The organism is Robiginitalea sp., from assembly GCF_982776155.1.
Genome location: NZ_CEXZKX010000001.1, coordinates 306795 through 363307 on the forward strand (window position 1 = coordinate 306795; position 56513 = coordinate 363307).

The following is a 56513-nucleotide window of genomic DNA, read 5'->3' on the forward strand; positions in this document are numbered from 1 at the left end:
ACCGGGGGCCCCTGGGGCTCAACGAGCTGGTTACCAACAAATACTACGTATACGGAGACGGACACGTCCGCGTATAAGCCCTTACCCTGCCGGAGACTATTCCGGGGATGGGGGTGTGGTAGTACATTCAAAAAGCCCCGGCCTGTTTTCAGGCCGGGGCTTTTCGCTTCCAAGAATTGCCTCACAACGGTACGGAATAACGCAGGCGCCTCGCCGTTTTAAATATTCCGGGTTTAATCCCGGAGAACTGCCTGGGCGGCTGCAACCCGGGCGATGGGTACCCGGAAGGGCGAACAGCTCACGTAATCCAGGCCGGTGCGGTGGCAGAATTCCACCGAGGTGGGTTCCCCCCCGTGTTCCCCGCAAATGCCCGTTTTAATACCGGGACGGCCCCGGCGCCCGAGTTCGGTTCCCATCCGGACCAACTGGCCCACGCCTTCCTGGTCGAGTTTCTCGAAGGGATCCGCCGGCAGGATGCCTTTTTCCAGGTAAATCGGCAGGAATTTCCCCGAGTCGTCCCGGGAATACCCAAAGGTCATTTGGGTCAGGTCATTGGTCCCGAAGGAAAAGAAATCCGCGTGTTCGGCAATTTTGTCCGCCAGCAGGGCCGCCCTGGGGACCTCCACCATGGTGCCTACGGAGTATTCCACAGAATTTTCGCGCTGTCTGAAAACTTCAGCGGCCGTACGGTCGATGATGGCTTTCTGCTGGACAAATTCCTCTACGGTACCTACAAGGGGGACCATGATTTCCGGACGGGTTGTAATCCCCTCCTTTTTAAGCGTCAGGGCGGCTTCCAGGATGGCCCGCGTTTGCATTTCCGTTATTTCCGGATAGGTATTCCCAAGCCGGCACCCGCGGTGTCCGAGCATCGGGTTGAATTCCTCCAGTTCGGCCACTTTGGACTTGACCGCATCCAGCGAGATATGCAGGTCCTCGGCCAGTTCCTTTTGGGTGGCTAACTGGTGGGGGACAAATTCATGCAGGGGCGGATCCAGGAGCCGGATGGTCACCGGCAGGCCTTCCATGGCCCGGAAAATCCCCTCAAAATCCTTTTGCTGCATGGGCAAGAGCTCTTTAAGTGCCTGCCTGCGCCCTTTAACCGTATCGGCCAGGATCATTTCCCGCATCGCCTTGATGCGGTCTACTTCAAAGAACATGTGCTCCGTCCGGGCCAGGCCAATTCCGCGGGCGCCAAAATTCCGGGCCACCCGGGCATCTGCCGGGTTGTCTGCATTGGCGCGTACCTTCATGCGTGCAAAACCATCCGCCAGCTCCATCAATTCGGCGAATTCGCCGCTGAGTTCGGGCTCCCGGGTAGCTACTTTGCCTTCCAGGATGTTCCCCGTGGTCCCGTTGATGGAAATCCAGTCGCCTTCGTGGTATTCGTGATCGCCCACCCGGAGGATGCGGTTGTTGTAGTCGATTTTCAGGGCGCCGGCCCCGGACACACAGCACTTGCCCATGCCTCGTGCCACAACGGCTGCATGGGAGGTCATCCCGCCCCGGGCCGTGACGAACCCCCTGGCCTGGTGCATCCCCTCGAGGTCTTCCGGGGAAGTTTCCACCCGGACCAGGATACTGTTTTTAAATTTCCCGGCTTCGTCGGCAAAGAAAACGATCTGGCCGGTTGCCGCACCCGGGGAGGCGGGAAGCCCCTGTGCAATGATATGGGCCTCTTTGATGGCAGCAGGGTCAAAAACCGGGTGCAGGAGTTCCTCCAGCTTGGCCGGGTCGATGCGCAACAGGGCCGTTTCCCTGTCTATGCTTCCCTCGCGCAGCATATCCATGGCAATTTTGACCATGGCCGAACCGGTTCGCTTCCCGTTGCGGGTCTGCAGGATCCAGAGCTTGCCCTGCTGGATGGTGAACTCCATATCCTGCATATCCAGGTAATGCGCTTCCAGTTTCTGCTGGTATTCAAACAATTCCTTATAGATGTCCGGCATGAGTTCCTCCAGAGAAGGGAAATTTTCGCGACGTTCGGCTTCCGTTATCTGGGCCAGTGCGGCCCATTGTTCCGACCCGTGCCGCGTAATTTGCTGTGGGGTACGGACGCCGGCCACCACATCTTCTCCCTGGGCATTGATCAGGTACTCCCCGTTGAACTTGTTTTGGCCTGTGCCCGCATCCCGGGTAAAGCAGACCCCGGTCCCGGAATCCGTGCCCATATTCCCGTATACCATGGCCTGGACGTTGACGGCCGTCCCCCAGTGTTCGGGGTAGCCGTTCATTTTCCGGTAGTAGACCGCCCGGTCGCCGTTCCAACTGTTGAATACGGCAAAAACCGCCCCCCATAGCTGTGCCCATGGATCTGCCGGGAACTCTTTCCCGGTGCGTTTGCGGACGATATCCTTAAAATCATACACCAGGTCTTTCAGGTCCTGGACGGTGAATTCCGTATCATGGCGGATATTGCGTTTGTCCTTCAGGTGGTCGATAATTTCCTCAAAGGGGTCCAGGTCCTGTTTCGTTTCGGGTTTGAGGCCCATGACCACGCCGCTGTACATCTGGATAAACCTGCGGTACGAATCCCAGGCAAAACGCTCATTCCCCGTTTTACTGATGATGCCTTCCAGGGAGTGTTCATTGAGGCCGAGGTTCAGCACGGTATCCATCATACCGGGCATGGACACGCGGGCCCCGGACCGCACGGACAGCAGCAACGGGTTTTGCGGGTCCCCGAATGTCGTTCCCATTGTTTGTTCGATAGCGCTGATAGCCTCTTTGACTTCCGTTTCTATTTTTTTAAGGACGGCGCCCTTTCCTTTTTGGGAATATAGGGTGCATACCTCTGTGGTGATCGTGAATCCCGGGGGCACCGGAATACCGATCCGGCTCATTTCGGCCAGGTTGGCGCCCTTGCCGCCGAGCAGGTTTTTCATTTCCCTGGTTCCGTCTGCCCGCTTATCGCCATAGCGGTAGACGCTCAATTCTTTCTGGGTAGCTGTGAGTGTTTTCATAGAACTGTACTTTGCTTGCCGTGTATTTGGTCACGGTACAGAGGTAAAGGTAGGGGCACCCCACCTGGCAGAATATGATAAACATCAGCCGGAAGGAATCCGCGGGCCATGCGGATACCCCCTGGGAATTTACAGTTCACCGATACCGGGTACAGCCTGACTTCCGGGCCAAAACCGGGTGGAAAAATGAGGTGAAATTTAATTTTTATAAAAAAAAGCAAGTATAAAACGCACATTTACAATGGGATACACTCATACTTGATAATTATCAGGTTTTAGGCTGAATTCCTGTCGGAAATTTGTTCCGAAAAACAAAAGCAGCCATGATTACACACCACCACCTCAAGCGATCTCATCGTTTTTTATGGATATCAATCGCCATCCTGGTCCTTTCCGGAACCCCGGCAATCGCCCAGGAGTTCAGCCTCACAAACGGTACAGACGACCTGCTCGTTACCGGGACCTCCACCCTGCACGACTGGGAAATTACCGTTGAAGGGAAATCCGGGACCCTGGCCCTGGATACCTCCGGGGAGTTACCGGCCCTGCAGCGACTGAACCTGCAGATTGTGGCAGAAAGCCTCAAGAGCGGAAAGGGAAGTATGGACAAAAACACCTATAACGCCCTGAATACGGGCAACTTCAAAGACATCCTTTTCCGGATGAAGGAAGTGCGTTCGCTGGAACCCGTACAGTCTCCCGGAAAGCAATACAAAGCATTACTGGGCGGCACACTGACAATAGCAGGGCAGTCGCGGGAGATCGACCTGGAATGCGTCCTGACCATCGAAACGGGACGGGTGTTATTAAAGGGAAGCGAACCCCTGCGGATGACCGACTTCGGCATTGAACCGCCAAAAGCCTTACTGGGAACAATCAAAACGGGTGACGAGATCGAGATTCATTTCAATACGGTCTGGACCCGATAAACGCAATACTCACAATTAAAACCACAATCAGATGAAAACGTTCACGCATTATTCATTATTAGCATTTATGCTTCTGTTCAGCCTGTCTGCCTGGACGCAAAACAACAGGCAGCTGGATAATTTCCGGTCTCCGGACAAAGACGGCATCAACGTCTTTGAAGCCCCAAAGGACACCATCCTGACATTCGACGGGTTAAAGGTCCGCGTAGGAGGCTCTTCCACACTGCAGTTCCAGGCGCTCAACCACGAGAATTCCGGCGCAGTGGAACTCATTGAGATCGGAGACAACTTCAACCTGGCAACCGCTAACCTGGATCTGGACGTGGCACTGGCCAAAGGGGTCCGCATGCACTTGCGTACCTACCTGTCTTCACGCCACCACCCGGAACCCTACGTCAAAGGCGGGTATTTCCAGATCGACAACCTGGACTTTATCAGCCCCGGGCTCCTGGAGGAAGCCATGAAACACCTGACGCTTAAAGTCGGGCATATGGAAAACAATTACGGGGATGCACACTTCCGCCGGAGCGACAACTCCCAGGCCATCTACAACCCCTTTGTCGGCAACCTGATTATGGACGCCTTTACCACCGAGGTAGGCGCCGAAGTCTACTACCGTTGCAACAGTGGGTGGTTCGGTATGTTCGGCGTATCCAACGGCAAACTGAACCAGGCCGTTACCAACCCCGGGGCCACCGGCCTTTCCGTCCTCGGTAAGGTGGGGTATGACAAGCAGATCACGGACGATTTCCGCTTCCGCCTGACAGGGTCTGTCTATACAACGGGCAAATCCGGACGGGTCTATCTCTATAGTGCAGACCGTACAGGGTCCCGCTATTACCTGGTTATGGAAGACGTGGATGCCTCGGCAACCAGCAACTTCCGCTCCGGTCGTTACGACCCGGGGATGCGCAATGAGATTACCGCTTTCATGTTCAACCCCTTCCTGAAATACAAGGGACTTGAATTCTTCGGCACCGTTGAACTGGCAAGCGGCAAGGCGGAAGCCGAGCCGGACACCCGCTCAGCCACCCAGATTGCCGGGGAATTGCTCTACCGTTTTGGCCGCAATGAGAACTTCTATGTGGGTACCCGTTACAACACGGTCAGCAGCGACGACCCCTCTGGAGCGGATATCAACATCGACCGGTTCCAGTTGGGCGCAGGGGCGTTCCTGACCAAGAACATCCTCACAAAACTGGAGTATGTAAACCAGCAGTACGACGGTTTTGACACGACCAGCATTTTCAATGAAGGTGCATTTAAAGGGGTGATGTTGGAGGCAGTGATTAGTTTCTAATACCATTTTTATGGGAAGCCCCGGGGTGTTGGAGGATTTACAACTACCCCGGGGTTTATAAATTTTACCGCACCATGGTTACATTTTCAACATTCGTCGCAAAAACAACGGTATTCGCAGTAATTGCGGCTTTCCTGTTATTCATCGGGGACGAGGACAGTGAAACCACGGTTCATATCCACCCGGAAAGCGAAGTTGTTATTGCGGGAACCACCAATGTGAATTCCTTTGACTGCAGCTATATCCTGGAAGATAAATCCGACCCCCTTCACGTAGTCTACGAAACGAAGGATGGAAAATTCCTCTTCAGCAAAGCGGAACTGTTCCTGCAAAATTCAGGTTTTGATTGCGGCGGCCGGGGCATTAACCGGGACTTTCAGGAACTCTTGAAAACAGAGGACCACCCCAGGGTATTATTGGAGTTGTTATATGCGGAGGTACCCGAGAAACCGTCCGACGTCATCCGGGCGGGGCTTCGTATTACCCTGGCTGGGGTCTCCAGGGAGTTCGAGACGGAACTTATCTGCGATATGAACCCGAACCTTTGTATCTATGGAAACTTTGTGATGCACCTGAGCGACTTTGACCTGGAGGCACCCCGCAAAGCGCTGGGGATTATACAGGTAGACGATCAGGTTGAAGTACAGCTTAACATTAAGTTGCGGCCCTATTAAACGGGATGTACAGGTATTTCCGGTGCCCGGGATGAGGCGCCAAACTCAAAAAGCCCCGGCCAAATACTGGCCGGGGCTTTTAGCTTCGGATCAACATGCTCGTTCCCGAAGCGCTGATTAACTGTAAACACCCGGATATTTTCATATCGGTCCTTCCGAGAAAAAGAACAACAGGAAGTAAACGGCGGTGAGCAGGGACAGGGTTACGGTTGCCAGGAACAACCAGGTTATGATTTCCGACTTTTCGAATGCGCCCCCGGGGCTGCCGGGATAGCACCTTTTCAGGAACCTGCTGAGGGAAATTACGAAGTGGACCATGCTGGGGGTGATTTTCGATTTGAAGTGAAGGTACGCTCTTGATGACCCATTCCATGCTACATATGTAGCCGAATGTGCAATAAATGTAACAGGGAGGGTGCAGGTGAGCCGGCTGGGCAGTTGGGTCAGTGCCACGCTATCCGATTAGGGGATAGGTCGACGGGGGTTACACCCCACCCGTCTGATAAAGGAGCGAAACAGCGAATTATTCCGGTTTTCGATAATTCTACAGGAAATTGGGTAAATCCCTGGTTCCATGTAGGACCCGGACAATATAAACAGCGTCTTTCCTTATTTGATTAAATATCGAATGGCCGGATTAAAGGAATGTTCCTCCTCCGTATAATCGAAGATTTCACTGATGTCCTGATCGGCTGTCTGGGAGAGTATGTAGTTGCGGTTGGTTTTGGCTGTCATCAGGCCGACTTCCCGGTTTTTCCTTTAGATTCGATTATATCCTGCACGGAACGGGAGCTTGGGCCGCTGTCGATACCTTTTTCAATTTCTGCCCGAAGATCCGCAACTACCTTATCCCGGTAGATTTGATGCAGGCGCAGGGCATCCCGGATAACTTCGCTGTTGTTCTGGTATTCTCCGGAGGCTACTTGCCTGGAGATATACTCTTCCTGTTTTTTGGTAAAACTGATGTTCATGATATCGCACTTTATTCAGGCTAAAGCCACGCATTATGTCCAAAATTAGCAAATATGGATATTTTATGATCTATACCCCAAATCCTTACCCCAACTTTCGCTCACGGCGCCCGTTTCGATTTTATAGAATTCGGGAATATGAGCGCCAGTAAAATCGAAATAGGGCACGACCTGCTTTATGCCAATTGATGCTTGCGCCGATTTTCATGGTACTCCCAGAACATTCTTTACTATTTACTTCCCGATACAGAAGTTTGAGAAAATATTGCCGAGCAGGTCGTCTGTGCTGATTTGCCCGGTGATCTCCCCGAGGTGGTGGAGGGCCTCGTTGATGTCCACGGAAACCAGGTCGGAAGGGATTCCCGCTTCCATGCCTTCACGGACGTTCCCGATGGCCTCCTGGGCTTTTACCAGCGCCTGGTAGTGGCGGGAATTACTCACCACCGGGTCGTTGTTTTCCAACACCCCGCGGTTGACCAGGCCGAGCAGCGATGCCTGGAGTTGTTCGAGTCCTTCCCCGGTCCGCGCCGAGATGCCCAGGGCCTCCGGGAGGGCTTCTTCCAGTTGTTTCCGGGCCTTGTCATCAAGCCGATCCGTTTTGTTGACCAGCAGGATAACCGGTTTGTCGGGGTGGCGTTCGCGGATGGATTGGATTTCGGCCGACCAGGAGGCAAGCAGGTCCGGGTGGGCGCGGGAACCGTCCACCATGTAGATGATCACCCGGGCCGCTTCCATTTTTTCAAACGTTTTCCGGATACCGATGTGTTCCACCGTATCCTCTGTTTCCCGGATCCCCGCCGTATCGATAAAGCGGAAGCCAATACCTTCCAGGACAATCTCGTCTTCGATGGCATCCCGGGTGGTCCCGGCAATTTCACTTACGATGGCCCGCTCTTCCCGCAGCAAGGCGTTGAGCAGGGTGGATTTCCCAACGTTCGGGGCCCCGGCAATGGCCACGGGAATCCCTTTTTTCAGGACGTTCCCCAGGGCAAAACTGTCTATCAACCCCTTGAGCAGGGCGCTGAGGCGGTCCAGCAGGCCGAAAAACGCTTCGCGGTCCGCAAATTCCACGTCCTCCCCTGAAAAATCGAGTTCCAGGGTAATCATGGAGGCAAAGTGCAGTAACTCCTCCCGCAGTTTCGCGATTTCCGAACTGTACCCCCCGCGCATTTGCTGCAGGGCAATCTGGTGGCTTGCCTTGTTTTCCGAAGCGATCAGGTCGGCCACTGCTTCGGCCTGGCTGAGGTCCATTTTCCCATTGATAAAGGCGCGAAGTGTGAATTCCCCCGGGTTGGCCATCCGGCATCCCGAATCCAGGAACAGGTTCAGGATTTCCTGCTGGATATATACCGAGCCGTGACAGGATATTTCCACCACGTCCTCCCCCGTATAGGAACGGGGAGACCGGAAGACTGTGGCGAGTACCTCGTCCAAAATGCGATCCCCCTTGCGGATAGTCCCCAGATGTACCGTATGCCCGGGACAATCTTCCAGGGCCTTACCGCTGGCCGCGCGGAATTTCTCCGCCGCCAATGGGATGGCTTCCGGCCCGGACAGTCGCAATACGGCGATTGCGCCGGAACCGGCCGGGGTGGCAAGTGCAATAATGGTGTCTCTGTCCATCGGGTTTGCAGTGTTGGCCCACACAGGTGCGCAGGCCCGACAAAAATACGATTAATGAATTTGTCTGCACGCCGCACCCTGCGCGACCCCCTGGGGGTTGAAGGTTCTGGTTATGGGAATGCGGGTCCAGCAGTCGGTTACGCGGGTCCGGTAGGCTTCAGCGGACCTGATATGTGTAACATTTTTGATCGTCCTGCGACCCATAAGTTGCAATCATCAATCAAAAACCGCTACTACTATGGAACTCGTATCGCAACAAACCCTCCGGGAAGACCGCCAGCTGCTTACCGTCACCCACCTGACGCAATTGCTCGGTTACATCATTGGTTTCGGGAGCCTGATTGTCCCCCTGATTATCTGGCTGAGTTCCCGCAATACGGTTATGGACATGGATGCACACGGCAAGGCCATCTTAAACCTCCAGTTAAGCCTGATTGTTTATATCATCGTGGGAATTCCGGCCATCCTGCTCCTTGGGCTCGGTATCCTGATACTGATCGGGGCGGCCGTTCTGGGCTTTGTTTTGCCCATTGTAAACGCCGTTCGGGCCAGCAATGGGGAAGCCCCCAGCCAGTTTATGACCATTCGGTTTTTCGGTGCTTGAACCTCAGGAATTGCGCAATGCCCCAGGCCAATAGGCGCAGGTGGGGTCTGGCGGCCGGGTAAACCACCTCGGTCCGGTAGGCCTCCATCCGGTTGGCAAGGTCCTCTTTGTGCTTCAGGTCGCCCCAACCCAGGTCTACGATCCGCAGGTCGTTGGCAAAGGCCCAGCGAATTTTCTCCAGCAGCATGAGTTTGCCCAGGCCAAAAGGTTCATATTCCGTGTCGAACCCGGTAATGGCGCTGGCCATTACCCCCTGGCGATGGTAGTTCAATCCGATGGAAATAGGGGTGTCGCCATCGTAAATGGCCATCAGGGAGGCTTGGTTATCCCGGATCCGGTCCCAGGTATGGCGCACAATGTCCTCCCAGCGGCCCAGCGAATCGTGGTTGACGTCTTTTTGGGCAAAACGGCGTCCGATCATGGTTCGCAACCCGGCCATCAACTCCCGGTAGGTCCCCGGGTCCATATTTTCAGTATGCACTGTAAAACGAAAATCCACCCGATCCTCCAACCGCCTTTTCAGGCGCCGGCAATTCTTATATCGCCGGCTTCCCAGACAGTCCCGCAAAAACGCTTCGATTTCTTCTGCAGGGGATAAATCGACCAGGTAGCTCCGGTGCAACCTGCACGTGTACGATTTGAATCCGGATTGAAGTTGCGGGCCGCCACCAGGCAAATAAGGGGGAATCAGGTGGACGACAGATATCCCGCCTGAAGCAGGTGTCCGGGTGTCTGGCAGGCCCTTTGCGCCCTGGTAAAACCAGGGCAGGCAGTCTTCCTCATAAAGAAGGTTGTGGAAATGCAGGTGGCGGATCACCGGCCGCAGGCTGTCAGGAATTCAGCATTACCGGCATAACCAGCATGGTGATGAATTCGCCTTCGTCCAGGCCGTCTGCAGGGGTCAGTATCCCGGCCCGGTTGGGCAGGCTCATCTCCAGGGAAATCTCATCCGACCCGAGATTTCCGAGCATTTCCACCAAAAACCGCGAATTGAACCCGATCTGCAGGTCGTCGCCCTGGTAGGAACAGGTGAGCCGCTCCTCGGCCTTGTTGCTGTAGTCCACATCCTCCGCGGAAATATTCAGCTCCGCCCCGGCAATTTTCAGCCGGATCTGGTGGGTGGTTTTATTGGAAAAGATGGAAACCCTTCGAACGGAACTCAGCAGTTGGGAGCGCTGGATCACCAATTTGTTCGGGTTTTCCTTCGGGATAACCGCCTCGTAGTTCGGGTACTTCCCGTCGATCAGCCGGCACACCAGGACGGTATTGGCAAAGAGGAACTTCGCATTGCTGTCGTTGTAAGCTACCGTAACAGGGTCTTCGCTTCCCGCCAGGATGCCCTTGAGGAGGTTCAGGGGTTTCTTGGGCATGATAAACTCCGCCACTTCGGATGCCTGTACGTCTGTCCGCCGGTATTTGACAAGTTTGTGGGCATCCGTGGCCACAAAGGTCAGCCCCTCGGGCGAAAACTGGAAGAATACGCCGCTCATCACCGGGCGCAGGTCGTCATTCCCGGCGGCGAAAAGGGTTTTATCGATAGCGGTGGCCAGGATGTCCCCCATGATTTCCGTTTTGCTCGGGTCCGGGAGTTCCACGGCCTTCGGGAATTCGGCCCCGTCCGCATAGGCCAGGGCGTATTTCCCGTGGCTGGAACTGATCTCCACCGTATTATTGTCCTCGACAACAAAGGTCAGCGGCTGTTCGGGGAAGGTCTTGAGGGTATCCAGCAGCAACCGGGCCGGGACGGCAATGGTCCCTTTATCCCCGGAATCGACCTCCAGTTCCGAACTCATGGTTGTTTCCAGGTCGGAAGCGGATACTGTCAGCTTCGTGCCATTCAGGTCAAAGAGGAAATTATCGAGGATGGGCAGCGTATTGCTGTTGCTGATGACGCCTCCGAGTACCTGGAGTTGTTTCAGTAGATACGTGCTTGAAACTATGAATTTCATTGAAAAAATGCTTTAAAACGCCGGAAATCCCCGGTGGTTTGGCTCTTTTTGGGTGTTCTGACAAATATATCCCAAATGTGGGTTGAAGGAAAACAAACTTATCAACAGGAATCAGGCGTACCGGCGCCGTCGGATATACCGGAAAAGGCCGCCAAAGAGCAGGAGCAGTGCAATGGGAAGCCCGATATTCAGGAGTTGCCATTGGGTTTTCTCGGCTGCCGCTTTCCGGGGGTCGAGCAGCGGGATAGCCACCTCCTTATTGCGGATGTTTATAAGTCCGTTATCCTCCAGCAGATAATTGACTGCATTCACGAGGAATTCCTTGTTGCCGTAGAAATTATTCGTCCATTTGTCATAGCCGAGTTCCAGGGGCCGGCCATTCTGCAACTGGTTGGAGGCGAGGTCCCCGTCGGATACAACGATCATTCGGTTTTCAAGGCCCTGCTCCCGGTAGTCCGGCAGGTCCACAGGTCGGATCCGGTTGGCATAAGCGGAGCGGAAGGCACCTTCCACCAGTACTGCCAATGGCAGGTTGCCCGGCACAAATCGCTCCGGATCGGGTTCTTCCCGGACCAGTTCCAGACTGACTATTTTGGGCGTCCCCTCGGCACGTGAGCGGGGAGAAGAAGCATACAGGATGGTTTTCCGGTACGGGTTCTCCAGGGTGTCGATGGTGCTGGCAAATTGCATCCTCAGCGCTTCAAGGTTCCGGTTGATCGGGTGGTTGTCCCGGGAAAAAACCATCGGGTGGTAGACCCAGGGCAATGGATTGTACTCGGAGCCCGTACCGCTGCCCGTGGCCAGGACTATCTGGGTACAGTACATATCCGCAACCAGGTTCGCGTTGATTCGGACCCCGTAGCGAAATAGCAAATCGTCCAGGTTCAAATTGCGCGCCAGGGCAACCCCCTGTCCGTCCTCGTTGAGCAGGCTGTCCAGTTCCATGGCTACCGGGTCCACGAGCCAAAGGGTCTTCCCGCCGCCCACCATATACTGGTCCAGCACGAGTTTCTCGGGCTCGGTAAAAGGTTCTGTTGGTTTGACGATCAATGCAGCCTGGAAATCCCGGAGCGCGGCAAGCGTCCCTTGCGGGTTGGTAGCCACGGAATCCAGGGTAAAAGGGGCGATGTTGTAATACGTGCCCAGGGTGCTGAGCAAGTCCGCCAGGCGGTTGTCCGGGACTTCCCCGTTCCCCTTGAGTACAGCGATTTGTTTCCGGGTAGTAGTTCCCAGCTTGGCAAACGCGTCGGCAAAGGCGTATTCCAGGTTCTGGATGGAACGGTTGACGCGATCCTCGGTGGAGGCCCCCAGCTGGTTTCTCAGCAGGGCTACTTTTTCGGAACGCCCCCCGTAGTTGACTACCGCCCAGGGAAAGACGACCTCCTGGGAAACGCGGCCGCCTTCCTCTGTGGTGACACTGGCCGGCTTCAGCCCGAATTGTTGCAATTGGTCGAGGACTTCCGGCCCGGCTTCCCCGCCTTCCAGGGGGTCCATGTAGGCATAGCGGATTTCCGGATTACCGGTGGCAAACTGCTCCAGGAGCAGGCCTGTTTCCCGGCGCAGCCGCTCGAATTCGGCCGGGAGATCGCCATCGAGGAGGATATCGATGACCACCGGCCCTTCAAGGGCCGCCACTACCTCCTCGCTTTCGGGGGCCAGGGTAAAACGCTTGTCTTCGGTTAGGTCCCATCGCTTGTAGGCCAGGCTTCCGGCCAGGTTGACCAATACGAGGAGGGCCAGCCCGATGAGGAAACTTTTGAAAAATCCGCGCGTTTTCATTGTCGGTACGCATTTAGCCGCCGGGTGGTCAAAAAGAGGAAGAAAACCCCCAGGCTGATAAAATATAGCAGGTCCCTGCTGTCTACAATTCCCTGTCCGATAGCCTCGTAGTGTGCCCGGATTCCCAGTTCCCGGATAAACAGGGCCGTACCCCCGTCGGGGAAGAGGGTGGCCAGGCTATCGAATCCCTGATAAAACAGGAAACAGCCTGCCACAGCCAGCATAAAAGCGGCAATCTGGTTTTCGGTAAGGCTCGAGGCAAACAAACCGATGGCCGCGTATACCCCCATCAGCAGGAGCAGGCCCGCATAAGACCCCCAGACCAGGCCGGTGTCCAGGTTGCCCGCTGTTGCCCCAAGCTGGTGGACGGCCAGGACGTAGAGCAGGGTAGGGAGGAGGGTGACCCCGATTAGGGCGCAAACCCCTAGGAACTTCCCCAGGACCAGGCGGCCTGTGGAGACCGGTCGGCTCAGGAGCAACTCCAGGGTTCCGAGTTTGCGTTCCTCGGCAAATGACCGCATGCAAACCGCCGGGATCAATAACAAAAACGCCCAGGGGGCCAGTAAAAAAAACAGGCTCAGATCGGCGAATCCGTAATCGATGATGTTAAACGGCCCGCGGAATACCCAGAGGAACAGCCCGGTGATTACCAGGAAAATCCCCATAACCAGGTATCCTACCGGGGACGAAAAGAAGGACGAAAATTCTTTTTTAAAGACTGCAAACATGCCTGTCAGGATTGAAATTCGTTGTGTTTCCCCAGGCTCCATGCCCTGGGCTTTTCCGAAAAAAGCTGGCGGGTCCTTCCCCAGACTTCCCGAAAAAACTCCGAATTCCGGTAATTCTCCAGGTCTTGTTCGGTATCCCAGAGGCTGTAGGTAAAAAACGTATTGGGATGATGCATGTCTCGGTAAAGCTCCAGGTGCCGGCATCCTTTGGACGCCCGGATGGTTGCCGAAGAATCCCTGAAAATTCGCTCAAAACTAGGAATATTTTCGGTTTTAAAGGTCATTTGTACGATTCGCGTAAGCATTTACTGGAAATTGATGAATACGGTATCCCGATAGTCCAGGCCCAGGAGGGTCGCAGCCCCCCCAACCGTGTTCAGGTTGCTTTTGTAAATAGCGAGTTCCACATACCCGGAGGAATTGAAAAGCGCCAGCAGGTCGCCCGGGCCCCTGCGCTGTGCCCGGTCCAGGTCAAAATTGATAAACCCGCTGTACCGGTCGTGGATGGCGGTTAATTTCTGGTTTCGCGCCTCCAGGGTAAAGGAGCGGCCTTTGCGGTAGGCGTCAAAGAGGCTGCGTTGGATATTGGTGACCACGTTGCCGTAATTGTCGATGTAGATGACGCTGCCTACGATTGTGTCGCCGTCGTTAGTTACCCGGGGGGCGAACTCTTTGTAGTGACGCAGTTTTCCAAAGGGTTTCCCGATGACTTCCGGGGTGCCTCCCCGGGCCAGGTGGCAGGCGGCGGGCACAAAAACGCTCAACACGGGAAACGCATCCTGGACGGTTCCCGGCAGGCTGATTTCCACGACCTTCTCCGGCCGGACTTCTTCAACGATCAGGCTAATCACCCCATTGTCCGCGGTTACAAAATAGTGGCCGTCTACCTTGACGGCCAGGTGGGTGGTCTCCGGGGTGCGTTCCGAATCGACTCCGACGATATGGATTGTCCCCTCGGGAAAGGCCTTGTATGCATTTTTAAGCAGGTAGGCGCACTCCTGAATGTGGAAGGGGTTTACCTGGTGGGAAATATCTACGATCACGGCATCCCTGAGCTCCTTGTGAATCGTTCCTTTAATGGTCCCTACAAAATGGTCTTTCAAACCAAAATCTGTAGTCAGGGTAATGATCGGCATCCGGCGCTGTTGATATTTTTTTAAGGGTTCAAACTGTTTTTTACGTAAGTTTGTCAGACAAAATTAAGCAAAAAAACAGCGGAGGCAATCTGCCTTTTTCACCTCATTTTCAAACACCTGCTTTTTGAACGAACTCAGCCTGGAACTTACGGATATCAGCCCCAGGGATTTCTTCGGGGAACGGAATTCCAACATTGAACTGCTTAAAAAATCGTTCCCAAAACTTAAAATTGTCGCCCGCGGCAGCCGTATCAAGGTATATGGCGAACCTGCGCAACTCGAGGAGTTCGAGAGGCGATTCGGGATGCTGACCGAGCATTTTACCAAGTACAACAAACTCGATGAGAACGTCATCGAACGGATTCTGGACAGCAACGACTCCAAGGATTACGCCTCTCCCGCCAACAGCGGGGATGTCCTGGTGCACGGTGTCAACGGCCGGTTGGTCAAGGCGCAGACCGTCAACCAGCGCCGGCTGGTGGACGCCATGTCCAAACACGATATGGTTTTTGCCATCGGCCCGGCGGGTACCGGCAAGACCTATACGGGCGTGGCCCTGGCGGTTAAGGCCCTGAAGGAAAAGCAGGTCCGTCGGATTATCCTGACCCGTCCCGCCGTGGAGGCGGGTGAAAACCTCGGGTTCCTCCCGGGAGACCTCAAGGAAAAACTCGATCCCTACATGCAGCCGTTGTACGATGCGCTGCGCGATATGATCCCGGCCGAACGCCTGGCCAAGTTCATCGAGGACGGCACCATCCAAATCGCCCCCATGGCCTTTATGCGGGGCCGGACCCTGGACAATGCCTTTGTAATACTGGACGAGGCGCAAAACACCACCCATGCCCAGATGAAGATGTTCCTTACGCGAATGGGCAAGAATGCAAAATTCCTGCTCACGGGCGACCCCGGGCAGATCGACCTGCCCCGGCGCGTGATCTCCGGGCTCAAGGAGGCCCTGCTGATCCTCAAGAATGTCAAGGGTATCCAGATCATCTACCTGGACGACAAGGACGTCATCCGGCACCAGCTCGTTAAAAAAGTCATCGACGCCTATAAAACCATCGAACACCAGAATTGATATGGCCCAAACCCTGACGGATACAAATTTCGAGTTCCCGGGACAGCAACGCGTTTACAAGGGCAAGGTCCGGGAAGTCTACTACCTGGAGAACAATTTGCTGGTAATGGTTGCCACCGACCGGTTGTCGGCTTTTGACGTGGTAATGCCCCGGGGCATCCCGTATAAGGGGCAGATTTTGAATCAGATTGCGACGCGGATGATGCAAGCCACCGAAGACCTGGTCCCCAACTGGCTGCTGGCCACCCCGGACCCGAATGTGGCTGTGGGCGTGCATTGCGAGCCTTTCAAAGTGGAAATGGTAATCCGCGGGTACCTGGCGGGCCATGCTGCCCGGGAATACGCAGCGGGAAAAAGGGAATTATGCGGGGTGCCGCTGCCTGAAGGGATGCGCGAAAACGACGCATTTCCCGAACCCATCATCACCCCGGCCACCAAAGCGGAGAAAGGGGACCACGACGAGGATATTTCCCGGGAAGGGATCCTGGAACGCGGCCTGGTAAGCGCCGAGGATTATGCCGTCCTGGAGGACTATACCCGGAAACTTTTCCAAAGAGGGACCCAGCTGGCTGCCGAACGCGGCCTGCTGCTGGTCGATACAAAGTACGAATTCGGCAAGACCCCGGATGGAAGGATTGTGCTGATCGACGAGATCCACACGCCGGATTCCTCCAGGTACTTTTACGCATCGGGTTACCGGGAACGCCAGCAGCGGGGGGAAGCCCAGAAACAGCTTTCCAAGGAATTTGTCCGCCAATGGCTTATCGCCAACGGGTTTCAGGGCAAGCCCGGCCAGGAGGTACCTGAAATGACCGACGCCTATATCGATACAGTTTCAAACCGCTACATCGAACTCTACGAAAAAATTACCGGCGTCCCGTTTGCCGGGGCGGATACTTCCGACATCCCCGGCAGGATTGAAAAAAATGTACTCGGCTACCTCAGGGCGTAGCGGGATATTTTATTTCACGAGCATTTTGGCGGTATACGCATAGTCGATTCCCGTGAGTTTCACGATATACAAGCCCTTGGCCATCCCCGCCAGGGTTACCGAGGCAATGCCAGACCCGTCGGCAGTGACGGTTTCCCGCTGCATCAGGTGGCCGGAGGCTGCAAAGATTTCCAGCTCGTAGGTGTCTTCCTGGACGTTGCTCATCTGCACCTGGGAGTAGGAGGTAGCCGGGTTCGGGGATACTTTCATATCCCGGTCGTCGTCCAGGATGGTCCCGGTAGCCAGGATGTCCGGTACGGTAACCTGCCCGCTCACTACGCGGACCACCTTAATTTGAAACGATTCGTCTTCTTCCGTCTTCAGGTCGCTGATTGTCCGGACTTCCAGGGACGCCTGCTGCGATCCTGGTTCAAAAACCAGCTCCGTCTCAGAGGCAACGTAATCGGATTGCTCCGTGGTGATGTCCACAAATTCCAGTTCCAGGACAATGCGTTCGCTGGCGGGCTGGCTCAGGGCGAATTCGAAAATGAGCGGCCTGCCTTCCGTTTGCCGGACATCGACGGCCTGGATAGCTGCCTGTGCGGCTCCGTCGCCGGGCTCTTCCCCGTTTCCGTCCCCATCGGGATCTTCACCGGAACCCCCGTCATTGCCGGGATCTTCACCGGAACCGCCGTCATTCCCCGGATCTTCACCGGAACCGCCGTCGCCGGTATCCCCACCCGGAGGGTCTGCTGCCTCAACGGTGAGCAGGGCCGAATGGGTAAAATTCCCGTCTGTCGTGGTAGCTGTAATTTCTACCTGGCCTTCGGACAACGCCTGTACCGTTCCGTTCCCGGAAACTGTTGCCACGGAGGGATCCGAGCTGCTCCAGGAGACAGATTTGTCCGTCGCGTCGGCGGGCAGGACAGCTGCAGTGAATTGCAGGGTTTCCCCTATTAGTAAGGTGGCATCGCCCGGGGTAACCGTCACGCCTGTTACCGCAACGGTTTCCGATCCGCCTTCACAAAGGGTTTCCCCCAGGGACAGATCGGTGGCACTCTGACCCGCCAGGGCCAGGGTAATCCGGTCGATCAGGTGGTCGTTGGAACGGCCGGAAATCTGCAGGGTGTACACTCCGGGCGTATCGAATTCGGCATATATCTGGTGTGCGTCGTGGTCGCTCGTATTTGTAGACCAGGTCCAGTCCGTTGTCCCGCTCAGGTAGACTTTAAACCACCCGTCTGCACTGGCACCTGCCGGGTTCGGGGTTTTTCCGGAACCTTTTGGGTAGACCCGGCTCCCGTTCTTTTCGCCGTAGAAGTCATCGGCATCCGGAAAACGGACCCAGCTGTCGTTGGCTTCGGTGGAGTTTGTGCCATGCCCCACCTTGTTCCTCCATTCAAAACGGTAGGTGCCTGGGGTGTGGATCACAATGGAGGTGCTGATAGTCCCGTTCCCGGGCGAACTGAATGAATTGCCTCCCTTCCAGACAATGTACCCGGATCCGGTTGCATCGGCAAACGAATTTCCGGTATTCCAGCCCTGGGCGAGGTCCAGGTTCTCCGCTTCAATAATCACGCGGCCGTTTTGTTCCTCAAAGTCGGCTTCGCAATTACCGGTTCCGCCGCCTTCCCCTCCGGAATCTGAAGTTTTCTCAACGAGGGCTACCCAGTCGGCCCCTGTATCCGCGGGGGCAGTGCCCAGGTTGCGCACCCCGCCGCCATTGATCGTGGCAACGCTTCCCTGTTTCAGGGAACCCCCGGACCTCGGGTTGTACCAACGGACGGAATACGTGCCGCTCACCCCGGAGAGGTTCAGGGATTCCGTTCCCGAACTCGGGATATATACCACGTAGATTTCCCCCGTCTTGGCAAAGCAATACGACCCGGATTTTGATATCAATTCATCCCGGCTCTCCATTGCCCAAAAAGGCAGGTAGTCGTTGAAGAAGTCAAGGGCCAGTTTGGCATCTTCCCATTTTGTCTTTCGGCTACGCCAGTCTTCGGCAGTGAGGTCGGTGACACCTGTCTGGTACCCGAAGTAGTATTCCACTCCGGCCCCTCCGGCCATCAGCGTGCCCCATAGGGTTTTGTGCCGGACATCCGAGCGGTTGTCTCCGCGGGAGCCTTTGTCCCCGCTGTAGGAGGCATCAGCGGCCACCCCGGTGGTGTGGTCGCCCTGTTCGTCATTGGTCACCACCCACTGCTTTCCGCTCGCTTTTGAATCATTAATCCAGCGCTTGACATCCCGGTGGATGTTATTGATCTGGATCTGCAAAGACGGCCCTGTGAGGTCGGAATCCCCCAGGAGGGGCTCGTAGAGCTCACTTTGACTGTTTGGGTAGGAGTGGATGACGATGTGGTGGTTGTACGGGTCCAGGGATTTGATATAAGACGCGTAAGCCCTGACCCGCGTATTATTGGTATCTCCCAGTTCGTCGTAGAGGTCGTTCTCTTCTCCCAGGTTCCAGTTCAGGGCCAGGTGGTGGCCAAAACGGGCCACGAGCTCCCGGTAATACAGCTTGCGTTGCACCCCGAGTTCCCCGCCGTCCAGGAGGCGGTCGTTTTCCTCTTCCTGTGTCTTGAAATGCAGGAACATCCCTTTGGAATCGGCGTGCTGAAACAATATTTCCCACTGTTCGAGTTTGGAGACGTCGTACCGCAGCCGGTTGGCCGCGTCCTGGCCGCCGGGCTCATCCAGACCGCTGTGGGTGGTGGATACCCAGGGCCACACGTCCTTTCCGTCGCCGATAACGCTCATGGTCAGGAAGGAAAAGGCATTCATCCCTTTACTGGCCAGGTAGTTGACGGCTCCGATAAGCGCCCTTCCCTTGCCGTTTTTCCAGTCGGCATCCCCTTGCTGCCAATCGCCGAGGTGGGGCGACCAGGTCTTGCTGGCAACCGTATTGTCAAAATCGGCATAGGCCAGAAGGTTTTCAGGCGAATCGGCACCGGCCTTCAGGAAGTAGGTACCGTTTTCCCGGAATCGGAGGTAGCGTTCGCCAACGTATTCCAGTCTGCCTTTACTCCGGTTGTCCGGGGCGGATTTCGTGGACAGCCCAATCTGGAAGGAGCCCGAGGCACCATCGAATCCGGTGGCCGTACCCGCGTTCGGGTCCAGGCTGATGGCAACTTCGTCGCCGGTGCGGAATGAAGCGGTGTAGGTCCAGGTACCCACCTGGTCCGGGGAAAACCGCACGGCCCATTTATTGCCGGAGGTCGCGCTTGATTCAGCGGCATTCCCGTCGGCTGCAAAAAATCCGGGGACGGTAAATTCGCGGCCATCCGGTGCGGTAAAAAGCACATTCAACCGGTAGTTAAGGAAGGGGTTCTGGGAGGCAGATTCACTGGTCTGCGGGCCGTCAAACAAAATTTGGATGCGGTGCCATTTCTGCAGTTCACCGGTTACCTGGCCCTGGGCCCGGAGTCCGGCGGTGGCAAAAACGAATAGTGTCAGGGAAAGAAGTAGGTTACGGGGGCTCATGATTTAGGATTAGGGGCATTAACAGTTCACAAATATTCGGCGTGTCGCTGACGCATTTGTTCCCTAATCTCATGCCTCCGATCCCGTCCGGGTAAAACCCGGACCATTGCCTACATCGGGGTAGGGCAGGTGGAGCAATCCGATACCAAAAAAACAGGCCGCTAACACGAGGTATCAAGCTGGTTCAGCGGCTAAAACAATTTTTAGTAGGTGTAATGTGTTGCCATAGGAGGCGCAATAAGATTTGGGACTACAAATATATGAGAGGAACGAATATTTCAGATGAAATATTACTTTTTTTCGATGAACTGCAAGGGCTCTGTATTCGGCAGGCCAAATTGCCTATTATTTGCGGCTTCCGAGTTTTAATAGGTCCCGTGTGGTGAGTGGACGCTTGGCCCGCAGCAATTCCAGGATGTTTAGGAATGCTATGGCGGTGATATAGGCATCCCCCAGGGCCGTGTGCCGGTCTTTGCAGGAAATATCGAATTTGTCCGCCAGCTCGTCCAGGGTATAGTGGTCCTTTTTGCGCAGCAGCGGGCTCTTGATCAGTGTGTGCCCGTATAACAGACCCGTATCGATCAATGGGTTGCGCAACGGGCCGAGCCCGGATCGCTGGCAGGCAGCCTGGATCATCGCCTGATCAAAAGAAATGTGGTGTCCCACAACGGGCGATTGCCCTGTAAAATCCAACAGTTCAGCCAAAGCCTCCCTTTCGGTGACGCGTTCCGAACTGCCTGTGCGGAGGATGCCGTGAATCGGCACGGAGGCTCGGTCAAAATGCTCCTGTTTTACAAAGCGTTCCAGGCTTTCCTTAACCCGGATGCGCCCCTGGCTAACGCGTAGGGCGCCAATACTAAGAATGCGGTCATGCTGCGGGCTGAATCCTGTGGTTTCCGTATCGAGCACCACAAAGTCTACCGCTCCCGGGTCTTCCGGATACTCCGGAGCAGCCTGGGGGGAGCCGGGCAGCAGGCGGCGGATTTTTTCGACCAAATTATCCCAATTCTTCATCTGTTCCTGGGTTTATCAGCGATGGACACGGTTGGTGGCCCCTAAGTCAGCAGGTTGGATACCTTGAAACGCACAGCGATCAATTCCTGTACCTCCTTAATGGTTTTAAAGGTGCGTTTCAATTTGATTTTTTCTTCTTTGCTCAGGCTGTCCAGGGCGATAAACCGCCCATTGTCACCGTGTCGCAGTCCCTGCCGGGTCCGGAATTTCAGCAGGGCTTTGGTGGCATAGCTGCAGGAGAGGAAGAGATCCCGGTTGTTGGCTTCGAGTTCGGCGAGCTTTTCATACCGTTCTGCCGTATTGTTGATCGATTTGATTTCATGCGACAGGATCAGGACCCTGGCGGCATCGGTGAGGGGCATCAGCGCGCGCTGTTTCAAATCGAAGAAATCCTTGTGCTTCCCGTCCTGTTCTACCAGGAATTGCCTGAAAAACCCCGTAGGGGATGGATTCTGCAGGGCCCCGGCGGCCAGGTGGTAAAAAAAGATGGGATACTTTCTAACGCTCTCGAAAATATGTGTGGAAAGTTCGGTCACCAGGCCCCGGTTCCCATAGGCCAGGTTGTAATCGAAGAAAATGGAGGACAGCAGCACCTCGTTTTTGCCGGGGTTGATAATCCATTGGGAAACCCGGTGTTTCCATTCGCTCAGGCTCAGGCACCAATCCGGGCTGGAAGCCATCATCTCGGCCGGGCAATAGGCATAGCCGATCCTCTTGAGGTTGCGGGTTATCCGTCCGGCCAGGTCCTGGAAATACGCCGAGGTTTCAGGTAGGCGTTCTTCCGGGACATCCGCAAACAGCAGCGCATTGTCCTGGTCGGTTTGGAGGAGCTGTTCGCCCCGGCCCTGGCTTCCCATTGCCAGCCAGGCAAAAGGCACCGGGGGGTCCCCGGCCTTTTTAACGGCCAGTTCCACTACGCGTTTTACGCAGGCGTCGTTGAGCTCGGCTATCAGGCGCATGATAATGGACATCGGGATATTCGCCTCCAGGTACCCCCGGAGCAGCTCCTGGATCTGGATCCGTATGGCCCGTAGCCGTTTGATCTTCCGCGTACGCTTGATGGCCCGCATAAGCACCTCCGGGTTATTCCCCATGGCGAGTACCAGGTCGTATTTTGAGAGCACCCCCACTACCTGGCTGTCCGGGGTTCCGTCTTCCGTAAGGCAGAGGTGGCTGATATCGTTCTTCATCATGGCCAGTTGTGCCTGGGTCAGGCTCAGCTTCGGCGGATAGGTGATTACCGGTGCCGACATAATGGAACGGGCCGGTGCCGATATGGGGAAATTTCCGGTAGCTACCTGGTTCCGCAGGTCTTTGTCGGTGATGATTCCCACCGGACGCCCCGCATCGAGAACCAGGACGGAACCCACCTTTTTGGACGACATCAGGCGGGCGATTTCGCTGGCCGGGGTGTCCGGGGAGCTACTGACGACATTTTTTCGCGGGCTTACGGGGCTCACCTCGTTGTACCGCAACCCACTCCCGGCTTCAGGGGTATTGCTGCGGGAACCGGAAACCAGTTTCCCGCCATGGGCTTTTGTGTACGGATTCCGGGTGTTGGAGGCGAAACTTTCCAACAGGAAGTTGCCCACGGCTGTGTACGATTGCACAAAGGGGCGGAATACCGACAAGGGGATGGCATAGAGCAGGGATTCCTCCCGGGTCTGTGCTTCCAACTGGTATTTTTCCCCCGCCATCAGGGGCCGGAGGCCAAAAATATCGCCTTCGTCGCAGATGTCGATGAGTTCTTCCCGGGCCGATGCCCGCAGGTCGACGGCCCCTTTGTGGACCACGTAAAAGCTACTATGGGTATCCTCCCCTTCGCGAAAAACGAAACTTCCCTTTTCCCGGTAGAGAATATCCACCTCCAGGGCCAGCGCCTGCAGGTCCCGGGCATCCAGGGCGTCAAAGGGCGGGTAGCGCCGGAGAAAATCGGCCACCCGTTCGGAAATCCGGTTGCTCATATCTGTCCGTTTACCCCATAAAAGTACTATTAAAGGGGCAATGGCCGGCAATCTCCCGTCAGCTTCCTTCCGGCCCGGCCGGCAACCGGGAATCCGGGTACCGTCTAACGTGCCGGGACCCGGGCCAATAGGTCACGGGTTGTAAATGGCGAGCTGCGCCGGCGTTTGATATAGTATCTTTGTAGGGCCGAAACGACCTGTCGATGACCATTACTATTGAAAATATCTTGCTGATTGGCTCCCTGTTGTTGCTCATCAGCGTGATCGTTGGGAAACCTTCGTATAAATTTGGTGTCCCAACCCTTTTAATATTCCTGGCTATCGGGATGCTGGCCGGATCAGAGGGAATTGGGGGAATTTATTTTGACGATCCGAAAATTGCCCAGTTTATCGGGATTGTGTCGCTCAACTTTATCCTCTTTTCAGGGGGGCTCGACACAAACTACGAGGCGGTCAAACCCGTTTTAAAGGAAGGGCTTTCCCTGTCTACCCTGGGGGTGTTGCTCACCGCGGGAACCCTGGGGACATTTGTCTGGCTCATTACGGACTTTACCGTTTACGAGAGTATGCTGTTGGGGTCCATCGTCTCTTCCACGGATGCGGCTGCTGTTTTTTCTATCCTGCGATCCAAAAACCTCGCGCTCCGAGAAAACCTGCGGCCTACTTTGGAACTCGAGAGCGGGAGCAACGACCCGATGGCTTATGTCCTGACTATTGCCTGCCTGACCCTGGTGATGAATCAGGACCAAAATATCCTTTCCATCCTCCCGTTCTTTTTCCTGCAGATGATTCTGGGAGGTCTGGCGGGTTGGGGTTTCGGCCGGCTTAGCAAGATGGTTGTAAACCGGATCCGCCTCGATTTTGAAGGATTGTACCCCGTGCTGGTGATTGCCCTGATGTTTATTACCTTTTCCGCAACGGACTTCGTGGGAGGGAACGGTTTCCTGGCCATCTATATCTGCGCGGTCTATTTGGGAAACCAGGACCTCATCCATAAGAAGACGATTATGCGCATGTACGACGGGCTGGCGTGGCTGATGCAGATTGTTCTTTTCCTGACACTGGGCTTGTTGGTCTTCCCCAGCGAGATCGTTCCCGTACTCGGGGTGGGCCTGCTCGTTTCGCTTTTCCTGATTCTGGTTGCCCGCCCCGTGGGGGTGCTGATCAGCCTGAGTTTTTTCAGGATGAAAATGAGGCGGAGGCTCTACATTTCGTGGGTCGGGCTTCGCGGTGCAGCCCCCATTGTTTTTGCCACCTACCCGCTCCTCGCGGGCATGGATAAAGCAAATATGATTTTCAATATTGTATTTTTTATCTCGGTCACCTCCGTGATGATTCAGGGGACAACGATAAGTACGTTTGCCAAATGGCTGAATGTGGCCCTGCCCGATGGAAGTAAGATTCTCACGCCCACAGACACCTTTCTGGCCGATAATCCCAAGGCGGCGATGAAGGAAATCGAGATCACCCCGGCTTGTCGGTCGGTAGACAGGAAAATAGTAGACCTGCATTTCCCCGGCAATGCGATAATCGCAATGATCCACCGGGACGGGACGTATCTGGTCCCCAACGGATCGACGGAAATCCGGGCAGGGGATACGCTTATCGTGCTTTCCGATACGCAGGACGGGCTCGACCAGGTAGACGCCTGTCTGCTTCGGAGTGAACCTGCGGGCTAACCACTGTCATTTTGGAATTCGCGGGGTCGGTTCTACCGCCGGATCGCACCGGAGGTATTCCCTTGCATCAGGCTGTTGACATGCTCCAGGGATACCAGGTTTACATCTCCGGGAACCGTGTGGATATCAACGGCGGCCTGGTTTTAGTTGATTTCGTACAAAACCATTAATTTACCAATCTAAATAAAGCAATAGCGATGAAGAAGGTAGTGACCTTTGGGGAAATCATGCTCCGCTTGGCGCCTCCGAATTTCCTCAGATTTTCACAAGCGAACAGTTTTGACGTAGTCTATGGGGGAGGAGAGTCCAATGTAGCCGTTTCCCTGGCCAATTACGGCGTGCCCGTCGATTTTGTTACCCGTCTCCCGGACAACGATATCGGGCACTGCGCCCTGATGGAAATGCGAAAACGGGGCGTCGGAACGGATAAAATCATCTTCGGTGGAGACCGCCTGGGAATCTATTTCCTGGAGACCGGTGCGGTTAGCCGCGGCAGCAAAGTGGTTTACGACCGGGCGCATTCGGCCATGGCCGAAATCCGGAAAGGGATGGTAGACTGGAAAGAGGTATTTAACGGGGTGGAATGGTTCCACTGGACGGGGATTACCCCGGCCATTTCCCAGGGGGCGGCAGATGCCTGCCTGGAAGCCGTGAAGGTGGCCAGCGACATGGGTGTTACCATTTCAACAGATCTGAACTACCGGGCCAAGCTCTGGAAGTACGGCGGGGACCGGGAAGCCATTATGACCGAGCTGACCTCGTACTGTGACATCGTGCTGGGCAACGAGGAGGATGCAGAGAAACATTTCGGCATCAAACCGGAGGGCCTGGATATTACCACCCAGGGGGAACACGTCAAGGCGGAGGCCTTTTTATCTGTGTGCGAGCAAATGATGAAGAAATTCCCGAAAGCCAAAAAAGTCATCACCACTTTGCGCGGGTCTATTTCGGCCTCCCACAATACCTGGGCAGGCGTGTTGTACGACGGCGAAAAGATGTATAAATCCCCCGAATACCAGATCACCCATATCGTGGACCGGGTAGGGGGCGGGGACTCTTTTATGGGCGGGCTGATCTACGGCTTGCTGAAATATCCGGAGGACGACCAGAATGCGCTGAATTTTGCCGTGGCGGCCTCCTGCCTGAAACACACCATCAAGGGCGACGCAAACCTGGTCACCGTGGCAGAAGTTGAAAAGTTAATGGGCGGGGACGCCTCCGGCCGGGTAGCCCGATAAACGACAGACTCATGGCGAATTATTCAAGAATTGAAGTGGCGATGGCCATGCGGGAAAACGGGATGGTCCCGCTGTTTTACCACCCGGACCCCGAGTTGGGGAAGAAAGTACTCAGGGCTTGCTATGACGGGGGCGCCCGGCTGATGGAATTCACCGCCCGCGGCGACTTCGCCTTTGAGGTCTTTTCGGAGCTGAATAAATTTGCATTGGCAGAACTGCCGGGGATGATCCTTGGGGTTGGTTCAGTCACCGATGCGGCTGCGGCCTCGTTGTACATCCAGATGGGGGCTAATTTTATTGTAACCCCATCTTTGCGGGAGGATATCGCCCGTGTTTGCAACCGGCGGAAGATCCTCTGGTCGCCCGGTTGCGGTTCGCTGACCGAAATCAACCGGGCTGAGGAGCTGGGTTGCGAGATCATCAAACTCTTTCCGGGATCCGTCTACGGCCCCGGGTTTGTAAAGGCCATAAAGGGGCCACAGCCCTGGACCGAGGTGATGCCCACCGGCGGCGTCAGTACGGAGGAATCCAACCTCAAAGCCTGGTTTGATGCCGGGGTTTGCTGTGTCGGGATGGGATCAAAACTGATCAGCTCATCCCTGCTGGCCAAGGAGGACTTTGCCGGCCTGGAGGAGACTGTCCGTTCCACCCTGGCTACCATAGCCAGAATCCGAAAATAGGAAAGCTGTCGGCATCCGGGCCATCGTCGACTTCTTTGCCAGCTGATTGCCGGGGGTGCTTCCCGCGTTGTGCCAGCCGACAACCAGGATGGATTGATTGGAATCCCATTGAGCATTCGCCAAATCCCGGTTCCCACCGTTTTGGCATTGCTCACCATCCTGTTAGACCCATCCAGAGCGTGCGGCCATAAAAAAAACGGTTTGTGCACGCACAAACCGTTTGATAGAAAGCCCGGAGGGCTTGTAGCGAGAGGGAGACTTGAACTCCCGACCTCAGGGTTATGAATCCTGCGCTCTAACCACCTGAGCTACCTCGCCGACTCATTTTAAAACGGCTGCAAATATAGTTTTTAATTCCCGTCCAGTCAACAGGGACGGGCCAAAAAGTTTTTTTGAATTATTTTTTTATCATCTATAATTCGATATATTGCCCGCGTACCATGCGCAGCCCGAAATTGGGTCGCAAACTGCTAATACTACCCCGGAATGGACGAGAAAACGAAGTTTGAGATTGAATTTGTCATACAAGCATCCCCTCAGCTGCTGTTCCAGTACCTCGCTACCCCTTCCGGGTTATCCGAATGGTTTGCGGACAACGTAAACTCCCGGGGGGAACGGTTTACCTTTATCTGGGAAGGCACCGAGGAAGTTGCCCGCCTGCTCAAGCGCAAGACGGACGAATTTGTTCGTTTTGCCTGGGAATACAATGATGACGACAGTTATTTTGAAATGCGCATCATCGTGGACGAGATTACCAAGGACGTCTCCCTTTTTATTACCGACTTCGCCGAGGAGGATGAACTGGAAGAAGCCAAAATGCTCTGGACCAACCAGGTTTCCGACCTGAAGCAGATTCTGGGATCCACCTGACGCCCCTGGGGAGGTAGGCCGGGTATATTCCCGGGCTGCAACCGTGAGCAGCCGGCGGTGACTGCCCCCTGCAATCCCTCCCGAATATTGTATCTTTGCGCGGAAAATCAAGGTACGCCACATGATTAACTTCAACGGGGACCTGCTCCCGGATTCCTCTCATTTCCTGAACCATACCAACCGCGGCCTGCGCTATGGGGATGCGCTGTTTGAAACCCTCCGCTATAACGGGAAACAGCTCTTCTTCTGGGAAGACCACTATTTCAGGCTGATGGCCTCCATGCGGCAGTTGCGGATGGAGATTCCCATGATGTTCAATATGGAGTTTGCCGAAGCGGAGATCCTGAAAACGCTGGAAGCCGGAGGCCGCAACGGGCAGCCTGCCCGGGTCCGGATTACGGTCTTCCGGGATGCAGGCGGCCGCTACGGGCCGGACCGGTTGGATATCGGATATATCATTGAATCGGAACCCCTGGAATCCCCGGGTTATAAACTTTCCGAAGCGCCTTGCAGGGCCGACCTATTCCGGGATTATTATGTGCCTGCGGACTCCCTTTCGGGTATTAAGCACACCAACCGGCTCGTCCAGGTCCTGGGCAGTATCTACGCCGCTGAAAACGGCCTGGATACCTGCCTGTTGCTCAATCAGAATAAAGAAGTGGCCGGGGCCCTGAGTGGCAACCTGTTTATCCGCTCTGGCGATCAGATTCGGACGCCCCCGTCAGGAAGCGGTTGCCTGGAGGGCATCATCCGTAAACAGTTGCTGAAAATCGTACCGGGTTCCGGTCGGTATTCCCTGGAGGAGGCGGCCATCTCACCCTTCGACCTGCAAAAAGCCGATGAATTGTTCTTTACGAATGCCATTGTGGGGATCCGCTCGGTTACGAGTTACCGGAAGGCGGAGTTCCAATCGGATGCCGCGCGTTTTTTAACCGGAAAATTGAATCTTGCCGCCGTTGGTGCCGGCGTATAATCGTGGTGGGGACGTTGTCTGACTGGAAATTTGATCCGGGTGGAAGTTTTATCCGGGCTGCAGTTTAATTCGGGCTGCAGTTTAATTCAGGCTGGGGTTTTCCGGCGCGTTTGACCATAGCAGGTAATCCCCGCCCAATTCCATCATCTTTTCCCGCCAGAAGGCCTGGGTGGATTTCTGGATGATATCGCTTTCGTACTTGTTGGTGACGACGATCCAGGATTTGGAGTCGAGCTCCTGGTTCAGTTGCAGGGAGGCCCAGCCGGAGTAACCCAGGAAAAACCGGATATCGTTCTGGCTGATCTTCCGCTCGTTGATAAGCGCTACGGTTGTGTCAAAGTCGCCCCCCCAGTAGATACCGTCCGAAATTTCGACAGAATCTGAAATCAGGTCCGGAACCTTGTGGATGAAGTATAGGTTGTCCTGTTCCACGGGGCCGCCATTGTAAACGGGGAAGGGCACCTGGATTTCGTCTACCAGGTCGCTCATGCTGTAGTTTAACGGCTTGTTCAGGATAAAGCCCACCGAGCCTTCCTGATTGTGTTCTGCCAGGAGCACCACGGACCGGTTGAAGGAAACGTCCCCGGTGAGCGCGGGCTCTGCGATGAGCAGTTTCCCCTTCTTTGGTTGTATACCTAACATAGACGGAAGGTTACCGTTAAATTAAAAATAGGACAAATCCGCCAATTATCAAAGGGTACCTAAAAAAGCAACCCCGGCGCAGGGGCCGGGGTTGATTTCTATAGGGTACGAATGGCGCCCCTTTTTAGTTTACCGCATCTCCTAATTCGGAACCTGCTTTAAACTTTACTACGTTTTTTGCCGGGATATGGATGGTTTTCCCGGTAGAAGGGTTGCGGCCCTCGCGAGCATTCCTTCTGGAAACAGACCAGGAGCCGAATCCTACTAAAGAAACGCGGTTTCCTTTTTTCAAAGAGCTCTCTACGTTTCCGAGGAAAGATTCCAGCGCCTTTTTGGCTGCGGCTTTGGTGATTCCGGCATCGGCTGCCATGGCATCGATTAATTCTGTTTTGTTCATAATTTTAGTACGTTAAATGTTGTTATACATATTGCAAAGCGCAAACAAAATTATACGGATTTGCCGTTGAAGCAAGTAAAACCGGGGGAAATCGCCGATTTTGTTGATAACTTCGGAGGTTTGTTAATAAAGTGAGAAAATTCACGACACATTTGCGGAGCCCCGATTTTACGGGGCTTCAGCGAAACCGGTCATTTTTTTTGAGCTCGGTGCCATTCAACCAATCCGAAACGGGCATCCGACGTTTTCCCTCCGGCTGCAATTCGAGGATTTCCAACTGGGAGTCCGAGGTATCCACAAATAACTTCCTGTCCATACCATGCAGGTCGCCCGGACTGCCATTTGAAGGGATGTCTGCCGGCCGTGCTGCGTAGATTTTGCAGGTGGTGGTGCCGGAACCGGTCTCAAGTTGCGTCCAGGCCGTTGGGTAGGGGCTCAGCCCGCGGATCAGGTTGTCGATTTGCGCTGCCGGGGCTTTCCAGTCAATGCGGCAATCATCCCGGAAGAGCTTCGGGGCTATTTTGTCCGGCTCCGGCTCGGGCTGCGGGTGGGTGGTAACCGTCCCTGCCTGAATCTGGCGCACGGTCTCCACTACGAGCCCGGCCCCGAGCGCCATCAGCCGGTCGTGTAACTGCCCGGCATTTTCCCTCGGGCCGATCTCCAGGGATTCCTGCAGGATGACGTGTCCCGTATCGATCTGCTCATCGATGAAAAAGGTGGTTGCGCCCGTGGTGCGTTCCCCGTTGATCACTGCCCAGTTGATGGGGGCCGCCCCCCGGTAATCGGGCAGGAGGGAGGCGTGCAGGTTGAAGGTGCCATATTCCGGGAACTCCCAGACCTGTCGGGGCAGCATGCGAAAAGCGACCACCACTTGCAGGTTGACACCAAAGGAGGCAAGCTGCTCTACAAAGTCCGGGTCTTTCAGGTTGGTGGGCTGCAGTACGGGAAGGCCCTTTTCCACAGCATAGGACTTTACGGCCGAGGCCCGGAGTTTCCGGCCGCGTCCGGCCGGCCGGTCCGGCGCGGTTACCACGACTGCAATTTTGAAATCCGCTCGGATTAGCGCATCCAGGGAGGCTACCGCAAATTCCGGGGTGCCCATAAAGGCGATATTGAGATCTTTCATACCAGGGTGTATTGATTCTGTTTGTCCAGCCGCAACCGTCCTTCTTCCAGGAGGTGTTGCAAACAGCTGAGCAATTGATTTTCGGGATGGCAACCCGCCCGGGACAATTCCCGGGAGGTCATCGGGCCCTGCCTGAGTTCCCGGAGGACTTTGTCGCGGATACCCGGGTGGCCCGGGCTGGGGGCGCACAGGTCGCAGTGTCCGCAGCGCCCCGGATCGTCTTCCCCGAAATAGCGCATCAGGGCTGCCTGCCGGCAATCTTTTACCTCCCGGATATAGGCGAGCATCTGCCCTACTTTCCCGGCCCGGACCTCCAGGCGGGTTTTGACGGATTTGGCGAAGGCGTGGATGGTTCGTTCGTCCTCCCGGGGGACCAGGAAAAACACCTCCATGTCCCCCTCCCGGACCTGCAGGTCCGCGAGCCCATCCTTCTCGAGGCGTTTCAGGGAAGTGAGCAGGCTGGCTTCCGGGACGGCGAGTTTTCGCGCCAGGGACCGCAGGCCAACCGGGGTTTCAAAATCGAAGAGCCCCCCGTAGGTCCTCAGGAGGATGTGGACAGTTTGCTGTAGGTCCGGGTAGGTGTCCAAATATTCCCAGAGTGCCGTTTTGGAACACGTCAGCCGCATCTTCAGGGTGGTCTTGAAAACCTGTAGCAGTGAGATAACTCCTTGCCGGTCCAGGATTTCCAGGGCGTTGTACGTTTTTGCCGCTGGCAGGCCGTAGGTTTCACAGAAGGCTTCAAACCGAAAAGGGAGCGGAATTTCGGGGGCTTCCCCATAGGGGATTCCGAAATAGGCGTTGAGTTTGCGGTAAACCTGTATCAGGTCGGCGACTTCCGGCAGGTTGCCCAGGAAGTATTCCGCTGTCCGGTCCGAATCCGCCTCGGGTGCGAGCAAAAGCGCGCTGGCGGGTTTGCCATCCCGGCCCGCCCGGCCGGCTTCCTGGTAGTAATGCTCAAGGGTTTCGGGTATTTCGAAATGTACCACGGTCCGGACATCCGACTTGTCGATTCCCATGCCGAAGGCATTGGTAGCTACGATCACGCGGAGTGCGCCTGCCTGCCAATCCCTTAGCGCATCGGATTTTGCCGCCTGGGTCATCCCCCCGTGGTAGGGGCCTGCCTGAATTCCATGCTTGTTCAGGAAGGCGGCAACGGCCAGGGTATTCCTCCGGGTCCGAACGTAGACGATGGCGCTTCCCGCTACCGATTCCAGGTGGGCGCGGAGCCGGTACCGCTTGTCCTCGGACCGGCTGACGGCGTACCGGAGGTTTTCGCGGCGGATGGAATCCCGGTATACCCGGGCTTCCTCCAGGCCGAGCAACCCGGTAATGTCCCCGAGCACCTGCGGGGTAGCTGTGGCGGTGAGTGCAATGGTGGGGACGCCGGGATGCATCTCCCGCAATACGCGGCATTCCAGGTAGGCGGGCCGGAAATCGAAACCCCACTGGGAGATGCAGTGGGCTTCGTCGATGGCCAGGAGGGAGACCGGCATGCGCTCCAGGTGCTGGCGGACGATGTCCTGTTTCAGTCGTTCCGGGGAGAGGTACAGGAAGCGGTATTGCCCAAAGGCGGCATTGTCCAGTTGCCGGAGCAGGTCCTCTTCGGACAGGCGGCCAAACAGCCCCAAAGACTTGACGCCTTTTGCCCGCAGGCCCGCCAACTGGTCCTCCATCAGGGCGATCAGTGGGGAAACGACGATGCAAATGCCTTCCCGGATCAGGCCCGGGACCTGGTAACACAGGGTTTTACCACCCCCGGTGGGCATGAGCCCGATAACATCCCGGCCGTCCAGGACATCGCGGATCATTGCCTCCTGGGAGCCCCGGAAGGAATCGTGGCCCCAATACTGCCTCAGGATGGTCCGGGGATCAGTCATTTTGGTTTCCGATGAGGTCTAACAATTCGCGGCAGCGTTCTTCCAGGGTGCCCGGAAGGAGCGCGTGCACCTCGTATCCGCATTCCCGGTAGCTCCTTTCCAGGCAGCTGTGGATGGCACAGGCCTCCTCGAAACTCTCCAGGCGTTCGTGGTCCTGCCGGTAGATTTCCTTCCAGGGCGGAAGCACTACGGCCATGTCGTAGCGCATCTGGCGGCAGGGAGCCGTAAAGTACGCATCGTAGTCCTGCTTGAAGTAGTCCATATAGGCAATCACATCGGGCAGGCCCCGGTCGTAAAATACCACGGGGTCCTGCAGTTGTTCTGCAGCCCGGAACTGCTCCATGCGGCCTTCCAGGATTTTTTTGTTGAAGGCGAGCGGGTCTCGGACAAATGCCAGGGGGTTCGTCTGGTGGGCCGTCCCCGTTTCTTCCCGACGCGCCCTGAGGGTCATCTCCCGGATAATCTCGTGGAAACAGGGATACCCGAGACTTTCGAGCTGGCTGACCAGGGCCGTTTTACCCGTTCCGGGCCCTCCGGTGATTACGATTCGTTTCTTCATAAGTCAATAGCTGGCAGGCGGCCGCAGGTGTCCGGACAATCGGCTGCTCCCCGCAAAAATACATATTCCCGACGGCAGGGGGAAATGGCCGGCGTCTTGTATCTTTGCAAAAACAAATGGGCATGGATTCAAAAGACAAGGCTGAATTCTACGACAGGCTGAAGGCGGAATTACAGAAATCCGCCAACTGGCCATCCGATTACCTCTATAAGTTTATCGTCCCGTCCGACCCGGATAAAATCGGCAGGATCCAGTCGGTTTTTGACAATACGGGGGCGGTTATCGAATCCAAACAGTCGCGCAAGGGAAAGTACACGAGCCTGTCCGTAACTGTTAACCTGCCGGACCCGGATGCCGTCATTGCCTATTACCGGGAAGTGGGAAAAATACCGGGCGTCATTTCGCTCTGATTATGGTAATCTCATATAATTTCAGTAATTTGCGAGCCCCGGAACTTCCCGGGCAACATCGAATTCGTTAATTAGCCTCTATCCTTTTGACTCAAATAGATCACCTCGAATACAATACCGAACGCTCGCACCTGCACATCCCGGAATACGGGCGGCATTTTCAGAAAATGGTCGACTACTGCGTCGGCATCGAAGACCGGGACGAACGCAACCGGATTGCCCAGGCCATTATCAGTGTTATGGGCAACATGCAGCCGCACCTGCGGGACGTTCCCGATTTCCAGCACAAGCTCTGGGATCAATTATTCATCATGTCCGATTTTAAACTGGATGTGGATTCCCCGTTTCCCATCACCCCGAAGGAAACCCTGCAGCAACGTCCGGAACCCCTGGATTATCCCCAAAACCACCCAAAATACCGGTTTTACGGAAACAACATCAAGCGGATGATCGACCAGGCCATCCAGTGGGAGAAAGGGGATAAGCGCGACGGGCTGGAATACGCCATCGCCAACCACATGAAGAAGTGCTACCTGAACTGGAACAAGGATACTGTCGACGACAAGGTCATCTTCCAGCACCTTTTCGAACTCAGCGACGGACAAATCGACCTGGCCTCCGACGGGGAAAACCTCACCGAAAGCGGCCAGTTCCTCAAGCAGCAACAAACGAGGACTACCAAATCTTCAGGCCGCAGCAACTCCGGGAAGAAGGGCTCGCGGGGAAGCCGGGGCAAAAAGCGCTATTAATACACATGGGATCATTCAGAATTGAAGGAGGGCATCGCCTGCAGGGTGAAATCACGCCCCAGGGGGCCAAGAACGAGGCCTTGCAGATACTTTGTGCCGTCCTGCTGACATCCGAACCCGTAACTGTCCACAACATCCCGGACATCGTGGATGTCAACAAACTCATTGCAATCCTCGAGGACCTGGGGGTTAAAATCCAGAAAAAGGGCAAGGGTTCCTATACCTTCCGTTCGGACGATATTAACATGGACTACCTGCAAAGCGATGCCTTCAAGGCGGATGGCAGGAGCCTCCGGGGTTCCATCATGCTGGTGGGCCCGCTGCTGGCGCGATTCGGGCAGGGGTATATCCCGAAGCCGGGCGGGGATAAAATCGGACGCCGACGGCTGGACACCCATTTTGAAGGGTTTATCAAGCTGGGGGCATCCTTCCGCTATAATAAGGAGGAACACTTTTACGGGGTGGAGGCCAAAAAACTCAAAGGAACCGATATGCTCCTGGATGAGGCCTCCGTTACAGGTACCGCAAATATCGTCATGGCCGCAGTTTTGGCGGAAGGTACAACTACCATCTACAACGCTGCCTGCGAACCGTATTTGCAGCAATTGTGTAAAATGCTGAACCGCATGGGGGCCCGCATCACAGGGGTAGGGTCTAACCTGCTCACCATCGAAGGGGTGGAATCCCTGGGGGGAACCGAGCACCGCATGCTCCCCGATATGATCGAGATCGGCAGCTGGATTGGGTTGGCCGCCATGACGCAAAGCGAGCTGACCATCAAGGACGTGAGCTGGGACGACCTGGGCCTGATCCCGACGACCTTCCGGAAGCTGGGGATCACCCTGGAGCGCCGGGACGACGACATCCATATCCCGGCCCATACGGACGGATATGAAATACAGAATTACATCGACGGGTCCATCCTTACGATTGCAGACGCGCCCTGGCCTGGGCTGACGCCGGACCTGCTGAGTATCCTCCTGGTAGTGGCGACACAGGCCAGGGGAGAAGTCCTCATCCACCAGAAAATGTTTGAAAGCCGGTTATTCTTCGTGGATAAGCTGCTGGACATGGGGGCAAAAGTGATCCTTTGCGACCCGCACCGGGCCACGGTCATCGGCCACAATTTCCAATCGACGCTCAAGGCAACCACCATGGTGTCTCCGGATATCCGCGCCGGCGTTTCCCTGCTGATCGCCGCCCTTTCGGCAAAAGGGACGTCCACCATTCACAACATCGAACAAATCGATCGCGGGTACGAGGCCATCGACACGCGCCTGCAGGCAATCGGAGCCCGGATTACCCGGGTCTGAACGGTAACTTGTTATTTCCTGATTTCGGTGCCGTTCGGAAACCTGGCAAACCGGTTGGCATCCCGCTTGTGGACAGGATCCTGATGTTGCCAGGGCCAGCCGCCAAATTGCGTGGCCCGGAATTCCCCCATAACGCGTTCGATCTCCTCCTGGGTATTCATGACGAACGGCCCGTATTTGGCCACGGGTTCGTCGATGGGTTTCCCCTGAAGCCACAGGATGCGCAACGGTTCCTCCCCACTCCGCAGTTGGCAGGCCCGGGGGGCTAGTTCCACGCCTTTTCCGCTTTCCACAGAGATGGTCTTTTCGCCCGCCCCATCCCCGGAAATGCTGAGGCCGGTGCCCTCAAACAGGTAGAGCCGGCGGTGTGTTCCTTCCTCCGTTTCCGGCAAGGAGATGAATGCCCCGGGCGCGAGGTCAATCAGGGCGATTACCACCCGGTTGTCGGGATTGGCCGCCCAGGAGTTCGGAGGGGGTGACGGCGGTTGGACATCGTCGTAGCTGCCCGCTACCAGCCGAATGGTCGCTTTTTCCTTTTGGATAACCGGCAGGTCCTCCTTCCAGAGCATTTTAAAGTGAGGCTCCACCCGTTTACCCCGGGCGGGGAGGTTGAGCCATATCTGGAATAATTCCAGGGTATTGGGTCCCTGACGGTCCAGGAGCGGGAACATCTCGGAGTGTTGCAGGCCCCTGCCCGTGGTGATCCATTGGACGTCGCCCTCCCCGAAGCGGGCTGCCGCCCCAAGGGAATCCGCATGGTCGCAGAATCCGCGCGTTACGATGGTCACCGTTTCAAATCCGCAATGCGGGTGGGCCGGAAATCCGGGGACGGACCGCCCGTGGTACATACGCCATCCGTCGCGGAGCGTAAAGTCGTTACCCAGGGAACGACCTTCCAGGGATGCGTCCGGCCCCATATCCGCATTACCGCTGGGATATTTATCCAGATGGTGTACGCAAAACAGGAAGGGGTCCGGGGTTTCCCAGGGAAAGCCCAACGGGAATATACGGGGAGATGTTGCCATAGCGGGGATCAGTTGAATTCGTGTTCTGCCGTATTGATCTCCACCCAGTTGTCTTCCGGGTCGCGCAGGTAGATCTGCCGCACTCCGTCGGCCCGGTGGGTCACCGTATTGATCTTCCCCGGCCAATCCCAGTAGGGGATGTCCCGGGATTCCAGGAATTCGATGTAGCCGTCCAGGTCTTTGATCGCCAGGCACAGGTGGACGCTCTTGCTCTCGGACTTCTGTACCTCGTCTTTCCGGATCAGGTGTACCTGGGTATTCCCGCGGATGCGGAACCAACGGAAATTTAAAGTATCCGATGGGTGCGGGATCTCCTCAAGGCCCAGCACATCGGCGTAAAAGTCCCCGGTTTTCTTCAGATCCTCAACGATAAACGAGTAATGGTCGTAGGTGAAATCGAATTTTTGACTCCACAGCCCGCCCCAGGCGAACAGTAATACAAGCAGTAGTAATTTCTTCATATTTGGTTAAATGGGTTGTTCGGCGGCCCGCAAGGCCTTAGTTGTCAAATTCCACGTCCTTATGGCTGCCATCGCAAAACGGCTTGTTATCCGAGGCGCCGCAGCGGCAGAAAGCCGTGCTGCCCTCCAGGGTCTGCTCCCCGTCCGGGGACTCCAGTTCCAGGGAACCTCGAACCAGCAAAGGCCCCCCTTTCACCACCTGCGCTTTAACGGCCCCTTTGGACTCCGGTTGCTTCCCTGCCCGGCTGTCTTCCCGGTAACCCAGGGCACCCGACGGGCACCGGTCGATCTGCTCCCGCAGCGCCTCCTCGGAGGCGTGATCCGGTTTGATCCAGGGTTTCTCCTGCGGGCGGTATACCTCCGGAAGTGCCTCGACGCAGACTTTTGAGTGGATGCATTTGCGGGGCTTCCAGATGACGTGAAAATTGCCCTTTGAATATTCTTTTACGATTTCGTCGCTCATATTATTCGATGTTAATCCCTTTTAGCACGAGTTTTTTCCACTCGGGGTTTTCTTTGATATACCCGGCGACGAACGGACAGAGCGGCACCAGGGTCAGGTCCTTTTTCTCGATGTCTTCGAGGACGGCACGCACCAGGGAACTGCCAATGCCCTGGCCTTCCAGCTCATCGGGGACCTCGGTATGGGTCAGGTAGATTTTGTCTTTGGTGCGTATATATTCAATTCGCGGCGCCTGGTCGCCGATCCGAAATTCGTAGCGTTTCTCTTCCGAATTGTCAATAAGCGTATGAGTTGCCATGTTATTTTTCAGCATTAATAGGTGGCGGTCCTTCCGGGATGATCGGTTCATATACTGTCTCCCCTTTGCGTTCCCGGTATTCTTCTTTTACGGCCTCCACCAGTTTTGGGCTTTTGAACAAATCAACCATGGTCATCCCCATGGCCTTGGCCGCGTAGAGCATGCCTTTGTGGCCAATGCTCATCCCCCCGCATGCAACCACTGCCCAGGAGTGCCAGGGGGTATCCTTGGGAGCCACGGTTACCCCGAGGTTGATATTGGGGACATTCCAGCTGACGTCTCCCACATCCGTAGATCCGCCCCCCGGGTTTTCGCGGGTGGCTTTCAGCGGCCGGATTTCGCTGTCCATGCCCACCTGGGGCTTCCCGGTGGCCATTTGTATCTTTTTGCCGAATTCCTGCTCGGATGCGGTGTATTCGATCGGCCCCAGCAATTCGAGGTTTTTTTGCATCGCCTCGCCCCCTGTACGGTTGACGAGCGTTTCGTAAATCCCGGATATCAGGGAGATTTTATAATCTACATTCGCCATGATTGCGGCGCCTTCCGCCATCTTTTGCACGTGTTCGTATACGGGCATCATGCCTTCCCGTTTCGTATCCCGAACCCGCACCCAGATCCGGGAATAATCCGGGACCACATTGACTACCTGGCCCCCGTCCTGTATGTGATAATGAATGCGAACCGTTGGCTGGATGTGCTCCCGGTAATAATTGATGCCGGTGGTGTAGAGCTCCAACGCGTCGGAGGCGCTGCGCCCGTTCCACGGATCGGCGGAAGCATGTGCTGCCTGGCCGAAAAATTCGACCTTAAAATCTACCAGGGCCAGTGTGCTCTGGACATCCGCCTCTATCTCGGCTCCGGGATGCCAGCTCAGGTTGACGTCCACGTCGTCCCAGAGGCCCTCCCGGACCATCCAGATTTTGCCGAAAAACTTTTCTTCGGCCGGGGTGCCCAGGAATTTGACGGTTCCGGAGAGCTCTCCCGCCTCGATGAGTTCCTTGACGGCAATGGCTGAAGCCAAGCTGGCGGTGCCAAAGAGGTTGTGCCCGCATCCGTGGCCGGCGCCCCCGGGGTCCAAAGCCTCCTTGGTGGGTTGGGCTTTCTGGGAGATCCCGGGCAATGCATCGAATTCCCCGAGTACCGAAATCACCGGGCTGCCGCTGCCGTAAGTGGCAACGAAGGCAGTGGGCATGCCGGCAACGCCCCGTTCTACCGTGAAGCCGTTTTCCTCGGCGTAATCGGCCAGTAGCCGGCTCGATATGTTTTCCTGGAAGGCCACTTCGGCCGCTGCCCATATGGAGTCGCTCAGGGCGATCAGTTCCTGCTGGTGGGCATTGATGGATTCGACAATAGCCCGCTTTTCGGGGCCCATTTTTTGTGCGTGCACAAACAGGCCGAATAACAGGCCCAAGGGGAGTAAGCTTTTCTTCATAGTGGTATTTGAATTAGTCGCTGCGTCTGCCCGGCTTTCTGGCGGGCACCTAAATATACCAAAAAATGGATGTCTCCCCGGAACCGCGCGGCCGGAAATGAAGGTGTATTCCATCGAAAAAATGCAATTTTTGCCGGATTGGCCTGTTAATTGAATAGGAACTGGAAAAAATCGGTGGGAATTGCCCCGGGAATGGCCCCCATATGCCAACCGCAGGGAACCGATATAAAATCCACAAAACCTACGCCATGAGACGAATCTTTCAATTTTGCCTGTTATCCGGTGTCCTCGCGTTGGCCCCATCCTGCAGCGCAACCAACCGGCTGAGTATGACTGTCACGGAACCGGCGGCTGTAATGCTGCCCGGGAACGTCCAGCGCATCGGCATCATAAACCGCTCCCTTCCCTCTGAGGGCAACCGGGGCCTCGCAAAGATCGATGCCGTACTTTCCGCAGAGGGCATGAAACTGGATTCCCTCGGGGCTTCCGCCGCCATAGAGGGCCTGGCAGATCGCCTGCGCCTATCCAACCGATATGAAGCTGTGGTGGTCCTGGAGGAACTGCCGCAAGTAGCCCGCGGGCTGCGGGGCATGCCCGCGCCGCTTACCCGGGAACAGATTCGGGAGTTATGCACCACCCACGGGCTGGATGGGATCTTTTCCCTTTCCTTTTACGATACGGATACCCGGGTCAATCTGCAACTCGGGATGATGGAATTGCCCGGTGACCTCGGATTGCCGATCTCCGTCCCCGCCCATAAGCTGGACCTGGATACCGAGGTGCGCAACGGTTGGCGAATCTACCTCCCGGACCTTCCCCTGCCGGTAGACGAATGGGTCTATACAGATCGTTTCCTGGTGAGCGGACAGGGGATCAACCCGGTAGCCGCCCTGGAATCCATCGGAGTGCGCAAGGACCGGGTGCTGGAGCTTTCCCAGCGAACGGGGTATCGCCACGGCGGCAGGCTGGAACCCCGACGTGTTCGCGTGGGCCGCGACTATTTTGTAAGGGGAAGCGATTTATTTGTGCGCGGCAAGCGACTGGCCCAAACCGGTGACTGGGACGGTGCCGCCCGGCTTTGGGAACGGGAGACCGATCATCCGAAGGGGAAGGTGGCCGGCAGGGCTTTCTACAACATGGCGATTATCAATGAAATCAACGGCGACCTGGATGCTGCCATCGACTGGGCCCGCAGATCCTATGCGGATTTTGGAACCCGCCACGCACTGGATTACGCACGCACGCTCGAGGGGCGCCGGGCCCGTCAGGAACAATTGATGGCGGACCTCGCCTGGTAAGGGCGCCGGGTCTGCCTAATCCAGGGCGGCCTTATAGGTCTTCAGGCAACGTTCCCGGGCCGCTTTGTGATCTACCATCTTTTCGGGGTAATCCTCCGTGCCGTATTCCGGTATCCACTCCCGGATATAGGATTTATCCTTGTCGAATTTATCTACCTGGGTCATCGGGTTAAAGATCCGGAAGTAGGGGGCCGCATCTACGCCGCTCCCGGCTGCCCACTGCCAGTTGCCAACATTGCTGGCCATTTCGTAGTCGAGTAGTTTTTCCGCAAAATACGCCTCCCCCCAACGCCAGTCGATCAGCAGGTGCTTGCAGAGGAAACTCGCCGTGAGCATCCGTACGCGGTTGTGCATATACCCGGATGCATTGAGTTGCCGCATGCCCGCATCCACCAGGGCAAAGCCGGTGCGGCCCTCCCGCCATTTCTCGAATTCCGATTCGTCGTTCCGCCACGCGATGCGGTCGTATTCCTTGCGGAAGGCCTCATGGACCGTACGCGGGAAATGCCAGAGGATCTGCATAAAGAACTCCCGCCAGATCAACTCGTTCCAGAATGTCTCATTGGACGATTCCAGGGCCTTCCCCAGCGCCTGTCGGATGGAGATGGTGCCAAAGCGCAGGTGGGGTCCCAACCGGGAGGTACCTTCCCGGGCCGGGTAATTCCGGTTGTCTTCGTATGCGTCAATCAGTTTCCCGCCCATATCATAATCCGGAACGGGAATCGCGGAGCGTTCAAAGCCGAAATCGGCAAGGTCCGGGTTGGGCAACCGGGAATGTGCGATCAGGTTCCCCAGTTGGCCAGCGGAATCGAACGTCGCAAGGGGGGTGTCCCGGAAGACCTGCTTCCATTTCTTCATATAGGGGGTGTAAACCACATAGGGGTCGCCGTCATCCTTGACCACTTCGTCCTTTTCAAAAATGACCTGATCTTTGAATGTGTGGAATTCAATTCCCTGCTCGCTGAGCCATTGGCCCACCTGCTCATCCCGATCCCGGGCATAGGGTTCGTAATCCCGGTTTGTGAACACCTGCCCGACGTCCCAGTCCGATGCCAGTTCCTTAAAAATCTCCAGGGGCTTCCCGTGGTAGATTGCCAGGGAACTGCCCTGATTTTCCTGCATGCGGGAACGGAGCTCCTGCAAACGGTCGTGGAGGAACGTAACCCGGGGGTCATCCGCCGGCAGCCCGTCCAGGATTTCCGAATCGAAAATAAAAATGGGGAGGACGGGCCTGCCCGCGCCCAGCGCTTCGCACAGGCCCCGGTTGTCTTCGAGCCGCAGGTCGCGCCGAAACCAGAAGATGTTGACGGATTTGCCCATTTTAACTCAGGTTGATGGTACTCAGGCCCCCGTCCACCCCAAGGACCTGGCCGGTCATCCATCCGCTTTCATCCGAAAGCAGGAAGGCCGCCATGTGCGCGATATCCGAAGGTTTTCCAACCCGCTTCATCGGGTGCCGTTCCGCCATTTTTTCCTGTTTCTTTTCATTGTTCAGCAAGCGGGAAGCCATGGGGGTATCCACCAGGGAAGGGGCCACCACGTTCACGCGCAATTGGGGGGCGTATTCGGCAGCCAGGGCACGGGCAAAGCCTTCGATGGCCCCTTTGGAAGCCGCCACGCTGCTGTGGAAGGGCATGCCGTTCCCCACAGCCACCGTGCTGAAGAAAACCAGGCTGGCCGACTCGGCAAAGCGCGGCATCACGGCTTTAAGTACCCGGACCAGGCCGGTAAAATTCAGGTCCATATCCTGGCTAAAAGCATCCACGCTGAGCATTTTAAACGGTTTCAGATTGATGCTTCCCGGGCAATAGACCAGCCCGTGCAGGGTATCCGGCAGCCCATCCAGGGAATCGAAATCCCCGGTGACGTCCAGTTCTGTGTGCGGGACACCGAGGTCCTCCAGGGGGCCGGGTTTCCGGGAGGCCGTATATATGTTGTGGTTGTCTTTCAGTAGCTTGACGAGTTCCAGGCCAATGCCGGAGGAACCGCCGATAATCAATAAGTTCTTTTTCATTGTCAAAGCGATTTAAATGTGAGGGCGGAAGGTCTCCCGGGAAGCTTGCCGAACCGTTTGTCGAGTTCGGCCTCCCGGTACCGGAAAATGGCCGTCAGCTGTCTTTTAACCACAGGCCCGTGAGCTAACCGGCCCAGCCATCCGAGGGGCAATTTGTAGTCCACGACATCCGTCATCCGGACGCCGCCTTCGACGGCCTCGATAAAGTGTTTGTGGTGCCAGAGGGCGTATGGGCCGAATCGCTGTTCATCTACAAAATATTCTCCTTCCCGAACATGGGTTATCTCAGTGACCCATCGGGTGCGAATCCCTGGAAACGGGGAAACCACATAGTGGATGATTTGCCCGGGATACATAGGCCGGTCGGCGCCTTCCAGTATTTTAAAGCCCATATGGGCCGGGGTGATGCGCTGCAGGTTGGCCGGGTTGGACAGAAAGTCCCAGGCCTCTTGTTTGGAAAGGGCCAGGGACTGTTCCGCTTGCAATTGATAACACTTCATCAGGTACTTTGTTCAAAGATACAATCATTTTGTTTAGGAAAAAGATATAAGAGTTAAACAATAATTAAAATTTCTTATTGGGTCCTGGTCGGAAAAATCGTAGCTCTGTCGTGGAAATGCCACGGAGATGGATAGAATTTGTACCTTTTTCGCATGGGAATGCGCATTTTGATGGGGCTGGTAGTCTGCCTGTCGGGCCTTGGGCCGCTTCGGGCCCAGGAAGACCTTCGGTTGCTGGGCAACCTGCCGGAAATCGTTTCGGAAACTTCCGGGCTGCTGGTCATCGGCCCTCAAATAATCACGCATAACGACTCGGGCAACGAACCGCTTTTGTATTATCTGGACACTGTAAACCTGGAGATACAACGACAGGTACGCGTGGAAGGCGTTTTGAATACAGACTGGGAAGACCTGGCAGAAGATACGGATTACGTGTATATCGGGGATTTCGGCAATACCCGGGGTACCCGTACAGACCTGGCCATCTACCGGGTCGCCAAACAGGACCTGGCAGCCGGGAATACATCCGTAACCGCCGACCGCATTGGATACACATACGAAGACCAGATGGATTTCAGCGGGACAACCAACAGCGATTGGGATGCTGAGGCCCTGGTGGTACGGGGAGACTCCCTGATTGTATTTACAAAACAATGGCAGGGCAACGGTACGGTGGCATACCGAATCCCCAAATCGCCCGGCGATCATTTGGCCCTGCGGAGCGGGGCCTACGCCGCAGGCGGCCTGATTACCGGGGCCACGCCCAGGCCTGGTGGCGGTTATGCCCTCCTGGGATATACCAGCGTTCTCCAGCCCTTTCTCATTGAGGTACCGCAAACAAACGACACCTTTAATTTTCCGCCCGAAACCCGGAGGCAATTACTGGATATCGGGTTTGGCCAGGCCGAAGGGATTACAGCAGATGCCTCAGGCCGGTTCTTTGTCAGTACGGAGTCCTTTTCCAACAGCCTGGCTTCGCTACCGGCATCTCTTTATTCTTTTACCAGGGATGGCGAACCCCCGGGGGAGGAACCCGGAGAACCCGGAGAACCCGGAGAACCCGGGGAACCGGGCGAGGAGGGAGGGGAACCGGAACCCGGCCATTCGAATCAACCGGGCGGCCTGGTGATTTTCCGGGCTGCAGGTTCGGATGAACTCCGTTACGAGCTCAACCGCCCGGCACCCATCCTGGCCCGGGCCGTTTTCGACACGGCCGGCCGGATGGTCCTGTTCGAGAATGCGCCGGAAATAGATGCCGGACGCCTGGACATAGCTACCCTGAATACTTCCGTTTATTACCTGACCCTGTATTTTCGCGGGGCCATACTCTCCGAGCCCTTCCTGCGCTATTGAGAATCACCCGTCACAGCCCCATCGCATTTACGCCGCCCTTGCTTTTTTTAGATTTAATTAACATTTACAGGCAGGGCGAATCAGTAGCTTTGATCCAAACACTAAAACTTTAAACCGATGAAAAAATCCTACCTTTTATTCCTGGCACTGGCAAGCAGCTATTGCGGGCTTGCCCAGATGCAGACGCCGGCACCCAGCCCGGCCTCCGAACTGCACCAGACCGTCGGGCTCACCGACGTGGTAATTAAGTATTCCCGTCCCTCCATGAAGGGCCGCACCATTTTCGGCGGACTCGTACCCTACGATGCCATCTGGCGGACCGGGGCGAACATGAACACTACCGTTTCCTTCTCGGACCCCGTAAAAGTGGGAGGAAAATCCCTGGAAGCCGGGACGTACGCTTTGTATACGAAACCCGGAGAGGAGCAGTGGGAAGTCTACTTTTATACGGATTCCAACAACGGCGGGCTCCCGGCTCAGTGGGACGATTCCAAGGTGGCTGCCACGGTTACCGCACCTGTCATGGAAATGCCCATGCCGGTAGAGACTTTCACCATCACCGTAGACGACTTAACCAACAACGGGGCCTCCCTGGGAATGCTCTGGGAGAACACCTATGTGGGGGTGCCTTTTGAAGTGCCCACCACGGAAAAGGCCATGAAGAGCATTCAGTCCGTAATGAGCGGCCCCGGGCCCAACCAGTATTTTGCGGCTGCCTCCTATTACTTTGACGAGGGGCAGGATTTGGAACAGGCCAAAACCTGGATCGACAAGGCTACTGAAATGTCCCCGAATGCCTATTGGATGTGGCGGGTCAAATCGTTGATCTACGCAAAAATGGGCGATAAGAAAGGGGCCATTGCGGCGGCGAAGAAATCCCTGGAAGTTGCAAAAGAGGCCGGGAACCAGGATTACGTGAGGATGAACCAGGACTCCCTCAAGGAGTGGGGTGCCATGTAACCTGAGCCCCCTGGCAGCTGCGTTTTCCGGCCGGGGTGCCGGGCCTTGGGAAAAAGCAGAACCGGACCTTTTGGGGTCCGGTTTTTTTATGGTTTTTTGGCGGGATCAGATGCGTACCGGGGGGTTCCGCAACAACCGGTCAAAACTCTCCAGCAACAGGGCGATCAGGATAACCAGTGCGCACCCGAAAGCGTTCAGCCACAGGTAGGACATCCAGTCAAAGTACCAGCCGAACACTACGATGACCTGCGTGATGATGGCAGCGATGAAAACGGCATTGCCCCGGACGAATTTAAGGAAAAAGGCAAGCAGGAAGATTCCCAGGACATTCCCGTAAAATATGGAGCCGATGATATTTACCAATTGGATCAGGTTGTCGAACAGGTCTGCAAAACAGGCGATCAGAATGGCGATGACCCCCCAGATAAAAGTGAACACCCGCGAGGCTTTCACATAATGCATCGGGTCTTCGTGATCGGGTCGGTTCCGCTTATAGAGATCCAGGGCGCTGATGGTGCCCAGGGCATTCAATTCGGAGGCCGTGGAGGACATGGCTGCCGAAAGGATTACCGCCAGCAACAGGCCGATGAGTCCCCGGGGGAGGTAATTCAGGATAAAGTGGATAAACACATAATCCTTGTCATTCGTTTCTACCGACGGGTTTGCCCGCTCGATGAGTTCCCGGGCGGCGTCCCGGTTGCCCTGTTCCCGGCGGTTGATCTCGAGGATTTGCTGTTTCGCGTCGATGGTAGCGGTATACTCTTTAATATCCAGGGCCGATGAGAAGGCATCCTGCGCCATTTTTTTCTCGACCTCCAGTTCCCTGTGAGCCTCCTGCAGGAGTTCATAATCGTCCGCATATTCGGATTCCAGCACCGCTTCCGTAGCCGCCGGGTTAAAGTTCAGGGGAGACGGGTTGTACTGGTAAAAAACAAAGACCATGACGCCCACCAGCAGGATAAAAAACTGCATGGGGATTTTTAAAAGACCGTTAAATATCAGTCCCAGCTGGCTTTCCCGAACCGATTTTCCGGACAGGTAGCGCTGCACCTGGCTCTGGTCCGTTCCAAAATAGGCGAGCATCAGGAACAGGCCCCCGGTGATACCGCTCCAAAAGGTATACCGGCTGTCCGTATCGAAGTCGAAATTCAGGATATTCAGCTTGTCGCTGGCTCCGGCCACTTTGAGGGCTTTGCTGAAGGTCAGGTCGGTGGGCAGGTATCCCAGGATAAAGAAGAAAGCCATGAACATGCCGAGCATGATCACGAACATCTGTTGTTTCTGGGTAACATTTACAGCCTTGGTCCCTCCGGAAACCGTGTAGATTATCACCATAATCCCGATGATGATGTTCAGCGTATTGAGGTTCCACCCCAATACAGCCGACAGGATGATGGAGGGGGCAAAAATCGTGATCCCGGCCGCAAGACCGCGCTGCAGCAGGAACAGGATGGCGGCCAGGGTACGCGTTTTCAGGTCAAAACGCTTTTCGAGGAATTCATAGGCCGTATAGACTTTCAGGTGGTGGTAAATAGGGACGAACACCATACATATGATGATCATCGCCAGGGGTAAGCCAAAATAGAACTGGACAAAGCCCATGCCGTCGTGGAAGGCCTGCCCCGGGGTGGAGAGGAAGGTGATGGCGCTGGCCTGGGTGGCCATGACGGAGAGCCCGACGGTGAGCCATTTGGCGCGTTTCCCCCCGCGGACGTAGTCGTCGACGTCCCGGCTCCCGCGGGTGCGCCAGACGCCAAAGGCCACGATAAAGATCAATGTCCCGGACAGGATAATCCAATCTAAGGTTCCCATCCCCATATCAGGCGTTTGTGATCATGATATAGTAGAATACCAGGATATACAGGATGTTGAGCAGGATCACCAGGGTGTAGGCCCGCTTCCACACCATTTTTTCTTTCATTTCATCCTTTAACTGCACGGTCTGTCTTTACTTGGGCCTTCCCGATGGAAAGCATGTTTGCGAATAATTTAAAGGCGCCGGGGACACCCGCCGGCAATTCCCTGAAAAAACTCAGGCCGGTATAGATGTAATGTCCGTCTCCGTACGGGGCTACCAGCAGGCTGCCTTTCCGTGCCGGCTCCCCCGGGTCGTTCATTGAAAATAACGGGGTATAGGCAGGGTCCCAGTTATCGGGGAAATAGAGGCCGCGTTCCTGAACCCAGCCGTCAAAATCGGCAGGTTCGATCGGGTTTGGGAAGTTGAGCAGCGGGTGCTCGGGCTCCAGGAAGGTAACTTCGGCTCCCTCGTCTGAAACGCGATCCCTGGAAATTTGAAGCGGGTATGGCGCGAATTTGCTGAAATCCAGGTTGCCCCGCCCCGAGGTATTGTATTGGACGATGACCGTGCCGCCGTTTTTGGTATAGGTAAGCAGGGCATCGTTTTTAACAGGCAGCTCGTCCAGGACATTGTATGCCCGGATCCCCACCACCACCGCGTCGAAGCGCTGCAGGTTGTCGGGGGTCAGGTCGTCGGTCCCAATCTGGTGTACGGTGTATCCGATGGCTTCCAGGTTTTCCGGCATGGCGTCGCCGGCCCCCATCAGATATCCGATGTGCTGCCCGGCCTTCTCCACCTGCAGGCGGACAACGCGCATTTGAGCAGGCATCAGTACGGTCTGGGTGGGGATGTGGTCATAGGCTATCGCAATCATCTCCCGGTTGTATGTGTTCCCCCCGGTAACCACTTCGGGGCGGATAGATCCTTCACTTGCTCCGGCCGGGGGGGTGACGCGGAATTCAAATAATCCTTCGGAACCCAGGCCGTCCAACTGGAAGGGTTGGGAGGCGGGGCGCACCGTCCATCCTTCCGGGACATTCAGGCTAACGGTGCCCGAGACGCTCTGGGCGTTCGATTTTACCCGGATCGTCACCGGTTGCGCGGAGGGCTCCGCAAACAGCCTCACCGTTTCGCCGAAGGAGGTGGATACAGGGGGTACGATGTCAAAACTCCGGTACCGCTCTCCCTGGTCGGGTTCCGAATACCGGTGGATTACCGGTCGCTCAAATCGAATGGGGATCCCGGCAACTTGCGCGTCGATCCGCACCTGGTAGGCCGGGGGGGTGCGGGGCATCCCGATAAATTCAGGGTCCGGGATCTGGTAGGTTCCCAGGGTACCCGGTTCGCGCAACCAGTAGGGGGAAGTGCCCGGGTGGCCTTCAGGGATTTCCAGGGACAGATCCAATTGGATTTTTTGGTTGGCCGGGAGGGGGAAGGCGCTGTCCAGCCGGGTGCCGGATTCCAGGGCGATGGATTGAACGGCTACCGGGACCCCGGATCGGTTAACCAGCTCCAGGTTGACGGTTTCCACGTCGCCCGGGACCGCCAGAGGATCTTCCGAGGAAGCCTCGAGGTAAAGCCCGGAAACGCCGGCAATCAATGCCGTCAACTCCCCGGTTTTCACCTCCTTCCAATAGGAATCCGGTGCCGCATCCAGCAATTGATAGGCTTTCAGGAGTTCGGGCAAATGCACAGAAGGGTCCGTAAAATTAAACGACGCTGCCACGCCTTCCAGGATTTCGCCGACGGGGCCGCCCCCGGGCATCCGTCCCCAACTCGTATCGATTCCCGCAAATAAATCGTCTCCATGGGTTTGTGTTCCGCTGATCAATTCCAAAAACTCCTCTTCACTGCCGCGGCTGGTGGGCCTTCCAAACCCCTGGCAGAGGTGTTGGCTGCTGGCCAGGGAGGCAATTTCGTTATTGGACATCCCCCGTTCCGGATAATAAACCCCGACATCCAGAACCGTCAGTTTGGACCGGTCCATTTCTTTCAGGAAGCGCTCCCGACTGCCGTAGAACCACCAGGAGGTATTGTGGAACAGGCGGCTGGGCTCCCAGGTGTCCAGTTCTTTTAGTTGCTCGGGAAAGGCTTCGGGGTCGCCGGCCAGTTCAAAGGCTTCCTTACTCAGGATGGCCGAAGAGGTATGGTGCCCGTGGGTGGTTCCCGGAGTTCGGTGGTCGAACCGGTTGATAATCACATCCGGCCGAAATTGGCGGATGATCCGAACAACATCCGACAATACAAGCTGCTTATCCCAAATCTCCAGCGTTTCTTCCGGGTTTTTGGAGTACCCGAAATCTACAGCGCGGGTAAAGAACTGCCGGCCCCCGTCTATGCGTCGTGCATTGAGAAGTTCCTGCGTACGCAGAACACCCAGGAGTTCCCGCAACTCCGGGCCGATGAGGTTTTGGCCCCCATCGCCACGCGTCATGGAAAGGTAGGCCGTACGCGCATGGACGGCATTGGAGAGGTAGGAAATCAAACGGGTGTTTTCATCGTCGGGATGGGCCGCGATGTACAGGGCCGAACCGAGGAAATTCAGGTCCTGGAGATCATTGTAGAGGGTAACGGAACTCGGCGGGTTTGGAGCCTGGCCCTGACCCAGGCCGGGTAACAGGCAAATTGCCGCGATGGACAGCCTCAGTATTTTGAGCATGTTTGGAGGGTTTGTCAGTACCCAAATATAGGAAGATAACCTCCCCGGAGCCCCAATTTAGAACTTCTTTAACAACTACAGCGCCTCGCTGCCTTCCGGATCCCCGGCATCTTCCGATGCAAGGGTAACTGCCTTCTGGAGGAAGAGGTTATTCGGATAGGTCAGCAATTCCCCGGATCGCATCCTCAGGTGGACGTGGAAGGCCCGGATATCCTCGATGACGAATTCCCGGTCTTCCTCGAGTTCCTTGTCGTGGATGCGTATCCGGTCGCCGATCTTATACGGGAAGGTAAAAAACAGGATGACCCCGGCGGTGATGTTGCTGAGGATGGACCAGCTGGCAAATAGGGCCACCCCGATTACTGCAAAAACGGAAGAAAATATCAGGCCGATTTCCCGGAAGTTAACCCCCCAGATGAGGATCAGCGCACTTACCAGGAGAGCCGTATGCCCGATAGCCACATATTTGATGATCAACCGGGTCCGTGCCCGGTCCATCTCGCTCAGGCGGCCGACTTTGCGTATTGCCTGGATTGACAAAAACCTGGAAATAGCCAGGGCGAGCATACAAATCCCCGTCCAGAGGAACTCGGTTTGGAATGTAAGCAGCAGCTCTTTCATCCGTTATCGTTTGGATAATCCCAGGCTGTCCCGCAGGTGCAGGTCGCTATTGGAGTTTTGCCGCCAGTAGGGAGTTTTCAGTGTATTCCTGAGTTGAGCAGTGGTTGTGAGTACCTGGGCGTCGGCCCCAAACCCGCTTGGATAGGAATCTGTCCATCCCTGGATGGTATGGGGAAAATCCCCGTCAAAATGGATTTGCAGCGTCCGGTTCAACCCGGGATAGGTAATGGTGTAGGTTCGGACTTTCGCGGGTTCGCTCAGGGTCAGGGTGGCCGGATAAGCCTGGAAAGGCTGGTGCCTGAGCCGGAGGAATTCCATGGAGGGCACTACGTCGTGGTTCCCCTGTGGGAGGGTCTCCGGTGCAATCCGCAACCGGGTCCAGAGTTCGTCTTCCAGGACGTTTTTGGGCAGGTGCAATTCCTGCTCCCCTTCGCTTTCAAAATAGCTATGGGCGGTAATCTCAAAATCCTCCCGGTTGTTGAGCTGGGCGTATACATGACCGCACCACTCCTGTACCGATGTGCTGATTTTCAGGGCATGTCGGTTGTCCGAAACCGGGTAGAATATACTGCTCATAATGGAATACGGGTAGATTCCGGTGAGGAATTTACGGGTGCGGTTTAATTTCAGCACGGAAACCGAGGTGCTGTCGGGCCGGTCTGCCTTGACCTGTTTCCCGGGGTTGAAAGGCTCGGTGACGTACACCAGCGCAGCGTCCCCTTCCCGCAATTCGCCGTAACGCGCCTGGCTGAGGCTATACGAGCTGATCTCGGCCTCCCCTGCGTACCAATAGGATTTAAAATCCTCTGTAAGCGGGCGGGGCGGGGCCGTCGCATCCGCTGAAGGCGAAGTACCCCCATCGGTACCCCCGGCTGAATCAGCGGTTTCGGCTCCTTGTTTGCAGCCCGAAGCCAACAATAGCAATACGAGCAAACCTGTTGTATATTTCTGAGGGCGGGGGCAGGGCATAGTCTTTGTTTTTGATAACAAAAATAGGTTAAAAACCACGCCGGACCATATCGCGTAATTTTTGGTAGACCAATTGGGTGGGTAATCCCACTACATTGGTGTAGGAACCCCGGATGGCCTCTACGCCAACCAGCCCGATCCATTCCTGGATCCCATATCCCCCTGCCTTGTCCATTGGATTTCCCAGATGCAGGTACGTCGTGAGCATACCCGGGTCTACGCGGGTAAAACGCACGTCTGTCCGGGCGTGGAAAACCTCCCTGTAACCCTTTGCGGTCAGGCATACCGAGGTGTATACCTGGTGCCAGGCCCCGGAAAGTTTCCCGAGCATTTCCCGAGCCTCTTTCTCGCCAGCCGGTTTTTCGAGCACCTCGTCCCCCAGGCAGACGATGGTATCCGCCGTGAGCAAAACGGCGCGGCCCGGAAGACTGTCTTGTAATACAGACGCTTTAAGTTCGGATAGGTAATTCGTTATTTCATAGGTTTTTAGGTCTTCAGGAAAGCGCTCCTCAGCCGCCTGGGTACGCACCTCAAACTCCAGGCCCATGGCCTCCAGGAGCGATTTCCTCCTGGGGGAGGCAGATCCGAGTACGAGGTGCTGTGGCTGGTGGTCCGGCCGGGGCATCAGTCGTGTTTTGCGTTGAAGTCGTGCTCCCAGTCGCCCCGAACTTTAAGTACTTGCTGGATGATATCCCGTACGCAGCCGTCCCCGCCGTTCAGGTGGGAGATATAGTGGGATATCGCCTTGATTTCCGGGACGGCATTCTGCGGACAGGCCGCCATGCCCACCTGTTGCATCACCGGCAGGTCGGGGATATCGTCGCCCATATAGAGGATTTCCGACGCCGGGATATCGTAGTCTTCCATGTATTCCCTGAGGACGGACTCCTTGTGGCCCGCACCCAGGAAAATATCGGTAACCCCGAGGGCCCGGAGCCTGGCGCGGACGCCTTCATTGGAACCGCCGCTGATGATGCAAATGCGATACCCCCGGGACAAGGCTGTTTTGACGGCGAATCCGTCCCGCACGCTCATCTTGCGAAGCAGTTCTCCCGATGTAGTGATCAGCAGGGAACTGTCGGTAAATACCCCGTCCACGTCAAAGACGAATGTGCGGACATCTTTCAGCCGCTCCTTATAATTCAGTTTCATATGTCGAAATAATGGATTCAGTAATCTGGTCGTATATCGCGGCCGCCGGTTTCCCCCGGAGCAATTCCCGGTGTTTGGCAAGTGTGGCCGTATCCCCCCGCCGGGCCGGGCCGGTCTGTGCCTCCCGGGGGCCAAGGCTTTCCAGTTTTGCCAGGGTTTCCCGGAGCAGGGGCCGGAACAGGTCTTTATCCAGGCCGGACCCGCTGGCCACCGATTCGCCCAGGTAGACCATATGGTTGGTAAAATTGTTGACAAACACGGCAGCCAGATGCAGTGCCAGGCGTTTATCTGAATTCGCCGGCTGGGGACTGCACCCCATGGTATTGGCGAGCTTATTCAGGAGTGCCAGGTCTTCCGGACGGCCGGCCTCTGTCAGCACGGGGATGCCGGCCAGGGAAACTTCGCGGTCCCGGGAAAATGTCTGTAAAGGGTAGAAGACCCCGTGGCGGGAGGTGCCCTTCAGGGTCGCCAGGGGCTGGGCCCCGGAGCAGTGAACAACAAGGGCCGGGGAGCCTTTCAGACCCGCTGCAACATCCCCTATGGCCCGGTCGGCAACTGCCAGGAGGCAGATATCCGCATCGGGTGCCGGCTCGTCCAGCCCGCTTCGCGGAGCCGCTCCCGGAAATCCAGATAATTTTTCGGGATCCCTTGCCCGCAGGCCGACCAGGCGAACCCCTTTGGATTGCTCCAGGGCGCCCGAGAGGCGGTAGGCCAGGTTGCCGCTGCCGATAAGTAGGATCCGGATCACGGTGCTAAAATACACATCCGAAATGTTAATCTGGGAAATCGGGCTGGATTGCGCGCCAAAACCGCTATTTTTGCACTGCCTTTTCAACGACGAACTGCATGTTGCAAACCGTTAACCGGATACTTTTTTCCCCGCGCCTGATGGCGGTATTATTCCTGGTAATGGCCGTGGCCATGGCATTCGGTACCTTTATCGAGAGCTGGTACAGTACGGAAACCGCCCGAATTTGGATATATAACGCCTGGTGGTTCGAGGCCATCATGGTTTTCTTTGTCATTAATTTTATCGGGAATATCCGCAGGTACGACCTGCTGAAATGGAATAAGTGGCCTGTTTTGGTCCTGCACCTTTCCTTTATCCTGATCCTCGTGGGGGCATTTATCACCCGCTATATCAGTTTCGAGGGCATGATGCCAATTCGCGAAGGGGCTACCGAGAATGTATTTTATTCGGATAAAACGTACCTGAGCGTCCTGGTGGACGGGGAAGTACAGGGCCAGCCCCAGCGCAAATCCCTGGAAGACGACCTGATTATTACCGAACAGGCCGAGCAGTCCAGCCTGCCCTGGACCACCGAATTCAACGGTACGCCCATACAGGTGGATGTGGTGGATTTCACCCAGGGTGCCCGAATGGGTGTTGCCCCGGAGGCTGGGGGCAACTGGTTCCTGAAACTGGTTGAAGCCGGAAGCGGGTCGCGGCACGACCATTTCCTTGAATCCGGGGAGGTCACCAGCATCCACAACGTACTCTTTTCCCTGAACCGCCCTGTGGACGGGGCTGTGAACATCACCCGGACAGATAGCACCCTGACCATTGATTCCCCTTTTGAGGGCAGCTTTATGCGCATGGCCGACCAGCAAAGCGGGACCGTGGTGGCCGACAGTGTGCAGCCGCTGATGCTCCGGTCGCTCTATACCCTGGGCAGTATGCAATTCGTGGTGCCCGACCCGCCCGTCCAGGGGGCGTACCGCGTAATGCCCATCCCGGAGAATGAACAAACGGATAACGACCCGGATGCTCTTACAGTCCGCCTCTCGGCAGGGGATGCGAGCCGGGAAGTGACGCTTTTGGGCGGGAAAGGGCGTTTTGAATACAGCGACCCGGTGACCATCGGGGGCCTTACATTCCGCGCCGCCTACGGTTCCAAGATCCACGAATTGCCTTTCAGCATCACCTTAAACGATTTCATCGCCGAAAAATACCCGGGGACGGAACAGGGCTATGCCTCCTTCATGAGCCGGATTACCGTGCACGACAGCACCGGGGAGGGACGACCGTTTGACTACGACATCTATATGAACCACGTGCTCGACCACCGGGGATACCGGTTTTTCCAGGCGAGTTTCAGCCCGGACGAAAAAGGAACGGTGCTCTCGGTGAACCACGATTTCTGGGGCACCTGGGTTACCTATATCGGCTACTTCCTGCTGTACGCCGGATTGATGGGTATCATGTTCTTCGGCAAGACCCGGTTCCGGGAGCTCACCCGCCGCCTGGAAGACCTCAAGCGCAAGAAAGCCGCCATGATGCTGCTATTGCTGTTTACAGGTGTTGCCGCCTCGGCCCAGACCCTTCCGGACGACGGGCACGAGCACGCCGGGATGCCGCCTCCCGAACAGGTAGATTCCATCATTCATGCCACCGCTGTGCCGGCGGAGCAGGCCTCCCGTTTTGGCCATCTGGTGATCCAGGATGAGGAGGGGCGGATGAAGCCCGTGAATACCTTTGCCTCTGAACTGCTCAGGAAACTGACTTTGCGCAACGACTACCAGGGGCTGACCCCCGACCAGGTGCTGCTGTCGATGATGATGCGGCCCAACCTGTGGACGGTGGCCGAGTTCGTTGCCCTGGACAAAAAAACCGAGAATGACAGTATCCGGAACCTGATTGGCGTACCCGAGGGGCAACGGTATATCCGGCTGATCGACTTTTTTGACGATGCGGGGAACAACAAGCTGGAGCCCGTCCTTCAGGAGGCTTTTGCCACCAACAACCCGAATAAATTCCAGCAGGATTTCAAGGACGCCTATTTCCGGCTTGGTTTGCTGAACCGGGCCCTCAGCGGCGAGATCCTGAAGATTTTCCCGCTGATTGACCACCCGAACAACAAGTGGATTTCCGCCCTGGAATTCCGCAGCGGGCAATTCCCGGTACAGGACAGCCTCTATGCGAACTTTATCCGCAACGCAGTACCCTATTACCTGAGCTCCCTGGAGAAAGGGGCCCGGACCGGCGATTATTCCGAGGCGGAAAAACTCCTGGCCGCGTTCCGCCAAAACCAGGAAAACCACGGCAGTGAGGTGTTGCCCTCTGCCCGGAAGGTAGAGACGGAAGTGATCTACAACCGCCTGGACATTTTTAACCGCCTTTACAAGTATTACGCGCTTTGCGGTGTCCTGCTGTTTTTCATCCTGATATTTGCCATTTTCAGGGAGCGGCGCATCTGGGATATTTCCACGTATTTCTTCAAAGGCATCATCTATATCCTGTTTATCTGGCACACCGCCGGCCTGATCCTGCGGTGGTATATTTCCGGGCATGCCCCCTGGTCGGACGCCTATGAAAGCATTCTCTATGTCTCCTGGGCCTGTATGGGGATGGGCCTTTTGCTGGGCCGCAAAAGCGACATGACGATTGCCGCTTCGGCCTTTGTTACCTCCATGCTCCTCTGGATCGCCCACCAAAGCTGGGTAGACCCGGCCATCGGAAATCTGGTGCCTGTCCTGGACAGCTATTGGCTGATGATCCACGTAGCCGTGATTGTCGGGAGCTATGGACCCCTCACGGTTGGGATGATCCTGGGGGTGGTCTGCCTGCTGCTGATCCTGATGACAACCGAGAAAAACAAGCGGCGTATGCGGATGAACCTCCGCGAATTGACCATTATCAACGAACTGGCGCTGACTGTCGGCCTGGTCATGCTCACCATCGGGAACTTCCTCGGGGGGCAGTGGGCCAATGAAAGCTGGGGGCGGTACTGGGGATGGGACCCCAAGGAAACCTGGGCGCTGATCTCCATCCTGGTCTACGCCTTCGTGATCCACGCGCGCCTGGTCCCCGGCCTCAAAAGCCGATGGACCTTTAATTTCCTCAGCATCGTGGCCTTTGGCAGTATCATGA

General features: G+C 56.0%; 53 protein-coding genes and 1 tRNA gene (2 of these 54 cut by a window edge). 19 read left to right on the plus strand and 35 right to left on the minus strand.

Going from position 1 to position 56513, the window contains the following annotated elements; all coding sequences use genetic code 11:
* Positions 1 to 77 carry the final stretch of a glutamate-5-semialdehyde dehydrogenase gene (locus tag AC3DKS_RS01165; RefSeq protein ID WP_272607179.1) on the plus strand. It extends 1123 nt beyond the left edge of the window, so the window shows 77 of its 1200 coding nt (coding positions 1124-1200); its start codon lies beyond the left edge, outside the window; its stop codon occupies positions 75 to 77.
* Between the two features lie 156 nt (positions 78 to 233).
* On the opposite strand, the gene ppdK is transcribed toward AC3DKS_RS01165, so the two are convergent.
* Positions 234 to 2963: a pyruvate, phosphate dikinase gene (gene ppdK, locus AC3DKS_RS01170; RefSeq protein WP_272607180.1), complete on the minus strand. Its 2730-nt coding sequence runs from the start codon at positions 2961 to 2963 to the stop codon at positions 234 to 236.
* 323 nt (positions 2964 to 3286) lie between these two features.
* Here ppdK and AC3DKS_RS01175 point away from each other — a divergent pair, with 323 nt between their 5' ends.
* From AC3DKS_RS01175 to AC3DKS_RS01185, 3 genes are all read left to right on the plus strand, one after another.
* Positions 3287 to 3892, plus strand: a complete 606-nt coding sequence (locus tag AC3DKS_RS01175; RefSeq protein ID WP_272607181.1) for a YceI family protein — start codon at positions 3287 to 3289, stop codon at positions 3890 to 3892.
* A gap of 31 nt (positions 3893 to 3923) precedes the next feature.
* Positions 3924 to 5192, plus strand: coding sequence for a hypothetical protein (locus AC3DKS_RS01180; RefSeq protein WP_272607182.1), 1269 nt, complete (start codon positions 3924 to 3926; stop codon positions 5190 to 5192).
* Positions 5193 to 5266: 74 nt separating this feature from the next.
* Positions 5267 to 5866 (plus strand): hypothetical protein, encoded by a 600-nt coding sequence (locus AC3DKS_RS01185; RefSeq protein WP_272607183.1) that lies wholly within the window; start codon positions 5267 to 5269, stop codon positions 5864 to 5866.
* 141 nt (positions 5867 to 6007) lie between these two features.
* Here AC3DKS_RS01185 and AC3DKS_RS01190 read toward each other — a convergent pair whose 3' ends face one another.
* The 4 genes from AC3DKS_RS01190 to mnmE form a co-directional block, all read right to left on the minus strand.
* Positions 6008 to 6184: a hypothetical protein gene (locus tag AC3DKS_RS01190; RefSeq protein ID WP_272607184.1), complete on the minus strand. Its 177-nt coding sequence runs from the start codon at positions 6182 to 6184 to the stop codon at positions 6008 to 6010.
* A 291-nt stretch (positions 6185 to 6475) separates the two neighbouring features.
* Positions 6476 to 6601 (minus strand): hypothetical protein, encoded by a 126-nt coding sequence (locus AC3DKS_RS01195; protein ID WP_015754671.1) that lies wholly within the window; start codon positions 6599 to 6601, stop codon positions 6476 to 6478.
* Positions 6601 to 6837 (minus strand): type II toxin-antitoxin system ParD family antitoxin, encoded by a 237-nt coding sequence (locus tag AC3DKS_RS01200; protein WP_015754672.1) that lies wholly within the window; start codon positions 6835 to 6837, stop codon positions 6601 to 6603. Before AC3DKS_RS01200 ends, AC3DKS_RS01195 begins: the two co-directional genes overlap by 1 nt.
* A gap of 234 nt (positions 6838 to 7071) precedes the next feature.
* On the minus strand, positions 7072 to 8460 hold the full coding sequence (gene mnmE / locus AC3DKS_RS01205; RefSeq protein WP_015754673.1) for a tRNA uridine-5-carboxymethylaminomethyl(34) synthesis GTPase MnmE: 1389 nt from the start codon (positions 8458 to 8460) through the stop codon (positions 7072 to 7074).
* Positions 8461 to 8698: 238 nt separating this feature from the next.
* Between mnmE and AC3DKS_RS01210 the strand changes: the two genes are divergently transcribed.
* The gene (locus tag AC3DKS_RS01210) at positions 8699 to 9064 is read left to right on the plus strand and encodes a DUF4870 domain-containing protein (RefSeq protein WP_015754674.1); all 366 of its coding nucleotides are present in this window, start codon (positions 8699 to 8701) and stop codon (positions 9062 to 9064) included.
* Here the strand turns inward: AC3DKS_RS01210 and AC3DKS_RS01215 are convergent.
* From AC3DKS_RS01215 to AC3DKS_RS01240, 6 genes are all read right to left on the minus strand, one after another.
* Positions 9036 to 9881 (minus strand): GNAT family N-acetyltransferase, encoded by an 846-nt coding sequence (locus AC3DKS_RS01215; protein ID WP_187289160.1) that lies wholly within the window; start codon positions 9879 to 9881, stop codon positions 9036 to 9038. The genes AC3DKS_RS01210 and AC3DKS_RS01215 overlap by 29 nt on opposite strands.
* A 13-nt stretch (positions 9882 to 9894) precedes the next feature.
* Complete coding sequence (gene dnaN / locus AC3DKS_RS01220) at positions 9895 to 11013, minus strand: DNA polymerase III subunit beta (protein ID WP_015754676.1); 1119 nt, start codon at positions 11011 to 11013, stop codon at positions 9895 to 9897.
* Positions 11014 to 11124: 111 nt separating this feature from the next.
* Positions 11125 to 12792, minus strand: a complete 1668-nt coding sequence (gene gldG, locus AC3DKS_RS01225) for a gliding motility-associated ABC transporter substrate-binding protein GldG (RefSeq protein WP_015754677.1) — start codon at positions 12790 to 12792, stop codon at positions 11125 to 11127.
* Positions 12789 to 13520: a gliding motility-associated ABC transporter permease subunit GldF gene (gldF, locus tag AC3DKS_RS01230; RefSeq protein ID WP_272607185.1), complete on the minus strand. Its 732-nt coding sequence runs from the start codon at positions 13518 to 13520 to the stop codon at positions 12789 to 12791. Before gldF ends, gldG begins: the two co-directional genes overlap by 4 nt.
* A 5-nt stretch (positions 13521 to 13525) precedes the next feature.
* On the minus strand, positions 13526 to 13825 hold the full coding sequence (locus AC3DKS_RS01235; protein ID WP_041327182.1) for a putative quinol monooxygenase: 300 nt from the start codon (positions 13823 to 13825) through the stop codon (positions 13526 to 13528).
* On the minus strand, positions 13826 to 14656 hold the full coding sequence (locus AC3DKS_RS01240) for an SAM hydrolase/SAM-dependent halogenase family protein (protein WP_015754680.1): 831 nt from the start codon (positions 14654 to 14656) through the stop codon (positions 13826 to 13828).
* Positions 14657 to 14780: 124 nt separating this feature from the next.
* Between AC3DKS_RS01240 and AC3DKS_RS01245 the strand changes: the two genes are divergently transcribed.
* Entirely contained in the window at positions 14781 to 15734 is a 954-nt protein-coding gene (locus tag AC3DKS_RS01245; protein WP_015754681.1) for a PhoH family protein, read from the plus strand.
* Position 15735: 1 nt separating this feature from the next.
* The gene (locus AC3DKS_RS01250) at positions 15736 to 16686 is read left to right on the plus strand and encodes a phosphoribosylaminoimidazolesuccinocarboxamide synthase (protein ID WP_015754682.1); all 951 of its coding nucleotides are present in this window, start codon (positions 15736 to 15738) and stop codon (positions 16684 to 16686) included.
* A 9-nt stretch (positions 16687 to 16695) separates the two neighbouring features.
* Here the strand turns inward: AC3DKS_RS01250 and AC3DKS_RS01255 are convergent, their stop codons facing one another.
* From AC3DKS_RS01255 to AC3DKS_RS01265, 3 genes are all read right to left on the minus strand, one after another.
* Positions 16696 to 20148, minus strand: coding sequence for an Ig-like domain-containing protein (locus AC3DKS_RS01255; RefSeq protein ID WP_272607186.1), 3453 nt, complete (start codon positions 20146 to 20148; stop codon positions 16696 to 16698).
* Positions 20149 to 20493: 345 nt separating this feature from the next.
* Positions 20494 to 21162, minus strand: coding sequence for a 3'-5' exonuclease (locus AC3DKS_RS01260; protein WP_272607187.1), 669 nt, complete (start codon positions 21160 to 21162; stop codon positions 20494 to 20496).
* 41 nt (positions 21163 to 21203) lie between these two features.
* On the minus strand, positions 21204 to 23126 hold the full coding sequence (locus AC3DKS_RS01265; RefSeq protein ID WP_272607188.1) for a DUF294 nucleotidyltransferase-like domain-containing protein: 1923 nt from the start codon (positions 23124 to 23126) through the stop codon (positions 21204 to 21206).
* A gap of 203 nt (positions 23127 to 23329) precedes the next feature.
* Between AC3DKS_RS01265 and AC3DKS_RS01270 the strand changes: the two genes are divergently transcribed.
* The 3 genes from AC3DKS_RS01270 (at position 23330) to AC3DKS_RS01280 (ending at position 26723) form a co-directional block, all read left to right on the plus strand.
* Positions 23330 to 24805, plus strand: coding sequence for a potassium/proton antiporter (locus tag AC3DKS_RS01270; RefSeq protein WP_272607189.1), 1476 nt, complete (start codon positions 23330 to 23332; stop codon positions 24803 to 24805).
* A gap of 197 nt (positions 24806 to 25002) precedes the next feature.
* Positions 25003 to 26043, plus strand: a complete 1041-nt coding sequence (locus tag AC3DKS_RS01275; protein ID WP_272607190.1) for a sugar kinase — start codon at positions 25003 to 25005, stop codon at positions 26041 to 26043.
* An 11-nt stretch (positions 26044 to 26054) separates the two neighbouring features.
* Entirely contained in the window at positions 26055 to 26723 is a 669-nt protein-coding gene (locus tag AC3DKS_RS01280) for a bifunctional 4-hydroxy-2-oxoglutarate aldolase/2-dehydro-3-deoxy-phosphogluconate aldolase (RefSeq protein WP_272607191.1), read from the plus strand.
* 244 nt (positions 26724 to 26967) lie between these two features.
* On the opposite strand, the gene AC3DKS_RS01285 is transcribed toward AC3DKS_RS01280, so the two are convergent.
* Positions 26968 to 27041 (minus strand) — tRNA-Met (locus AC3DKS_RS01285).
* A gap of 168 nt (positions 27042 to 27209) precedes the next feature.
* On the opposite strand from AC3DKS_RS01285, the gene AC3DKS_RS01290 reads away from it, so the two are divergent.
* Complete coding sequence (locus tag AC3DKS_RS01290; RefSeq protein ID WP_015754689.1) at positions 27210 to 27593, plus strand: START-like domain-containing protein; 384 nt, start codon at positions 27210 to 27212, stop codon at positions 27591 to 27593.
* A 121-nt stretch (positions 27594 to 27714) separates the two neighbouring features.
* Positions 27715 to 28566, plus strand: coding sequence for an aminotransferase class IV (locus tag AC3DKS_RS01295; RefSeq protein ID WP_015754690.1), 852 nt, complete (start codon positions 27715 to 27717; stop codon positions 28564 to 28566).
* Between the two features lie 81 nt (positions 28567 to 28647).
* On the opposite strand, the gene AC3DKS_RS01300 is transcribed toward AC3DKS_RS01295, so the two are convergent.
* The 5 genes from AC3DKS_RS01300 to AC3DKS_RS01320 form a co-directional block, all read right to left on the minus strand.
* The gene (locus tag AC3DKS_RS01300; protein ID WP_015754691.1) at positions 28648 to 29208 is read right to left on the minus strand and encodes a YqgE/AlgH family protein; all 561 of its coding nucleotides are present in this window, start codon (positions 29206 to 29208) and stop codon (positions 28648 to 28650) included.
* A 124-nt stretch (positions 29209 to 29332) separates the two neighbouring features.
* Positions 29333 to 29605: an HU family DNA-binding protein gene (locus AC3DKS_RS01305; protein ID WP_015754692.1), complete on the minus strand. Its 273-nt coding sequence runs from the start codon at positions 29603 to 29605 to the stop codon at positions 29333 to 29335.
* 178 nt (positions 29606 to 29783) lie between these two features.
* Positions 29784 to 30731 (minus strand): methionyl-tRNA formyltransferase, encoded by a 948-nt coding sequence (gene fmt / locus AC3DKS_RS01310; RefSeq protein ID WP_272607192.1) that lies wholly within the window; start codon positions 30729 to 30731, stop codon positions 29784 to 29786.
* Complete coding sequence (locus AC3DKS_RS01315) at positions 30728 to 32608, minus strand: RecQ family ATP-dependent DNA helicase (RefSeq protein WP_272607193.1); 1881 nt, start codon at positions 32606 to 32608, stop codon at positions 30728 to 30730. The genes fmt and AC3DKS_RS01315 overlap by 4 nt, the downstream gene beginning before the upstream one ends.
* Complete coding sequence (locus AC3DKS_RS01320; RefSeq protein WP_015754695.1) at positions 32601 to 33167, minus strand: AAA family ATPase; 567 nt, start codon at positions 33165 to 33167, stop codon at positions 32601 to 32603. The genes AC3DKS_RS01315 and AC3DKS_RS01320 overlap by 8 nt, the downstream gene beginning before the upstream one ends.
* Before the next feature lie 116 nt (positions 33168 to 33283).
* Between AC3DKS_RS01320 and AC3DKS_RS01325 the strand changes: the two genes are divergently transcribed.
* From AC3DKS_RS01325 to murA, 3 genes are all read left to right on the plus strand, one after another.
* Positions 33284 to 33577 carry a DUF493 family protein gene (locus AC3DKS_RS01325; protein WP_015754696.1) on the plus strand — a complete coding sequence of 98 codons (294 nt, stop codon included), beginning with the start codon at positions 33284 to 33286 and terminating at the stop codon, positions 33575 to 33577.
* 86 nt (positions 33578 to 33663) lie between these two features.
* Positions 33664 to 34326, plus strand: coding sequence for a DUF4290 domain-containing protein (locus AC3DKS_RS01330; RefSeq protein ID WP_272607194.1), 663 nt, complete (start codon positions 33664 to 33666; stop codon positions 34324 to 34326).
* 5 nt (positions 34327 to 34331) lie between these two features.
* A complete protein-coding gene (gene murA / locus AC3DKS_RS01335; protein WP_015754698.1) occupies positions 34332 to 35639 on the plus strand; it encodes a UDP-N-acetylglucosamine 1-carboxyvinyltransferase in 1308 nt (435 codons plus the stop codon).
* An 11-nt stretch (positions 35640 to 35650) separates the two neighbouring features.
* Here the strand turns inward: murA and AC3DKS_RS01340 are convergent, their stop codons facing one another.
* The 5 genes from AC3DKS_RS01340 to AC3DKS_RS01360 are packed head-to-tail and all read right to left on the minus strand — an operon-like array spanning position 35651 to position 39318.
* Complete coding sequence (locus tag AC3DKS_RS01340) at positions 35651 to 36664, minus strand: pirin family protein (RefSeq protein ID WP_272607195.1); 1014 nt, start codon at positions 36662 to 36664, stop codon at positions 35651 to 35653.
* A gap of 8 nt (positions 36665 to 36672) precedes the next feature.
* A complete protein-coding gene (locus tag AC3DKS_RS01345) occupies positions 36673 to 37125 on the minus strand; it encodes a VOC family protein (RefSeq protein ID WP_015754700.1) in 453 nt (150 codons plus the stop codon).
* A 37-nt stretch (positions 37126 to 37162) separates the two neighbouring features.
* Complete coding sequence (locus AC3DKS_RS01350) at positions 37163 to 37588, minus strand: (4Fe-4S)-binding protein (RefSeq protein ID WP_015754701.1); 426 nt, start codon at positions 37586 to 37588, stop codon at positions 37163 to 37165.
* Position 37589: 1 nt separating this feature from the next.
* Positions 37590 to 37886 carry a GNAT family N-acetyltransferase gene (locus AC3DKS_RS01355; protein WP_041327740.1) on the minus strand — a complete coding sequence of 99 codons (297 nt, stop codon included), beginning with the start codon at positions 37884 to 37886 and terminating at the stop codon, positions 37590 to 37592.
* A gap of 1 nt (position 37887) precedes the next feature.
* Positions 37888 to 39318, minus strand: coding sequence for an amidohydrolase (locus AC3DKS_RS01360; RefSeq protein ID WP_015754703.1), 1431 nt, complete (start codon positions 39316 to 39318; stop codon positions 37888 to 37890).
* A gap of 248 nt (positions 39319 to 39566) precedes the next feature.
* On the opposite strand from AC3DKS_RS01360, the gene AC3DKS_RS01365 reads away from it, so the two are divergent.
* On the plus strand, positions 39567 to 40616 hold the full coding sequence (locus tag AC3DKS_RS01365; RefSeq protein ID WP_272607196.1) for a DUF6340 family protein: 1050 nt from the start codon (positions 39567 to 39569) through the stop codon (positions 40614 to 40616).
* 15 nt (positions 40617 to 40631) lie between these two features.
* Here AC3DKS_RS01365 and AC3DKS_RS01370 read toward each other — a convergent pair whose 3' ends face one another.
* Genes AC3DKS_RS01370 through AC3DKS_RS01380 form a run of 3 tightly spaced genes read right to left on the minus strand, consistent with a single transcriptional unit; the run spans position 40632 to position 43130 of the window.
* Positions 40632 to 41936: a cryptochrome/photolyase family protein gene (locus tag AC3DKS_RS01370; RefSeq protein ID WP_015754705.1), complete on the minus strand. Its 1305-nt coding sequence runs from the start codon at positions 41934 to 41936 to the stop codon at positions 40632 to 40634.
* A gap of 1 nt (position 41937) precedes the next feature.
* Positions 41938 to 42630: an SDR family NAD(P)-dependent oxidoreductase gene (locus AC3DKS_RS01375; protein ID WP_015754706.1), complete on the minus strand. Its 693-nt coding sequence runs from the start codon at positions 42628 to 42630 to the stop codon at positions 41938 to 41940.
* Positions 42631 to 42632: 2 nt separating this feature from the next.
* Positions 42633 to 43130, minus strand: a complete 498-nt coding sequence (locus AC3DKS_RS01380) for an SRPBCC family protein (protein ID WP_015754707.1) — start codon at positions 43128 to 43130, stop codon at positions 42633 to 42635.
* Between the two features lie 153 nt (positions 43131 to 43283).
* On the opposite strand from AC3DKS_RS01380, the gene AC3DKS_RS01385 reads away from it, so the two are divergent.
* On the plus strand, positions 43284 to 44483 hold the full coding sequence (locus AC3DKS_RS01385; RefSeq protein WP_148214341.1) for a hypothetical protein: 1200 nt from the start codon (positions 43284 to 43286) through the stop codon (positions 44481 to 44483).
* 117 nt (positions 44484 to 44600) lie between these two features.
* Positions 44601 to 45443 (plus strand): DUF2911 domain-containing protein, encoded by an 843-nt coding sequence (locus AC3DKS_RS01390; RefSeq protein WP_015754709.1) that lies wholly within the window; start codon positions 44601 to 44603, stop codon positions 45441 to 45443.
* A gap of 105 nt (positions 45444 to 45548) precedes the next feature.
* On the opposite strand, the gene AC3DKS_RS01395 is transcribed toward AC3DKS_RS01390, so the two are convergent.
* From AC3DKS_RS01395 to AC3DKS_RS01425, 7 genes are all read right to left on the minus strand, one after another.
* On the minus strand, positions 45549 to 47255 hold the full coding sequence (locus AC3DKS_RS01395) for a sodium:solute symporter family protein (RefSeq protein ID WP_041327743.1): 1707 nt from the start codon (positions 47253 to 47255) through the stop codon (positions 45549 to 45551).
* A gap of 110 nt (positions 47256 to 47365) precedes the next feature.
* Positions 47366 to 49900, minus strand: coding sequence for a PIG-L family deacetylase (locus AC3DKS_RS01400; protein WP_272607197.1), 2535 nt, complete (start codon positions 49898 to 49900; stop codon positions 47366 to 47368).
* Between the two features lie 75 nt (positions 49901 to 49975).
* Complete coding sequence (locus AC3DKS_RS01405; protein ID WP_015754713.1) at positions 49976 to 50521, minus strand: mechanosensitive ion channel domain-containing protein; 546 nt, start codon at positions 50519 to 50521, stop codon at positions 49976 to 49978.
* A gap of 3 nt (positions 50522 to 50524) precedes the next feature.
* Positions 50525 to 51490: a septum formation inhibitor Maf gene (locus tag AC3DKS_RS01410; RefSeq protein ID WP_272607198.1), complete on the minus strand. Its 966-nt coding sequence runs from the start codon at positions 51488 to 51490 to the stop codon at positions 50525 to 50527.
* A gap of 28 nt (positions 51491 to 51518) precedes the next feature.
* Positions 51519 to 52115, minus strand: coding sequence for a Maf family nucleotide pyrophosphatase (locus AC3DKS_RS01415; RefSeq protein WP_272607199.1), 597 nt, complete (start codon positions 52113 to 52115; stop codon positions 51519 to 51521).
* Positions 52115 to 52642 (minus strand): KdsC family phosphatase, encoded by a 528-nt coding sequence (locus AC3DKS_RS01420; protein WP_272607200.1) that lies wholly within the window; start codon positions 52640 to 52642, stop codon positions 52115 to 52117. Before AC3DKS_RS01420 ends, AC3DKS_RS01415 begins: the two co-directional genes overlap by 1 nt.
* Complete coding sequence (locus AC3DKS_RS01425) at positions 52626 to 53405, minus strand: Rossmann-like and DUF2520 domain-containing protein (protein WP_272607201.1); 780 nt, start codon at positions 53403 to 53405, stop codon at positions 52626 to 52628. The genes AC3DKS_RS01420 and AC3DKS_RS01425 overlap by 17 nt, the downstream gene beginning before the upstream one ends.
* 83 nt (positions 53406 to 53488) lie before the next feature.
* Between AC3DKS_RS01425 and AC3DKS_RS01430 the strand changes: the two genes are divergently transcribed.
* Positions 53489 to 56513: the 5' portion of a cytochrome c biogenesis protein CcsA gene (locus tag AC3DKS_RS01430; protein ID WP_272607202.1), read on the plus strand. The gene runs 176 nt beyond the window's last position; the window shows 3025 of its 3201 coding nt (coding positions 1-3025); the start codon lies at positions 53489 to 53491; the stop codon falls past the right edge of the window.

Excerpts from the sequence above, each read along its gene's own strand:
- AC3DKS_RS01395 (WP_041327743.1), bottom strand. The coding sequence starts at position 47,255 with ATGGGAACCTTAGATTGGATTATCCTGTCCGGGACATTGATCTTTATC.
- murA (WP_015754698.1), top strand. The coding sequence starts at position 34,332 with ATGGGATCATTCAGAATTGAAGGAGGGCATCGCCTGCAGGGTGAAATC.
- AC3DKS_RS01320 (WP_015754695.1), bottom strand. The coding sequence starts at position 33,167 with ATGAAGAAACGAATCGTAATCACCGGAGGGCCCGGAACGGGTAAAACG.
- AC3DKS_RS01185 (WP_272607183.1), top strand. The coding sequence starts at position 5,267 with ATGGTTACATTTTCAACATTCGTCGCAAAAACAACGGTATTCGCAGTA.
- AC3DKS_RS01415 (WP_272607199.1), bottom strand. The coding sequence starts at position 52,115 with ATGCCCCGGCCGGACCACCAGCCACAGCACCTCGTACTCGGATCTGCC.
- AC3DKS_RS01405 (WP_015754713.1), bottom strand. The coding sequence starts at position 50,521 with ATGAAAGAGCTGCTGCTTACATTCCAAACCGAGTTCCTCTGGACGGGG.
- AC3DKS_RS01290 (WP_015754689.1), top strand. The coding sequence starts at position 27,210 with ATGGACGAGAAAACGAAGTTTGAGATTGAATTTGTCATACAAGCATCC.
- AC3DKS_RS01355 (WP_041327740.1), bottom strand. The coding sequence starts at position 37,886 with ATGGCAACTCATACGCTTATTGACAATTCGGAAGAGAAACGCTACGAA.
- fmt (WP_272607192.1), bottom strand. The coding sequence starts at position 30,731 with ATGAAAGATCTCAATATCGCCTTTATGGGCACCCCGGAATTTGCGGTA.
- AC3DKS_RS01385 (WP_148214341.1), top strand. The coding sequence starts at position 43,284 with ATGGGAATGCGCATTTTGATGGGGCTGGTAGTCTGCCTGTCGGGCCTT.
- AC3DKS_RS01280 (WP_272607191.1), top strand. The coding sequence starts at position 26,055 with ATGGCGAATTATTCAAGAATTGAAGTGGCGATGGCCATGCGGGAAAAC.
- AC3DKS_RS01410 (WP_272607198.1), bottom strand. The coding sequence starts at position 51,490 with ATGCCCTGCCCCCGCCCTCAGAAATATACAACAGGTTTGCTCGTATTG.
- AC3DKS_RS01420 (WP_272607200.1), bottom strand. The coding sequence starts at position 52,642 with ATGAAACTGAATTATAAGGAGCGGCTGAAAGATGTCCGCACATTCGTC.
- mnmE (WP_015754673.1), bottom strand. The coding sequence starts at position 8,460 with ATGGACAGAGACACCATTATTGCACTTGCCACCCCGGCCGGTTCCGGC.
- AC3DKS_RS01180 (WP_272607182.1), top strand. The coding sequence starts at position 3,924 with ATGAAAACGTTCACGCATTATTCATTATTAGCATTTATGCTTCTGTTC.
- gldF (WP_272607185.1), bottom strand. The coding sequence starts at position 13,520 with ATGTTTGCAGTCTTTAAAAAAGAATTTTCGTCCTTCTTTTCGTCCCCG.
- AC3DKS_RS01305 (WP_015754692.1), bottom strand. The coding sequence starts at position 29,605 with ATGAACAAAACAGAATTAATCGATGCCATGGCAGCCGATGCCGGAATC.
- AC3DKS_RS01275 (WP_272607190.1), top strand. The coding sequence starts at position 25,003 with ATGAAGAAGGTAGTGACCTTTGGGGAAATCATGCTCCGCTTGGCGCCT.
- AC3DKS_RS01210 (WP_015754674.1), top strand. The coding sequence starts at position 8,699 with ATGGAACTCGTATCGCAACAAACCCTCCGGGAAGACCGCCAGCTGCTT.
- AC3DKS_RS01195 (WP_015754671.1), bottom strand. The coding sequence starts at position 6,601 with ATGACAGCCAAAACCAACCGCAACTACATACTCTCCCAGACAGCCGAT.
- AC3DKS_RS01200 (WP_015754672.1), bottom strand. The coding sequence starts at position 6,837 with ATGAACATCAGTTTTACCAAAAAACAGGAAGAGTATATCTCCAGGCAA.
- AC3DKS_RS01370 (WP_015754705.1), bottom strand. The coding sequence starts at position 41,936 with ATGGGCAAATCCGTCAACATCTTCTGGTTTCGGCGCGACCTGCGGCTC.
- AC3DKS_RS01265 (WP_272607188.1), bottom strand. The coding sequence starts at position 23,126 with ATGAGCAACCGGATTTCCGAACGGGTGGCCGATTTTCTCCGGCGCTAC.
- AC3DKS_RS01175 (WP_272607181.1), top strand. The coding sequence starts at position 3,287 with ATGATTACACACCACCACCTCAAGCGATCTCATCGTTTTTTATGGATA.
- ppdK (WP_272607180.1), bottom strand. The coding sequence starts at position 2,963 with ATGAAAACACTCACAGCTACCCAGAAAGAATTGAGCGTCTACCGCTAT.
- AC3DKS_RS01400 (WP_272607197.1), bottom strand. The coding sequence starts at position 49,900 with ATGCTCAAAATACTGAGGCTGTCCATCGCGGCAATTTGCCTGTTACCC.
- AC3DKS_RS01190 (WP_272607184.1), bottom strand. The coding sequence starts at position 6,184 with ATGGTCCACTTCGTAATTTCCCTCAGCAGGTTCCTGAAAAGGTGCTAT.
- AC3DKS_RS01295 (WP_015754690.1), top strand. The coding sequence starts at position 27,715 with ATGATTAACTTCAACGGGGACCTGCTCCCGGATTCCTCTCATTTCCTG.
- dnaN (WP_015754676.1), bottom strand. The coding sequence starts at position 11,013 with ATGAAATTCATAGTTTCAAGCACGTATCTACTGAAACAACTCCAGGTA.
- AC3DKS_RS01350 (WP_015754701.1), bottom strand. The coding sequence starts at position 37,588 with ATGAGCGACGAAATCGTAAAAGAATATTCAAAGGGCAATTTTCACGTC.
- AC3DKS_RS01235 (WP_041327182.1), bottom strand. The coding sequence starts at position 13,825 with ATGCTTACGCGAATCGTACAAATGACCTTTAAAACCGAAAATATTCCT.
- AC3DKS_RS01360 (WP_015754703.1), bottom strand. The coding sequence starts at position 39,318 with ATGAAGAAAAGCTTACTCCCCTTGGGCCTGTTATTCGGCCTGTTTGTG.
- AC3DKS_RS01240 (WP_015754680.1), bottom strand. The coding sequence starts at position 14,656 with ATGCCGATCATTACCCTGACTACAGATTTTGGTTTGAAAGACCATTTT.
- AC3DKS_RS01255 (WP_272607186.1), bottom strand. The coding sequence starts at position 20,148 with ATGAGCCCCCGTAACCTACTTCTTTCCCTGACACTATTCGTTTTTGCC.
- AC3DKS_RS01300 (WP_015754691.1), bottom strand. The coding sequence starts at position 29,208 with ATGTTAGGTATACAACCAAAGAAGGGGAAACTGCTCATCGCAGAGCCC.
- AC3DKS_RS01270 (WP_272607189.1), top strand. The coding sequence starts at position 23,330 with ATGACCATTACTATTGAAAATATCTTGCTGATTGGCTCCCTGTTGTTG.
- AC3DKS_RS01375 (WP_015754706.1), bottom strand. The coding sequence starts at position 42,630 with ATGAAAAAGAACTTATTGATTATCGGCGGTTCCTCCGGCATTGGCCTG.
- AC3DKS_RS01390 (WP_015754709.1), top strand. The coding sequence starts at position 44,601 with ATGAAAAAATCCTACCTTTTATTCCTGGCACTGGCAAGCAGCTATTGC.
- AC3DKS_RS01315 (WP_272607193.1), bottom strand. The coding sequence starts at position 32,608 with ATGACTGATCCCCGGACCATCCTGAGGCAGTATTGGGGCCACGATTCC.
- AC3DKS_RS01345 (WP_015754700.1), bottom strand. The coding sequence starts at position 37,125 with ATGAAGAAATTACTACTGCTTGTATTACTGTTCGCCTGGGGCGGGCTG.
- gldG (WP_015754677.1), bottom strand. The coding sequence starts at position 12,792 with ATGAAAACGCGCGGATTTTTCAAAAGTTTCCTCATCGGGCTGGCCCTC.
- AC3DKS_RS01325 (WP_015754696.1), top strand. The coding sequence starts at position 33,284 with ATGGGCATGGATTCAAAAGACAAGGCTGAATTCTACGACAGGCTGAAG.
- AC3DKS_RS01340 (WP_272607195.1), bottom strand. The coding sequence starts at position 36,664 with ATGGCAACATCTCCCCGTATATTCCCGTTGGGCTTTCCCTGGGAAACC.
- AC3DKS_RS01365 (WP_272607196.1), top strand. The coding sequence starts at position 39,567 with ATGAGACGAATCTTTCAATTTTGCCTGTTATCCGGTGTCCTCGCGTTG.
- AC3DKS_RS01250 (WP_015754682.1), top strand. The coding sequence starts at position 15,736 with ATGGCCCAAACCCTGACGGATACAAATTTCGAGTTCCCGGGACAGCAA.
- AC3DKS_RS01260 (WP_272607187.1), bottom strand. The coding sequence starts at position 21,162 with ATGAAGAATTGGGATAATTTGGTCGAAAAAATCCGCCGCCTGCTGCCC.
- AC3DKS_RS01380 (WP_015754707.1), bottom strand. The coding sequence starts at position 43,130 with ATGAAGTGTTATCAATTGCAAGCGGAACAGTCCCTGGCCCTTTCCAAA.